Origin of the sequence: Streptomyces sp. NPDC001750 (assembly GCF_042892615.1) — a bacterium.
In the GTDB taxonomy this organism is placed as follows: Bacteria; Actinomycetota; Actinomycetes; order Streptomycetales; family Streptomycetaceae; genus Streptomyces.
This window is the reverse complement of sequence record NZ_JBIAUE010000022.1, coordinates 1-45,795: the sequence shown is the minus strand read 5'-3', so window position 1 is coordinate 45,795 and position 45,795 is coordinate 1. Positions and strand designations below refer to the sequence as shown.

Genomic DNA, 45,795 nt, shown 5'->3' with positions numbered 1-45,795 from the left:
CGGGGGGGCCGGCGGGGGGGGGGGGGCCGGGGGGGGGGGCCCGGGGGGGGGGGCCCCGGGGGGGGGGGGGGGGGGGGGCGCCCCCCCCCCCCACTGCTCCCTCCGGCATGTGGTCGATCCCGCGGCCGGACGTCCGGGACCGGTCGATCCGGAACACCCGGCCGGCAGGACGCCGGACGCCGGTGTGTTATCCGGCGGCCAGGGCTCGGGCCTCGGCGACGATCAGCGCGGCGCGAGCGGCGTTCAGACCGTTCCCGGACTGGTGGGCGGCCCAGTTGGCGAGCTGGGAGTAGTGGGCGTGCCCCAGCATGGTGGTCATCGTGGCGACCCGGTTGGCGTCGGCGCCCGAGGTCAGGATCAGGTGAGCCAGACCCGTCGGGGTGGCACGGACCGTGAAGGTCGAGGACGCGTGCGCGGTGCCGCCGGGGCCGGTGGCCTCGGCACGCAGGGTGTGCTTTCCGGCGGCCAGCGCGGTGAGGTCGAGCGGCTTGCCGGGCGTGACGGCGGCACCGTCCAGGGTGAGGGTGACCTTGTCGGCGCCGGTGGCCTGGACCGCGGCGACCGGGGTCTGCGAGCGGTCCAACGACGCGGAGGCGACCGGGGAGGTGATGGTCACGGTCGGTGCGGCCGGCGGCGTGGGACGTTCCTGCTGCTGGGCCGCGTTCCAACCGGCCAGCTCGGCCGGGCGATTGGTGATGATGCCGTCCACCCCACCGGCCTCCAGAGCCTGCCAGCGGGCCGGGCCGTCCACCGTCCAGACCATCACCGCGACACCCGCGCGGTGCAGGTCGGCCACGACGCCGGGCCGCTTGGACAGCGCGTCGTCCGACGGGTTGTAGGAGGCGAGGCCCAGCTCCTTGGAGAGGGCCACCGGGTCGGCGTCCAGAGCACCGCGCAGCAGGCCGAGCGGCAGTTCGGGTGCCAGCTCGCGGGTGTACTTCAGCGCGTCCACCTCGAAGCTCTGCACGAACACCCGGTCGGTCATGCCGTGGTCCCGGATGGTCTTGACGATCGTGGCCACCTCGTCGCGGGTGTGGGCTCCCTTGATCTCCAGCAGCAGGTTGCCGCCACGGCTCCGCAGGTCGTCGAGTTGCGCGGCCAGGGTGGGGATACGGGTGCCCGCGTAGGAAGGACCGAACCAGGAACCGGCGTCCAGCGCGTCCAGCTGGGCCGAGGTCAGATCGCGGACGGCGCCCTTGCCGTCGGTGGTGCGGTCCACCGTGCTGTCGTGCAGGACGTACGGGACACCGTCCTTGCTCGGCTGCACGTCGTTCTCGATGTACTCGGCTCCGCCGCGCCGGGCGACCTCGTCGGACACCAGAGTGTTCTCCGGGGCGGCCGAGGAGGCGCCACGGTGGGCGATCACGGTCATCGGCGAGCCGGCGGGACGGATCCAGCTCTCGGAGGGGAGCTCGGTGACCTTCAGGTCGTCGAACGAGACCGTGGAACCGTTGACGACGAGCGCCTCGACGCCCTCGGCGGAGCGGGCGACACGGGTGGTGCGCATGGCCTCGCGGCCGTCGAAGAACCAGCGGGCCTTGGTGCCGTGGACCTCCACGGCGATGCGTACGTCGCGGCCGGTTCCGGCCGCCGAGGCCGCGGCGGCGGTGTCGGTGACGTTCCACGTACCGGTCGGGGTGCGCTGGGCGAACTCCAGGCCGTTGGAGGCAGTGGTGCCGCTGCGCATGGTGGCGATCGACCACGGGACGGAGCCGTTGGCGGGGACGTCCAGCCCCATCGCCGTCCAGCGGGCGGAGTCCTTCACCGACTCGAACCGGGCGGTCACCTCGATGCGGAAGTCGTCGAGGTGTTCACCGAAGGTGATCCGGCTCTGCTGGTTGCTGTCGGCCGACGTCCCGTACAGCCGGCCGTTCTTGACCTCCCAGGTGCCCTCGGCGGGCCGGAATCCCGCGGGCAGGGAGTTGCCGGAGAAGTCTTCGGAGACGACGACCCGGCCATCGGCCGGAGCGGAGCCGGACGACTTGGTTCCGGCACCGGCGGGCTGGGCCGTGAACAAGGGGACGAGTACGGCTGTGGTCAGCAGCGCGGAGGCACTGCGCATTGATCGACGAGACATGGCTGGAAACGTACGGTCGCAAGATCAACAGCCTTTGACCGGCAGGGGAACGCGGGCTGGACGGTGCACGGACGCTGGAGCCGCACCGGACGCCCGTCGGCAAATGACGGAATTCCGGTGAATGGGAAAATGCGGTCGCGCCTGCCCTCGTCGGTCATCGCCCAAGAAGCAGCGGGCGGCACGCCGTCGCGGGCCGGTGTTCGAAACCAGCCCGGACCGACGTGCCGCCCTCCGCCGCCGTGCGTGTCGCACTCCCACGCGCAGGCCGCAGGAATGCCCGTCCGCGGATGGAGGCCGGGCTCGACGGCGCTTCCCACGGAACCCCGTGCGATGCGATCCGTTCAGTGCGTCGCCGTGGTCGATGCCTTCGCCGCCGCGGCGTTCTCCTCCGCGAGCCGTTCCATGCCGCTCGTCGTCTTGAGCGGCTTCTCCTTGATGAACAGCACGGCGATCAGGGCGAGGAACGCGAAGGGGGCTCCGACCAGGAACACCTCGGCGGTCGCGACTCCGTACGCGTGCTCCACCACCTGCCGGGCCGGTTCGGGCAGGGTGCTGAGGTCGGGGATGCCGTGCGTGGCGCCCCCGCCGGCCGCCCCGCCGAAGCTCTTCTCCAGCTCGCTCGTCACCCGGTGGCCGAGCACGGCGCCCAGCGCGCTCGTGCCGATCGCCCCACCGAGGCTGCGGAAGAACGACAGGACCGAGGTCGCCGAGCCGAGCTCCGACGCGGGTACGTCGTTCTGAGCCGCCAGCACCAGGTTCTGCATCAGCATGCCGACGCCGACGCCGAGCACCACCATGTAGACACTGAGCAGCCCGAACGAGGAGTCAGCACCGATCGTGGCCAGCAGGCCCATGCCCGCGGTCATGATGATGCCGCCCGCGATGAGGAAGCCCTTCCACTTGCCCCGGGCGGAGATGATCTGCCCGGCGACGGTCGTGGAGATCATTAGACCGAGGATCATCGGCAGGCTCATCAGCCCCGCCACGGTCGGCGTCTTGCCGAGCGAGATCTGGAAGTACTGGGAGAGGAACACCGTGCCGCCGAACATGGCCACGCCGACCAGCAGGCTCGCCACCGTCGTCAGTGTCACCGTGCGATTGCGGAAGATGTCCAGCGGGATGATCGGCTCCGGGACCCTGGACTCGACCACGACCGCGGCGACCAGGAGGAGCACACCGGTGATGACCAGGGCGGCGGTCTGCCAGGACAGCCAGTCGAACCGGTTGCCGGCGAGGGTCACCCACAGCAGCAGGGCGCTGACCCCGCTCATGATGAGGACGGCACCGACATAGTCGATCTTCACCTCCCGGCGGACCGTCGGCAGCTTCAGGGTCAGCTGGAGAAGCACGATCGCCAGCAATGCGAACGGCACACCGATGAAGAAGCACCAGCGCCAACCCAGCCACGACGTGTCCACGAGCACACCGCCGATCAGCGGGCCCGCGACCGTGCCGACGGCGAAGACGGCGCCGAACACCCCGGAGTAGCGGCCGAGTTCACGCGGCGGAATGATCGCCGCCATCACGACCTGGGCGAGCGCGGTGAGACCACCCGCTCCGATGCCCTGCACGACGCGGCTTACGATGAGCAGCCCGACGCTGTGCGAGAAACCGGCGACGAGCGAGCCGACGACGAACATCGACAGGGAGAGCTGGATGAGCAGCTTCTTGTCGTAGAGGTCGGACAGCTTGCCCCAGATCGGGACGGTCGCCGTCATCGCCAGGAGTTCGGCGGTGACCACCCAGGTGTACGAGGACTGGCTGCCGTTCAGATCGGCGATGATCCTGGGAAGGGCGTTGGAGACCACCGTGGAGGCCAGGATGGCCACGAACATGCCGGCCATCAGGCCCGACATGGCCTGGAGTATGTGACGACGGGTCATGGCCGGTGCGGCCTCGACGGGCGCGTCGGCGGCCCCGGCCTCGGGTGTGACAGCAGCGGTCATCGGGTGACGTTCCTCATTTTCTGGTGAAAGGGCCCCGGCGGGGGACCCGGATGTGCTTCAGTCGCTCAGACCGGCGGCCAGCGAAGCGAACGCCTCGCGGTAGGTGCTCTCGAACGTGTGGGTGCGCCCGGAGGCCACCCAGAGCTCGACGGCGGCGCGTACGGCGGCGATCGTCACGTACGCGAGAAGCCTGGGGTGGAGGTCGGAGTCGGGATCCTGGCCGAGACGCTCCGCCACCACCGCGACCAGCGCGCGTTCGTCCGCGCCCTGGGCGGCCAGAAAGCCGGGCAGCAGTGACGGGTTCCTCTTGAGTACGGCCGTCTGGAGCTCCCAGCGCTCGTGATCCTCCTCGATATGGGCCAGCTCCTGCGCGATGGCTTCACGCAGGGCGCCGAGTGCCGAGAGTTCCTCGGGCGCGTCGAGGACGGCCCGGCGCATCCGCTCGGCGTTGTCCCGGCAGGACCGTGTGATGGCGTCTTCAAGACACGGGAAGTAGTTGAAGAAGGTGCGGACGGAGACGCCCACCGCTTCGGTGACCGCTTCCACGGTCACGTTCTCGATCCCGCGGTCCGCGGCCATGCGCAGCGCCGCACCCGCCAGGGCATCACGTGTCGCACGCTTCTTGCGTTCGCGCAGCCCGAGGGGTTGGTCGGCGGTACTCATGAAAGTGCATGCTATGCAATTTTGCGCTCCATGCAAAATGACGTCGCCATGCACGGCGCGAGGGCCGGAGCCGACCGCGAAAGCGGAGTCCCCGGATCGAGTCCCCGGATCGGGCCCGGCAGCGTCGCCGGAACACGGGACCGCGACGGCGAGCACCTGCGGGCCGCCGGGTCGCCCCGAGGATCGGCACCGTCCGTCCCCGGTCGCGGCATTCGTGATCACGGGAGGGGCGGGGCACGTACAGCGTACGGGCATGCGGGAGCCTCGTCGTCGCGCGGGCGTCGGCGGGACGTTCTCCGCCTTCCCGCCCCCCGGAGGACGGCTGACATGACGAAACGGCGATGGTCCGTGGCGCCCACGCATGCCGCGCGGGTGCCACGGACCGTCAGAGATTCCTCACGCCGTTCGCGACCGGTCCCGGGGCCGATCCTGACGGCGGCCCGACAGGCCTGCTCGTGTGATCAGACGCCGGCGATCGACTGGATCCAGGAGCGGTACGCGGTGACGTTGGTGTACGCCGTCGTGGTCTGGCGGTCGCTGGTGGAGGCGACACCGACCTGGACACCACCGAGGGTCATCGGGCCGCCGGAGTCGCCGCCGGCGGTGATGCCGTCGCCGCGTCGGGCACAGATCGCCGAGCCGCCGTAGGCGTCGGTGCAGCCGCTGGTCACGGTCACATTGGCCACCTTCAGGTAGCGGGACTGGCAGTTGGCCTCCGAGCCGCACTGCGAGGTGGCACCCCAGCCCCACACCTGTACGTTCTGCCCGACCCGTACCGTCCCGGGCTGGCCGAGCTGGGAGTAAGTCCCCTGGACGGAACGATCCAGGCGCACCAGCGCCAGGTCGGCGCTGTGGGTGTAGGTCTGGACGCCGTTCGCCACGGTGCCGCCGCTGTACTGGTCGAGGCTGCCGATGCGGAAGGAAAGCCCGCCACCGGCGACACAGTGCTTGGCCGTGAGAATCCACGTCGGCGCGATGATCGTGGCCGAACACGTCTCCTGGCCGTTGGAGTACAGCCGGGCGGCCCAGGGGGCGTTCTGGGCGTATCCGCCACCGATGATCGGCTGTACGGCCTTGGTCACCGGTGCCGCCTGGGCCGGGACCGACTCGGCCGCCGAGGCGGTGGGGGAGAGCAGGGCGAGGACGGAGACCGCGGCGGCCGAGACGGCGGGGACCAGCCTGGATATGCGCATGCTTCCTCGTTTCGTGGGACACACGAGGTGTGTCTGTGGGGGTTGACCGGCCCCAGGTTCCCGGAGAACCGCGGCGCCGGGTACCTCACGCCTGACCATGCCGCGGTGCTATGCCCCGCCCGAGCGCACGGCGCCGGGCACACGGCCGGGGGCCTTGTGGGCCATGGCCGTTTCCTGGCCGGTGCGGGCGGGAGGCGGCCGCGGCGGGAGGAAGGTCAGGACGGGCTGGTCCCTTCGACCACCCGCGGGAATCGGCTGATCGCCGCTACGGCGGCCGCCGGTTGACCGCGTCGGGGACGCAGCGGGGCCAGGGCCACGGCGGGCGCGGTCAGGCGGGCCCCAGAGGCATCGGCAGACCGGGCGGGATCAAACGGTGACGGGCCGCGGCCGCGCGCAGCGCGTCGACACCGGCCCGCACACCGGAGCCCGCCTGTCCAGAACCCGGATCCGGTGGTTCGTCGCGCCGCCGGGGTGCATCGTCGAGGCGCCTCGGACCTGTGGGGGTCCGAGGCCCGCTCACATCCCGTGCCGTACAGGGCGGAACCCCGGGGTCGCAAGCTCGAACAGCCGTTGCGAGCGACGGTCGTTCTCCTCGCGCATCGAGGCACCCCGGGGCCAGGTCCACGGAGCGCCGACGGTGGGACAGGGACAGACGAGGTGGTGTGCGACATGGCAGAAGGCGCCGGGGGTGGGTTCGGCGTCCCAGGTGTTGATCGCGGTGCCGTCCACGCCGATCACCCATCGTCGGCGGGGCGGAAGATGATGAGAGGGAACGGCGATGCCGGGTTCGAGGAGCACCCAGTGCCCTTCGTAGAGGGTGGGGTACCGGTCTTGTCGAAGGCCGCAGTCCGGGCAGTCGGGCGGTTTTGGAGGCGGCGGGGCGGTGGCGCCTTCACGAAGGGCTTGGAGGTCGTCGTCGGGGCGGTCCGGGCCTGTCGGGAAGGAATCGGTGTCCCCCATACGGTTCAGGGTCCGCAAGGGCCGTCAGGTCCGGTAGGGCGTAATTCGGCCGACCTTCTCGAACGGCCCGCGTACGGAGTCCGGCGACGACGAGCAGGCCCCGCCGGTGAAGCCGACACCGGAGGCGATCCGGGCGGTGAGCGGCGACGGGGCGAACGTGACGTTCTTGCACGCCGGACGGGCCGGGCCCGGGGCCGGCCGCCGAGCCGCTGGGCCTACCGCCGCCCTCGGCCCTGAGGGAATTGCCCCAGATGTACCGCGCGGTGGACCACCAGCGCCAGCTCGCGGGCGTCCTCGGTGAACGTGTCGACACGAATCCTGCGGCCGCTGTGAAGCGTGATGTCGCAGGTGAAGCCCATTCCGCGGGCTTCGGCCAGAGGCCGGCTGTCGTCGCCGTGAGCACCCACCTGTGCGATGTCCTCCCAGGGGATCACACTGGCGGTGCCCGCCACCCGATGGGTCAACCCGCGTTCATGGATGTCGAAGCACTGCTCCCGGGTACGAAACGCCTGCACCATCCGCCAGATCCCCAGCCCCGCCCCCACCAGCCCGACTCCGAGCAACAGCCCCGCCAGCTGGGGCGCGCCGTCGGTGGTGCCGATCGAAGCGGCCGCGACGGGCACCCCGAAGGCCAGCCCGACGGCGCCGACGCACAGCAGAATGCCCGCCTGCCGCAGCCGCCTGCCACCGTCCGTGCGGTGTTCGCGGACGAAACCGCCCAACCGTCTGGCCACCTCAGTGCGCCGCACCATGATCCCCCCACATCGCGGATGTCACGAAGACGTGTCCGTGGACAGGCTGTTCATCCTCACGCCATGCCCACAGGAGCGCAACCGCCCCGTGCTCCCTCTCGAGACGGCTCAGGGGCCGGGACGCAGTACCGTCGCGACGAGCCGGGCCAGGTGTTCGCGGTACTGATCCTCCGTCAATCCGGCGTCGAGAACGAGTTGCTCGTACCCCTCCGGGGAGAGGACGAAGGACAGGACAGCGGCGGTCTCCTCGTCCGCGGATGCTTTCACGAGGCCACGGCGCCGCAACCGGCCGACGGCCTCCCCGATGTCGGCGCGGCGGTGGTCGAGCAGTTGATCGAGCGTGGTCCGGACGTCGGCCTCCGTGTCCGCGGCACTGACGAAGGCGCGCCAGAGACTGGCCGAGCGGGCGTTGGCTGCGGCGATGAGTTCGATGCCGGCGGTGAGGTACGCCTCGCCCTCCAGATGCTCGATGGCCATGAACTGCTCGCGCTCCAGTAGCGGTGCCGAACCCTCGGATCCGGCGAAGGTCTGCTCGAAGGCGGCCAGCAGGAGGGCGCGCTTGGGCCCGAAGCCCTTGACGGTCTCGACCGAGACGCCTGCGTCGGCGGCGATCTCGATCAGCGTCGTCCGCCCGTATCCGCGCTCTGCGAAGCGGTCCGCGGCTGCCGTGAGGACTCGTCGTCTCGTCGCCTCGGCCTGTCCGGCGCGCAGCGCCGATCTGTAGCTGCGGCGTTCCGCCCCACTCATTTGAACTTCCTTAAAGGGTAGTCAATACTCTTAGACGTTACCCAATGTTAGCGGAGGGGGAAGCCGCGCATGCCCGGAATACTGATCTGCTCGTCACCCGCCGAAGGTCACGTCACTCCCTTGCTCGCGGTTGCTCGTGGGCTGGTCGCGGCCGGACACCGCGTGGTGATGGTGACGGGCCGTCGCTTCGCCGAACGTGTCCGGGCCACCGGAGCCGACTTCGCGCCCTTGCCGGAAGCGGTGGACTTCGACGACACCTGGGCCGATTCCCATCCGGAGCGGGCCGGGAAACGCGGCCTCGCCGCGATGCGCTTCGATCTGGACCACATGTTCTTCCGCGCGGCCGAGCCGCAGTACGAGACCGTCACCGCACTGATCGACGCACACGGCATCGATGTCGTGCTGGCCGAACCGCTGTTCCTCGGCGCCGCCCCACTGGCCCTGCTGCCCCGCGGCCGGCGCCCGCGGCTGATGCTTGCGGGCATCGTCCCGCTGCCGCTGACGGGCCCCGACGTCGCCCCCTTCGGACTCGGCCTGCCGCCCATGGGCGGTGCGCTGGGCCGAGTACGGAACCGGGCGCTGACCGCGCTGGCGCGACGGGTGGTCTTCCCGGCACAGCAGCGGGACCTGTCGGGCCTGTGCCGACGGATCGCCGGACGCCCGCTGCCGGGCCTGTTCCTGGACTGGCCCGCGCTGGCGGACGATCTGGTGCAGCTGACCGTCCCGGGGTTCGAGTACCCGCGCCCCGGAGCGACCGCACCGGTGCACTTCATCGGGCCGCTGGGCCGGAGCTCCGCCGGAGACCATCCGCTGCCCGACTGGTGGAGCGAGCTCGGTCACGATCTACCGATCGTCCTGGTCACCCAGGGCACAGCGGCCAACAACGACTTCGACGAGCTGATCAATCCGGCGGTGGCGGCGCTGGCGGACGAGGACGTGACCGTCGTCGTCGCCACCGGAGGCCGCGGAACACAGGCATGGGCGACCGCGCTGCCCGACAACGTGAGGGCGGCCGCGTTCGTGCCGTACGACGCACTGATGCCCCGCGTCGCCCTGATGGTGACCAACGGCGGGTACGGCGGCGTGCACTTCGCGCTGCGCCACGGGGTTCCGCTCGTGGTCGCCGGGGCCACCGAGGACAAGGCCGAGGTCGCCGCCCGGGTTTCCTGGTCCGGTGTGGGCGTGGGGATGCGTACCAACCACCCGTCGGCGAAGGCGCTGGGTGAGGCCGCCCGCCGCGTGATGGCCGACCAGGGCTACCGGCACCGGGCCGGGGTCCTGGCGGAACAGATCGCAGCGGCGGGCGGTATCGACGCGTTGGTCGCCCTGATCGGCACGAGCCGTACGCCCTGATACCGCGTACGTGGGCGCGCGCTTCGAGCGGCGCCGTGGTCGAACCTCGGGGCGGATGAGCTCGACGGGCCTGGGGCGGCTCGGCTGTGCGCAGAGTGGTGGGGGAGTTGCACCGCCTCAGGCGTCGGGCCACGGCCGGGTGGTTCGGACGTGGGCTGTTCCCGGGCCGGACCCGGGAAGCTCTCCAGGGACATTGACGGTGGGCATCCGGCCTGGGCGGGACCCTTTCGAGGCCGTTCGGCGCGTTCGTGGTGTTGGGCGGTGTTCGCCGGTTGGTGGCCTGCCGGAGTGCGGCGGCGTTGCGGTGGCGATGATGTCGCCGCCCGGCTGCCCGAGGTGCAGTCCCGGCCGGACATGGTGGCCGGGGCGTCCGGCATGGGGCAAGGGGCCGTCGATGCTGCTCCGTGCCCGGGGAGGGCGGGTGTTCCACGGCTCAGTCGGCGAGCAGTTTGTCGAGCTCCGCCGTGAAGAGCACGGCGGGATCGAAGCCCATCCCGGCGAAGTGCCCGGCGAGTTCCAGGGAGAGGACGCCGTGCAGCCGGGTCCAGAACGCGAGGGCCCGGCGGAGGGCCGAGGGCGGGGCCGGGTGCTCGCCCGCCCACTGCCGGTGGTTTTCCAGGTGCGTGTCGAGGGGTGTCACGGCGGTGTCCGCCGGCAGTGCGGCGCAGGCGTCGAGGAGGACCGCCATGATCTCCGACGCGATCGTGGTGATGTCGTCGGGCGCGTGATATCCGGGCACGGGTGTGCCGTAGACGAGGAAGTACCGCTGAGGATCGTCGAGCGCCCAGCCGCGTAGTACATGCGCCAGCCCGGCGAGGTCGGAGCCCGTCTCCGCCGCGGACCGGAAGGCGTCGGCCAGGCCGCGGTACGCGTCCCGGACGAGTTCGGTGATCAGTTCGTCGCGGCCGGCGAAGTACCGGTAGAGCGCGGGCCCGCTCATGCCCAGCTGCTTGGCGATCGCGTTCAGGGAGAGCGCGGACGCCCCGGCGTCGGCGATCTGCTCCCATGCCCGCTCCTTGATCTCCGTACGTACCTGGTTCCGGTACCTCTCGCGGGGGGTCACCTTGGCTTCGTTCGTCATCTGTCATGCTCCCTGCCTGGCCGCGCTCCTGAGCGTTACACCCTATCGCGATAACGAGAGGGAGTAGCGAGGGGAATTCGATGACACTTGATACTCCCGCCCGAGGGAGTCATTTTGGCTATGGCTTCTAACTGGCTCGCGCGTGCGGTGAGTTGCCTACCACGCACACCGCTGAACAGGGCGGTCGTGGTGACGTCGCTGCCCGCTTACACGAACGTCGCGTGGATGCGTTCGGTCAGGATTCTCAGGAGGTCGACGGTCTCCGCATCGGTGATGGTGCGGGATTGAAGCGGTGGATTTCGTCGATCATGACCAGACGCACGTCCACACGGTTGTAGACAGCGTCGGTGATGCGGCTCTTGAAGATCCCTCCCCCTGCTCAGCGGCTCCTCAATTTCGACGCGCATCGGTGGCCGTTGCCGAAGTGAATGTCCTGCCCTTCATGTTCGGAAGGGCCTGACGCAACTGGGGCGTCAGGGTTTCGGGGGCTTCGAAGCCGCGGCAGCGGTCGGTGCCGCGGCGCGGACGGTCCGGGCCGAGACGGCGCAGGCCGCGGCCGTAGTCAGTGTGGCGACTGCCAGGGGCCCACCGGGGATCCGCAGTCCGATCACGATGGGCCTCTTGTTCAGCCTTCGGTGATTCGGATGATCGTCTTGCCGGGGGTGCGCGTACCGGGGAAGAACGCGGCAGGTGCTTCGGCGAGTGGCCGTACGGCGCCGACGAGCGGCTTGAGCCGTCCGTCCCTCAGTCGCGAGGCGAGTTCGGCGAGCCGGGCGCGGTCGGGTTCGACGACGAAGAAGACGGCCCGCCCGCGCTGGGGCCGGACCTTGGGCGGCATGGCGATGGTGACGAGGGTGCCGCCGGTGCGCACCAGGGCGGCCGAGCGGTCGAGCGTATCTCCGCCGATCACGTCGAACACGACATCGACCTCGCCGACGCGCTCCAGTTTCTCGGACTCCAGGTCGAGGAAGGCGTCCACGCCGAGCGCGAGCGCCCTGTCCCGGGCGGAGGCACGGCCGGTGCCGATGACTCGCGCACCGACCTCGTGGGCGAGTTGCACCGCGAGCGAGCCGACGCTGCCCGCGACGCCGTGGATCAGGACGGTCTGTCCGGTGGCGAGGCGGCCGTGGTCGAACAGGCCCTGCCACGCGGTCAGCCCGGAGACCGGCACCGCGGCGGCCACGGTGTGGTCGATGTCCGCCGGCAGCGGAGCGAGGTTGCGGGCCTCCACCGCGGTGAACTCGGCGAGTGTGCCGTTGCGGGCCCAGTCGGTCAGGCCGAACACCCGCTGGCCGACACTCAGGCCCGTGGTGCCGTATCCCAGCTCGACGACGATTCCCGACAACTCGTGCCCAGGTACGCTCGGCGTCCGGTCGCGGCCCGCGCGGTCGGTCCAGGTACCGGGCCACTCCAGCTCTCCAGGGGTGAAGCCCGCAGCGTGCACGCGCACGACGACGTCGTTCTCGGCCGCATGAGGGTAGGGCATGTCGTCCGTCAGGGACAGCCCGGCGATCCCGGCGTCACGGTCTCGAACAGTGATGGCTCGCATGGGAGGTCCTTACCCATGGGTTCTGTTCGTCTGCCCCGGTCTGCGGTTTTATCACGGAGATGAGGTAACCCCTCCGGGTGCGACAGCTCGGACGTGAGCTTGCGCGCTGCGGCGGGCTCCGCTTTCGCCCGCCGGGAATTGGGGCCTTCTCGTGCCGTTCACCGTTTCCGGCCGCACCGGATCCCACGCACGCGCCCCGGCCTCGTGCTCCCCGGGAGTCCGTCGGGCGGCCCTGGTCTTGGAGGTTGCCCAGAGCTGATCGAGCACGTTCATGACCGAGCGCCGCACGAGCGCAGGGATCCCCGGCAACCTGGCGTTCGCTATCAGGCCCGCCCTGGCCGGGCAGATGATCGCGGCAGCTCCGGACCGTGTCTTCGACCTGTCATGTGCTGTGCGGCGTCCGGCACTTCCCGGAGCTCTCGGCTTCGCTCGAGCAGCGGATCCCCCATCGCTCGCGGCGTTGTCGGAGTCGTCCTCGTACGTCCGGTACGAGGGCGATCCTCCGCCTCGCGATCGCACGCACCGGAGACCGCGCAGCCCGGTTTCCGGTCGAACGGTGTCAGCTTGAAGACGCGGCCTGGTCGCGAAGGCCGCTGACACCGCCACCGGCGCCGGGTCGGCGGACGAGGTTCACGGCCTCGTCGGTTCTTCCCGCGCCGCAGGTGCGGAGGATGTCCGCGAGGCCGGGGTGGTCGGCTTCGAGGAGGGCCGCGGCTGCCAGGATCTCCGCGGCCCCGGCACGGGAGTTGAACAAATCGCGCAGCCGGAGGGCGAAGTCCGTGTCCAGGTCCCGGGCCGGGCCGTGCGTGAGGGGCGGGGCCGGTCGGGAAGGGGCGGGCGGGTGTGAGGTGGTGCCCAGCGAGTCCTGGCCGGGGGTTCGGCTGGCCCGGATGGTCGCCAGCGTCTCGCGTGCGGTCGCGGCCGGTACGGCGCCGGTACGGACGTCATGGGCGAGGTGGAGCACCGCCGAGAGGCGGGCCGCGGCGTCGGGGTTGGCGATCCGGGCGCGCTGGGCGCTCATGACGAGGCTGAGCATGGCCGGTGAGATCCCGAGGATCTCCGCGAGGCCGGACTGGGTCACCGCGAACAGGGTGCACAGGTCCCGGCAGAGCTCACCGAGCGGAGCGCCGTACCACTGGCGCTGGAGCTCTTGGTTGCGCGTCGTGGCGGTTTGGTCCATGGGTCCACGCTAGCAGTTTTTACACTTGTCAAAAATTGTTTTCATGTGTCAATCTCCTTCCGGAAGCTCGACCCACCCTCAATTGACGGGAAGTCATTGTGTCCTGGACGCGCACCACTTCGCTCGCCGCTGTCGCTGCCCTCGCCGTCTTCGGCCTGACCGCCTGCGGCAGCGATGGCGCCGCCCCCGAGGGCTCAGACAAGCCCGCTGCCACCACCGCCGCCGATTCGGACGCCGCCGCCTCCGGCGATACGGGCGCCCCGTCCGACGCCGCCCCCTCCGGCGTGAAGGCCCCGGACGACCTGCCCGCCGGCCTGCCGCTCCCGGAGGGGGAGCTCACCTCCGTGACGGGGGGCAAGGGCGCGTACGTCCTCACGTACCGCACGGACGACCCCGAGGCCACACTCGACGCCTACCGGTCCGCCCTCGAGGGCGACCAGTACACCGTGATCGACATCGGCGGCACGTTCACCGCGACCTCGGGCAATACCGCCGTACAGATCACCACTACCGCCGACACCGTGATCCTCACGCTGGCCGGCGCCTGAGTCGACGACCCCGTGCGCCGGTACGCTACGGCGCATGGAAGCAGGGGGGATGCTCGCCGACCGTTACCGGTTGCTCGCACCGGTCGCCAGCGGCGCCCAGGGCACGGTCTGGCGAGCCGTGGACACGCGTCACGGCAAGGACGTGGCAGTGAAGGTCACCGGCGGTGCCGACGTCGAGTCGCTGCTGCGGCTGGTGTGCGAGCAATCGGTACGCATCGGGCACCCCCATGTCCTCGCCCCCGTCGACTGGTTCGTCCGCGACGGCGAGGCCTGGCTGGTGCTGCCCCTGGTCCGCGGCGGCACGCTCGCCGGGCTTCTCGCGGACTACGGCGAACTGCCACCCGCCGTCGGCCTGCTCCTCGCCGAACAGATCCTGGACGCGCTCGTCGCGGTGCACGGCGCCGGCCTCGTGCACCGCGACGTCAAACCCTCGAACATCCTCCTCGCCGCGACCGGGGCCGCCCGCCCCCATGCCTACCTCAGCGACTTCGGTGTCGCCCGCGTCCTGCCCCACCTCCAGCTCACCGCACCCGCCTACGTCGCGGGCACACCCGACTACCTCGCCCCCGAGATCCGTGCCGGAGCCGGCAGCTCCCCCGCCCAGGACATCTACGCCGCCGGGCTCGTACTGGGCGTCCTGGGTGCCCCACCGGCACTGCTCGCCGCCATGACCGCAGAGCGGCCCGAGCACCGGCCCACCGCCGCGGCAGCCCTCGACGTGATCGCCGCCGCCCGCATCGCCCTCGGGACGGAACACTGGCCCCTGCAGTGGCAGGACGAGCCCTTCCTCATCGCCGACCAGCTCGGCGATGCGACCCTTCCCGTCACCGACCGGTCCTCCCGACGCCGATGCCTCGGGGCAGCCCTCGCCGTCGGCGCCGCGCTCCTGGCGGGACTCGCCACGACGGCAGCGCTGACCAGCGGCAGCCCCGACCACCCAGCCGCCCCCGCGGGTAGCCCCCCGCCGACCGCCCCCGCTGTCCCCGCCGATGCCCGGCGCGGCCCGGCCGACCCCGAAGGGCCCACCGCCTTCAGTCCCTGCCCCGCGGCCCAGGAGTACGACGTCGCCTTCAGCCCCGAGGGCTACATCCTGATGTGCAGACACATTCCCGACACGCGCCGTTACGCATGGCAACCGACCGCTTCCGAGGACTGAGGACTGACCCCCGTCGTTCCCCCGATCCTGGCCGATCCCCGAGAAGCCCCTTCCGGGCGACCGGTGTGTGCACACCTCACGAGGCCCCGAACTGCCCCCGACCGGTGGATACGCGGTCCGGGCCGACGCCCCGCCCGGAACGTGCGATCAGAAGATGTCCGGCACGATCGGGACCGCACCGGGCCGACCGAACACCGACCAGCCGCACACCACCAGGGCCCGGATACCGGTCGTCCACGTCGAGGCCGTACCGGTGCCCATGGACAGTACGGCAGGGGTCCGGACGCTGACGCCGCCCACGACCGGTTGCCCCGGCGACCTTCCCCGCCGCAAGGAGAACCGGGCCCCGGCGATCACCCCGTCCACGCCCCGATCGCAAAAGCCCTGCGAGGTCGCCCGGACAGAGCCTGGCTGCCCACCGGCAACTCGTCGTGCGTCAGCCGGCCGGCTTCTGGAGCGGGGTCGGTTCGGTGGTGAGCAGTGCGGTGATCTCCTGGGCGAGCTCCGGGCCGAGTTCGCCCCAGCCGTCCTTGTAGCCGTAGACGCTCGCCAGGGTGCGGGCGTCGTAGTCGCCGTTCATGATCTCGATGTCGGTGGTGGTGATGAGTGCCGGGTGGGCGACGCCGACAGCTCCCGAGACCTTCAGCAGCTCCTTGCGCAGGGTGCGCAGGTAGACAGCGGCCCGGGCGGCCTTCGAGGGCGCGTCGACGCCGCGCACCAGCCACGGGTTCTGGGTGGCGATGCCGGTGGGGCACTTGTCGGTGTGGCATTTCTGCGCCTGGATGCATCCGATGGACAGCATGGCCTCGCGGGCGACGTTGATCATGTCGACACCCAGGGCGAAGGCGACGGCGGCGTTCTCGGGCAGGCCGAGCTTGCCGGAGCCGATGAAGGTGAGGTCGTCGGTCAGACCCCGCTCGGCGAACGTGCTGTAGACGCGGGAGAAGCCCATCCGGAACGGCAGCGACACCGAGTCGGTGAAGATCAGCGGAGCCGCCCCGGTACCGCCCTCGCCTCCGTCGATGGTCACGAAGTCGACCCCGCGATCACCACGCGCCATCCGCATGGCCAGCTCCTGCCAGAAGCTCATCTCCCCGACAGCGCTCTTGATCCCGACCGGCAGACCGGTCTCGGTAGCGAGCAGCTCCACGAAGTCGAGCATCGAGTCGACGTCGTGGAACGCGGTGTGCCGAGAGGGGGAGGCACAGTCCTTGCCGGCCGGGATGCCGCGGATCTCGGCGATCTCGGGGGTCACCTTCGCGCCCGGCAGCATCCCGCCGAGCCCCGGCTTGGCACCCTGGGAGAGCTTGATCTCTATTGCCCTGACCGGGGCGCCGGCGACCACGTCCTTGAGCTTGTCGAGGTTGAAGGTGCCGTCCTCGTTGCGGCAACCGAAGTACGACGTCCCTATCTGGAGGACGAGGTCGCCGCCGTTGCGGTGGTACGGCGAGAGGCCGCCCTCACCCGTGTTCTGCATCGTGCCGGCCAGCGCCGCGCCCTTGTTGAGCGCCGTAATGGCCGCGCCGGACAACGATCCGAAGCTCATCGCCGAGATGTTCACGACGCTCGCCGGCCGGAACGCCTTGGCGCGCCCGCGCGGGCCGCCCAGCACCTTGGCCGAGGGCAGCGGGGCCTGTGGGTCGTGCAGGTCGGGCAGCGTGCCGGCGAACGTGCGCTGCTTCACGTACGCGTGCCCTTGCACGTGCTCGACGTCTACGTCGGTTCCGAACCCGAAGTAGTTGTTCTCCTCCTTCGCCGACGCGTAGATCCAGGTGCGCTGGTCGCGGCTGAACGGGCGCTCTTCCTCGTTGGACGTCACGACGTACTGCCGCAGCTCCGGCCCGATCGTCTCCAACAGGTACCGGGCGTGCCCGACCACGGGGAAGTTTCTGAGCAGTGCGTGCTTCTTCTGGACGAGGTCGCGGGCAGCCACCAGCGCCAAAGCTGTTGCGGCGGCCGCGCCGATGCTCCGAGCACGCATGAACGTTCCTCTCCTCGACTGCTCGATACCCGACGCCGTCGCCGTGCGGCGGACGTCGTGGGCGTTGGGCGGCGGACACGGCCAGGCAGGCATCGGCGTCCGACGACGAAACGCCACATGATAATAAGGGCTGCCCCGTAATCCCTGGCGGGCGCACGACGACAGCTACGGCACCTCGCCGCGTTGTCGGAACGCCCACGTACATCCAGTATGCGGGCGCCGCTCCGCCTTGCGACGCACCGCATCCGACGCCGAGCGCTGATCCACCAGGGACTACGGGACAGCCCTCGACAACGCTCGCGCCCTTCGGCCATGAAGGCGGTGTCGGACAGGCGCGTGCAGCAGGCGGCGAGCCGGTTGGCCGTCTCGGCGAACGCGTCGTACACCAGCGCCATCGGCACGTCGGCGATCGAGTCCGCGGGTTGCGGGGCGGTCAATGCACCGCTCCTTTGCGTAGTTGAGCCGAGGCAAGGCCTCGTCGTCTCAGCGACCTGCGTCGGTCGTCGTCCCCGGCCGATGGCCCGGCGCAGAGACTGGTCGAGAGGCCCGCTCCGACGCCAGAACGCGACCGAGACCATCGGTTGGCTCGACTCTCGCACGAGAGCGTCCCGTGAGCTGGGCAGACCCCTTCGGTGGGCTCGAAGCAGACGGCGGGGCCGAGGAGACTGGCCTTGGGTCATCCTGCGCATCACGCGCCCGGGGCCTCGCCGGGCAACTGGCCGGCCTCGAACTCCCGGCAGCCGGGCTTGTGCTCATCGTCGGGGGTCCGTCTGGGCTTGGTGCAGCCCGAGAGCGCGATCGCGTGGGTCGACTCCGCTTACACCGGGAAGCTTGTCGACTGGGCGAAACAGCACCTCAACCTCACGATCAAGCCGGTCAGCCGGCCCAAGGACGCCTCCGGCTTCGTCGTGCTGCCCCGCCGCCGGGTCGTCGAACGGCGTGGATGATGCCTGCCTCCCCCGCCACGCGAGGGCCAACGCTCATTCAGCACTCCGAAACCCTGACCACCTGGGCCGCCAACGCCCTCATGACCAGGCGCCCCGCACGGCAGGGCGCTACACCCGGCCGACCGAGGAGACCGGCGCCCGCCGGCGGCTGACGCCCCTTCTGTTCGGCAGCCTCCGGCACCTCTTCCACCCCGTGCCGGCAGCGCTTCTCGCTGTCCCGGTCTGCGGCCTTGCCCTGGGGAAGCGGCTTTATGCAGGCCGGCGGTTCAATGGCGGCATCTCAGGCCCGGTGTAGCGTCCTCCCGTTGTGCTGTGGGTGGGCTGCCATCCGGCGGTGTTGCTGAAGCTCTCCCAGGACACGCTCGTGAGCTGGTCGTGCGGAGCTCCGGTCCGGGCCTCGTACGCATTGCTGGCGAGGTAGAGGAGAGACTCGAACTCCATCCCGGTCGGGAAACGCGAGGGATCCGCGAGTACCCCCTCGTAGAACTCCCTTCCGTTCGCCACCACGACACAACGCGCGTACAGGAAGTCGTCAGCGGAGATGTAATCGTCTCCATTGTCCGGATCCGCCTCTCCCTGATAGCACCAACGAGCGTGCTCGCGCGTATCCAGTGCGTACAGCTTGGCGGCAAGCAGGTCCTCGAACGCGACGATCTCCTGGGGCGGCAGCCCCTGAAGCCCCCGCGAAGCAGGAGCGAGCACCGCGTCGTCGTCACCGGTCCGTTCCCAGTCGAACGATGCGATGAGGGCCCAGAAGTGTGCTTCGTCCATGGTCCGATCCTTGCACAGGCCCAAGGCCGCTCAGCCTGCAGGAGCCGAGGAGCGTCTGCAGGGCTGTGCGGAGGCGGTGTCCTTCGACGGCGTACGGGGCCTTTATCCGGGCGGGGTCCATGGCCGCGGGTGGGCGAACACACCATCCACTACTTCGGGAGTGTGCTGGTACGCCGTGTGCTGGTCCTCGGCCGGACCGGGAAGACCGGTGCCGGCCACGACCCGGTCGAGCGGGCGGACAAACTGCGCGCCGACTCCTCGGGTCAGTAGCTCCGGACCGTTCCGAGCCGGACGTCAGCAGGACGTCAGCAGGACGCACGCGGAACGTCAGATGCCTGCTTCAGGGTGGGGGCTGCCGATCGGCCCGGCTCAAACCCCCGTCCGGGCCGATCGGGCACAGCCTCCGCGCAAGCGCAGAGAGACTCGCAATGAAGAGAATCAGGGCTGTCGTCCTCACCGCCGCGGTCATCGCAGGTACGGCCGTCGCCGCCACCCGGCGCACGCAGACTCCTGGTGCCAGCGTGGCACTGGCACCATCATCTGCGAATACGGCGTCGCCCCCTGGACCACGGACCGCGGCGTCCGGATGGAATGCGCGGTCGGCACCGACTACGCCGCCTACGTCCGCACGAAGACGGCATCCGTGAGCTGGAGCAACTGGTCTTCTCCGGGCAGGAAGTGGCAGAGCAGCATCGTCCTCAACACGAATCCGCAGGGGTGCCGCAACTACGAGTTCGGCACCCTGGCCATGGGCCAGGGTGCCAAGAACTACTGGATCAACTGGTACGCGTGGGACGGCACCCGAACCGGATGGCGCCCCTGGACGGGGCCGTGACCGGACACCGCCCGGGGCGGCCGCTTCGGCTTCAGGCAAGGCGCGGTGGAGCGAAGCAACCTCTGCGGCCGGTGATCCCTCTTCTGCCCTGGCATACCTCTCGGGCGAGGGGCCATTCCGCGTACGGAACAGCCTTGCCGCCCCCCTTTGGAACTGAGGAAGCAATACGAGCGAGAACAGGCTTGAACGGGCTCGTGGCCGCTGCGTGCGCGGCCGTGCGGAACTGATGCTGGAGCGCGCCGTGACCGTCTCGTACGAGATGGTCCGCCGCTGGTGCCTGAAATTCGGTCAGCAGTACGTCGGCGGACTGGGCCGTCGGTGGCCCAGTCCCGGCGACAAGTGGCATCCGGACGTCCTGGGTCCGTCGGTTACGGGACGCCGAGTTCGAATAGGCCGTAGCCCGCGTACGAGCCGGAAGCCAGGGCCGCGATGCCGAGGAGCATGAGCTGGAGGGGCAGGCTGAGGCGGCGCAGGGCGAGGGCGAGCGGGAGGAAGAGCGGGAAGAGGGGGAGCAGATAGCGGGAGACGTTGGCGAATATCTGCTGGCTGCCCAGGACGAGGACGAGGGTGAGGATGGTGTAGACCACCAGGACGGTCGGCGGACGCAGCCGGATCAGCAGCGAGAGCAGCGCGAGCGCGAGCAGGACGACACCGACGCCGATCAGGTCTGCGAAGGGCCAGGCGGAGAGATAGTCGGAGTGGCCCACCGGGACGGATGTGAGGACGTCGAGGGTGTGCCGGCCGTAGTCCCACTCGTGGGCCCAGGCATCGGACTGAAGCTTGAAGTAGCCGCCGTAGTCGCCCATTCGGTGACCCACCCAGCCGAGATAGGCGAGGAGACCGAGCGGGGCGACGGCCATCGCGGCCACCGGGCGCAGGATGCCGTCCTGGTGACGGTGGAGCGCGAGCAGGGCCGCGACGGCGACGGCGGCGATCAGCGCCACGGCGGTGGGCCGGTTGAGCCCTGCCACGCAGGTGAGGAGACCGGCGGTGAGCCAGCGGCGGCTCAGGACGGCATGGCAGGCCCAGACGGCCAGAGCCACGAAGAGTGAGTCGGAGTAGACCGCCCACTCCGCGCCGGAACCGGGCCAGACGGCCCAGAGTCCGGCCGCGGCCAGCCCGGCCCTTCTGCCGCCGAGGCGTTCGGTGACGGCGTAGATGCCCAGGGCGGCGGCCAAGGAGGCGACTACGGAGACCAGTAGGCCGGCGCCGTACACGCCGAGGCCGGTGAGCTCGGAGACCAGCCGCATCAGCGCCGGGTAGAGCGGGAAGAACGCCGCCGAGTTACCTTCGAGGGTGATCGGGCCGGTGGCGCCGGGGATCGGGACCAGCTGAGGGTCGTATCCGTGTGTGGCGATCTGCTGGTACCACCAGCCGTCCCAGCTGGCCAGGACGTCCCACGGTCGGGCGCCGCCGCCGAAGCGCGGGTGCTTCGTGCGGTAGTCCCCGGCGGAGTGCAGCAGCCACATGAAGGTGGCGAAGCCGATGAACTTGAGCGCGCCGTAGACGGCCAGTACGGGGCCGTAGTGCTCGGCTGCGCGGCGCAGGCGGCGCCGGCGGTCGGGGCCCGTGGTGGCAGGCTGCTGCGACAGCCTCGCGTTCCAGCTCAGGGTGCCGGTCGCGGTCGTACGGGGGGTGGTCCTGATCATGCGCGGAACACCCACGCTCGGAAGAACAGGAACCGCAGCAGCGTCGCGGCCAGGTTGGCGGCGAGGAGTACGGCGAGTTCGATGGCCTGTCCGGCCGTGGGCACCACGTGGTGCAGGGCGGCGAGCGATCCGCCGGTGAGCGCCAGACCGATCAGGAGGACGACCAGGCCCCTGCTCTGGTGGCGCAGCACACCGCCGCGGCCACGGAGACCGAAGGTGAGTCGCCTGTTCACGGCCGTGTTGGCGACGGCGCAGGCCAGCAGTGCGAGAGCGTTGGCGGCCTGGGATCCGGCCACCGGGCGCAGCGCCGCGTAGAGGAGCAGGTACGCGAGGGTGCTGACGGCTCCCACGGCAGCGAAGCATATGAGTTGGGTGACAAGCCTGCCCGGGGCGTCGGCGCTACCGTCGCGGAGCGACCCGCCCGGCAGCAGTGTGTTTCGCGCCAGTGCCTTGCCGATCCTGGCGATGCCGCGCAGGTCGGCCAGTGCCGTGGTGAGGATGTCGACCCGAGTGTCGGGATCATCCACCCAGTCGACCGGTACCTCATGGATGCGCAGCCCGGCACGCTCGGCGATCACCAGCAGTTCGGTGTCGAAGAACCACTCCGAGTCCTGTACGAGGGGCAGCAGTCGCTCGGCCACATCACGCCGCACCGCCTTGAATCCGCACTGAGCGTCGGAGAAGCCCACGGCGAGGACGGAGCGCAGGAGGGCGTTGTAGCAACGAGAGGTGATCTCTCGCTTGGGACCGCGCACCACCCGGGAACCGGGGGCCAGGCGGGTGCCGATGGCGATGTCGGAGTGGCCGGAGAGCAGCGGGGCCACGAGCGGCAGCAACGCCGTCAGTTCCGTGGACAGGTCCACGTCCATGTACGCGAGTACGGGGGCCGACGAGTGCGACCAGGCGGTACGCAGCGCCCGGCCGCGCCCCTTCTCGGCCAGCCGAAGCCACTGTGCTTCGGGCAGTTCGTCTGCCAGCCGAGCGGCGATTTGCGGGGTGCTGTCCGTGCTGGCGTTGTCGGCGATGGTGATACGGAACGGATAGGGGAAGGTCTGGCACAGGTGTGCGTGGAGCCGTCGCACACTCGGCTCCAAATCTCTCTCCTCATTGAACACGGGGACGACCACGTCCAGGACGGGCTCCGGATGGTGCGTCGCCACCGGTGCGCGGTGCGGCAGTCGGCTTGGGTCCTTCAGGGCGAGTGACCCTTGTTTTCTCATGTTTTGTCCTTTTTGTAACCTGGTGCGGGGCGGGCCGAAGACACTCGGGGCGACGGTGTGCTACGGCGTTACGGGGCGATGGGTGAGGACGAGGCGGTCGACGGCTAGTTCCGCGCGGTCGCCGTACCCGAGGGCGGGGCCGAGGGCGGCGACGTGCTCTCCGTGCTCGCCGGCGGGGTCTCGATCGTGCCCGGCGGCATGATTGTGGTGGTCTCGTCCGGGCGCGCGGGGGCGGTGGAGGTGCCCGAGGAGGGGGGCGCGCTCAGGGACGGGTCGGGTGTCGCGGGCGAGGCGGATGGCGACGGGCTCGTCGCGGGCTGTGGTCCGGGGTGGCTGGGCTCGACCCGGGTCGCATGGCCGGGCAGCAGGGTCAGCCCGACACTGAGGCCGACGACGGCCAGGACGGAGCCGACTGCGCTCTGCGCGGCTCGTCTCCGACGGCGGGCACGCACCCCCGACCAGAGGCGTTCCCGGTGCCTCGGCTCGAACGGTGTGGGCGCCTCGGTGTCGCGCATCATCTGTGCCAGCTGCCGCTCGAAGTGATCCATGGGGTTCTCCTTCACCGCGCCGGCTCGTTCACATTGCCCAGGAGCCGCCTCAGCTGCGCCACTCCGCGTGAGGCGTGGGACCGAGCCGTGCCCACCGGGCATCCGAGTGCCTCCGCCACCTGCCTCTCGGGCAGGTCCTGGTAGTAGCGCAGTACCACCGCCACCCTCTGCTTCGGCGACAACTGGGCCAGCGCGGCCTCCAGTCGAGAACGCTCCGCCACGTCCGCGGACACATCGCCGACCGCCGCCGCCTCGGGCAGCTGTTCGGCAGGGCGTTCACCCCACCAACGCCGCTGTCCCGAGCGTGCCGCCGCACGCATCATCACCTTGCGGACGTACGGCTCCGGTGCCTCATCCGCGACCTTGGGCCAGACGAACCAGAGCTTGACCAAGGACTCCTGCAACAAGTCCTCGGCCCGATGTCGGTCGCCTCCGACGAGCAGACGGGCCAGGTGGAGCAGCACCGACCAGCGGGCAGCCACGAACTCGTCGAACGCCCGGGCTCGACTCTGCTCCATTCGCACTGTTCCTGTTCTCGCCGGTTGCCTACACCCTGTAAAAGGCACTGGCGTGCGACCCGCGATGCACCTGCGACCCGTGATCTGGATCACAGGGCATGTCGACGACAAGTTACGAGATTCCGGTGTGGTTGGTGGAGGTGGGCGGTGTGGCGCCTACCGTCCCTGGCAGTACTGGGGTTCTTGTCAGGCTGTTGCGGGGGCAGCGCGGACCAACCTGCGTTGTCAGTGGCCCTCGTCAGTCTCCCCTCATATCGCAGTTCAGGGGGCCTGGTGACCCTTGGTTCGGGCTGCGCTGACATCTGATGGACAGGCGGAGGGGCACGGCTGATGCCGTGGCTGGCAGCGGGTGGAGGGTACGAGATCACCCTCGAGGACGGGCGTGTGGTCGCACGGCGGGTCGGGGGGCGGCAGTTGAAGGCGCTGCCGAAGGCGTTGCGCGACAGTCCCGAGGCCGACCGGCTGAGGCAGCTGGCCGAGTGGCTGGACCGGCACGCGGCCTCGTGCGTGGCTCGGGTGGATGCCTGGATGGTGTCATCGCTTCCGGTTCCGACCGAGCTGATCACGCGGGTGTGGCCGGACGAGGCGTGGCAGGCGGCGCTGCGTGACATGGCTGTCGTGGGTGACGATCCGGACGAGGTCGGCTTCCTGCGGGACGTCACTGGTGACGGGGAGCTCAAGGTGGTCGACCTCGATGGTGAGACCGTGCGGCTGTTGCCGCGCACGGTGACGCTTCCTCACCCCGTGCTCCTGCCGGACCTGGACGACGTACGGGACTTCGCGGCCGATCTCGGCATCACCCAGGAGGTGGAGCAGATCCACCGGGCGACCTGGACCAGGCCAAACGCGCCGGATACCGGGCGCCCGGCGACGGCGGTGACGGAGGTACGGGACTACGCGGGCGGGAAGTTCGCCTCGCGGTTCGGTCTCGCGGCGCGCGCCACCGGCCTCGGCTACCGGGTGTCCGGTGGCTACGCACGTGCAAAGTATGTGACGGGGGCCGCAGCACGGAGGCGTCGGTGTGGATCGGCGAGCCGTACTGGGACGGGGAGTCGGAGACCGGCGGGCTGAGCTGGCACGACGAGGACGGCCGCGCGGTGCGGCTGACCGAGGTCGGGCCGGTGGCCTGGTCCGAGGGGATGCGCATGGCCGCCGCGCTGTACGTCGGCCGCACGATCGAAGAGGGCGGGGACGCGTGACCAGGACGGTTGGGAACGACAACAAGGAGCTGCTCGCGGCAGGCGCGGTCCTTCCGGCCGACGCGCGGGGTGCGGGTCCCTCGGCCGTCGAGCTGACCGCACGGGTCTATCGCCACGCGGTGCTCGGCGAGGACCGGGTCGTCGTGCGGCTGGCCGCGGCCGAACTGGGCCCTGCCGAGGACCTCGCCGCCGGCTTCCTCGGACTCGAGCCGCAGGGCGAGCCGGCCGTGGTCGGTCTCGGCCGGCGCCAGGAACTCGGCTTTCCCGAGAGGATCACGGAGCGTGTGAGGAGACGGTCCCCGGCCCCCGCGCCGGGAGGCAGGGTGTAGTAGACCTCGCTGTTGCGGTCGGCATCGAGGAAGACGGTGGCGGTGGCGTTGGTGTGGTTCTTCGGTGCCCGGCTGGCGGAACCCGGCTCGGAGGCAGGCCCCTGCAGATTGATGCATTCGCCACTGGCGGGGTTGGTCAGGAAGCCGACGGCTTCGTATCCCTCGGCGGTGGCGTAGGTGTAGCGGAACTGGCCGGTGGCCGCTGAGGCCGAACCGGGTACGGCCATCAGCAGAACGAAGGCGCTGCAGGTGGCACCGACGGCCGCTGTGAGGGTGCGAGCAGACACTGAGAACTCTCTTTCTTCCGGTGACGGGTGGTGGCTGGTCCCGTGGTATCGGCTCTGCCACCGATGTGGGGCCGGAGCTGGGCAGGGCCGCGACTCCGTGGAACGCGGCACATTCCGAAAGCTGTGACGGCAGGCCCCGAGGGGGCCGTGGTCGCGATCGATAACGACCGTTGTGGGTGATCGGACATGGGCCCGCGTGCGGCGCTGGTGGTGTGTCGTGCGGCTGGTGTGGCGGGCTGTTGCCGGAGGAGGAAGGTGCTCTGCCCGGGTCGGCGCGCGGTTGGCGGCGCGCGGCCTCCAGTTCGGCCTCCCGTTCTTCGAGGTGCGATGCCGGCTCGACGTTGCGCTGTTCCAGCGGGGTGATCGTCCGGCGCGAGCGAGAGGCGTTTCTCCAGCTGCTGGCCGCGGGCGGCGAGGCGGACCGCGCAGGCGCTCGAATACCAGGTGCCCGTCCTTCCGGCTCCGTACGTCGACCGGCTCCGCGTCGCAGCGTCTGCCGGCGCGTTTCCCGTTGCGGTGAGTGGTGGTTTCGGTCAAGCGCTCGCGTCTGCATCCGTTCGGGGGTGACCGTGTGGATATGCGGCAGCAAGCCGGTCCTTGACGTGATGATCGTCTGCGGCGCGGGGCGGTTCGGCTGATGAACCGGTGGAGCCGCATTGCGCTGTCGGCTCATGCTTCGTTCCTGAATCCGGGGAATCCCGTAGGCGTAGTCCACCTGCGCAGGTGGACCTGCTCTTCCACGTGGCGGCCGCCGGGCACACGGCGGTGCTCAGCGTCGCACGGTGCTTGTCGAAGGGGCGTCGCCTGTCTGCGGGGGGATCTGCTGACCGGACGTACCTGCCGAGCTCGGTGGATGTGTCCGGGAGGTCGGGCATGGGGCGGGGACGCACGGTGCCGTTGTCTCTCTTGAGGCCGGGGCGCCTTCACCACGGCAGAGGAGCACGGATGCACCTGATTCCCTCGGAGCAGGAGAAGTTGCTGCTGAGCGTGGCCGGGATGCTGGCCAGCTATCGCAAGGAGCGCGGTATCAAACTGAACTACCCCGAGGCGGTGGCGTACATCAGTTGCTGGGTCATCGAGGAAGCGCGGGCGGGCAACTACACCGTCGACCAGATGATGAGCGATGCCGACGTTCCCCTGGAGCAGCGGAAGGGTGACACCCAGGGCCGGGGCGAGAGCATCCTGACGACCGATGACGTCATGGAGGGCGTGCCCGAGATGCTCGACATCCTCCAAGTCGAGGCTACCTTCCCCGACGGGCGCAAGCTCGTCACCCTCTACGACCCGATCCGCACGCCGAAGGCCGCCCCGCTGCCCGCTCCTATCCGCTGAGGTCGAATTCCATGCCCTACTTCCAGCCGCTGGCCGCGAAGCCTCCGGTGACCGCGCCGGTCACGTCTCCGGGCACGTGCGCCTGTCCCGCGAACGATCCCTGTCAGAAGCCGGAACCCGTACCGCCCTCTGCCCTGGACCCGAGCCAGTGCCATGACTTCTCCCAGTACGAGGTGGGAGGAGTGTGGGTCAGGGATCCGGCCGCGCTGCATGTGCTCAACTCGCAGAGCGGCAAGGCCGTTGTCTACGTGGTCAACGTCGGTGACCGCGACATCCAGATCGGTTCGCACTTCCATCTGGCCGACGTCAATGAGGACCTGCTGTTCTTCACCGACCTGGACACCGCCACCGAGGCCGAGGCCGTTCTGACCGATGCTCAGCGCGTGCGGCCCGAGCAGATCGCTGCGGCCCGCGAGCTGGCGTACGACCGGTCGAAGAGGCCGGGGAAGGCCCCTTGGGGATACCGCCTTGACATCGCTCCCGGGGACTCCATGCGGTTCAGCCCCGAGAACGCGCCCAGCGAGGCGATCGAGGTCGTAGCGATCGGCGGGAGGCGGCGTGTGCCGGGCCTGCGCAAGGACAAGCCGGCTGACGACGTCGCTCTCGACTGACAGGGCCCTCGTACACCAGGTGGAGGAATGCAATGGCGAACATCACCCGCGAGCAGTACGCGAAATCCTACGGCCCGACTGTGGGCGACCAGGTCCGTCTGGGCGACACCAACCTCTGGATCGAGGTCACCGAAGATCTGACGTTCGGTGGTGACGAGGCGATCTTCGGCGGCGGCAAGACCATCCGCGAGTCGATGCTGCAGGGAACGGTCACCAGTGTGCAGGACGCCCCCGACATCGTGATCACCAACGTGATCATTCTGGACGTCGCCCCCGCTCTGGAGCGGGGGAACGGCAATTCCATTGTGCGTGCCGACGTCGGGATCAAGGGCGGCAAGGTCGTCGCGGTCGGCAAGGCCGGCAACAGCGACGTCATGGACGGGGTCACCCCCGGCCTGGAGATCGGTCCTTCCACGGACGTGATCTCCGGCGAGGGCAAGATCCTCACCGCAGGTGCCGTCGACACCCACGTGCACTACATCTCCCCCTCGGCCGTCATGGAAGCGCTGTCCACCGGGACCACCACGCTGATCGGCGGCGGCGTGGGTCCCTCCGAAGGATCCAAGGCGACCACCGTGACGCCCGGCCCGCAGCACCTGGTGAACCTGCACCGCAGCTTCGACGATCTGCCGGTCAACGTGATGCTGCTGGGCAAGGGCAACACCATCAGCAAGGACAGCCTGGACGAGCAGGCACTCGCGGGCGCCGGCGGTTACAAGATCCACGAGGACTGGGGAGCCACTCCGGCAGCGCTGGACGCCGCACTGAGGGCCGGGGAGGAGTGGGGTCTGCAAGTCACCCTGCACGCCGACTCCCTCAACGAGGCGGGCTTCGTCGAGACCACCCTCGACGCCATCGGCGGGCGCGGGGTCCACGTCTTCCACGCCGAGGGCGCCGGTGGTGGGCACGCCCCCGACATTCTGAAGGTGGCTGCCGAGCGGAATGTCCTGCCCGCCTCGACGAACCCGACGCTTCCGTACACCACGAACACGGTGGCCGAGCACATCGACATGCTGGCCTCCGCCCACCACCTCGATCTCAGCAACAAGAACGACCAGGCGTTCGCCGACTCCCGCATCCGCTCCACGACCATGTTCGCCGAGGACGTGCTGCACGACATGGGTGCGATGTCCATCACCTCCTCCGACGCCCAGGCCATGGGCCGTATCGGCGAGGTCGTGACCCGCACCTGGCAGGTCGCCCACGTCATGAAGGAGTGGAGCCACAAGACCTTCAAGGACGCGAACTACTTCTACGGGGCCGATCAGGGGCAGGGCGACAATGCCCGTGCGCTGCGCTACGTGGCCAAGTACACCATCAACCCCGCTGTCGCCCACGGCATCGACGAGTACGTCGGTTCCGTGAAGGAGGGCAAACTCGCAGACCTCGTGCTGTGGGACCCGCGGTTCTTCGCCGTACGGCCCGAGATGGTCATCAAGGCGGGTGCCATGGTGATCGGCAACCTGGGTGACCCCAACGGTTCGGTGTCGACCCCGCAGCCGACCTTCCTGCGGCCCGCGATGGCCAGCGCGATCGCCTGCCGGCTGTCCTACTCGTTCGTCTCCGAGAAGGTGCTCAACCCGCCCGCCGGCACCGACCCGTACAGCACGGTGAGAGGCAAGGGCGTGTTCAAGGACTCGCTGAAGGACACGCTTGGCCTGCGGCGTGAGCTGAAGGGCGCGAAGCCCGTCAAGGACATCGAGAAGGCGGACATGGTCTTCAACGGCGAGCGATTCGGCATCGACATCGACCCGGGCACGTTCAAGGTCGCGGTGGAGATCCCGGGAGTCGACCCGTTGGAGGGCCACAGCCTCACCAGGCACAAGAGCCTGAACGGTTTCTGGTACCTCGACCAGCCGAAACCGCCGAAGAGCCTGCCGCTCACCCAGCGATACCTGCTGTTCTGAGGCGCCCTGTGAGCACCTCCTCGCTCCTGCTCGCCCTGCTGGGCGATGCCCGGCTCCCGTCCGGGGGACACACGCAGTCCGCCGGTCTGGAGCCGGCGTTGCGGGCCGGCACGACGTCGGCCCAGGTACCCGCGTACCTGCGTTCCCGCCTTCGCACCGTCACCCGCGTGGAGGCGGGCACCGCCGTCGTCGCCCGTGCGGTCGCGGTGAGCGGCGGCGACCTGGCCGACGTCGAGGCCGCCTGGGCCGCCCGGACGCCCAGCCAGGCGCTGAGGGCCAACGGCCGGCGCCTGGGACGCGGGTATTTACGCGTCCTGCAGACGCTCTGGCCCGGCCCCGTCGACGCTCGCGCACGCACCTGGTCGCGCCCCGTCGTGCTCGGTCTGCTCGCCCACCGCGCCGGGATGAACCCGGCCGACCTGGCCCGCCTGGTCGGGTACGACGACGCCCAGACCGTGACCGCGGCCCTCCTCAAACTCGAACCGCAAGACCCGCTGCTCATCACCACATGGGTGAACGAACTCCTCCCCGACATCAACGAGATGGCCGCCCAGGTCGCCCGCCTCCACCTCCCCGAACAGATCCCCGCCCACGGCGCCCCCCTCATCGAGCGCTGGGCCGAGACCCACGACACCACCACAGAGAGGCTCTTCAGTGCCTGAGAACGCCACCGTCCCCTCCCGTGCCATGCGCCTGGGCGTAGCCGGCCCCGTCGGCACCGGCAAGAGCTCGCTCATCGCGACGTTGTGCCGGGCGCTCGCCGACGAACTGCGCCTGGGCGTCATCACGAACGACATCTACACCGACGAGGACGCACGCTTCCTCAAGAGCGCCGGGGTGCTGGACCCCGAACGAATCCGCCCGGTGGAGACAGGCGCGTGCCCCCACACGGCGATCCGCGACGACGTGACGGCCAACCTGCTGGCGGCCGAGGACATAGAGGCCGACTTCGGCCCCCTGGACCTGGTCATCATCGAGTCCGGCGGCGATAATCTCACCGCGACCTTCTCCCCGGCCCTGGTGGACGCCCAGCTGTTCGTCCTTGATGTCGCCGGCGGCGGTGACGTCGTACGCAAGGGCGGTCCCGGCATCGCCCGCGCCGACCTGCTCGTGATCAACAAGACCGACCTCGGCGAGCATGTGGGCGTGGACGTCGAGCGCATGACGCGCGAAGGGCGCGAAGCCCGCCGGGGTTCCCCCGTGGTCGCGCTGTCCCGGCACGACGAGGCGTCCATCCGGATGCTGACCGGCTGGGTCCGCGACACCCTCGCGCACTACCGCACTGGCGAGCACACCCCGGTCGACCCCGGCCCCATGGCCCCGCACTTCCACACCGGCCAGGACGGCGAGGAACCCCACACCCACACGCACGGCCAGGATCCGGCGCATGCAGGGCAGAACGCGTGACCGGACCGACCCGCCTGAGCGTCATCCGCACGGGGAGCCGCAGCCGCGTCCACCGCACGACCGGGCATCTGACGGCACGGACCATGGATCAGGACGCCTACGGTGCCAGGGTGGGCCTGCTCGCCACCCAGGCGCTGTTGCTGTCCGGCGACGACGTCCGCATCGAGGTGGACGTCGCTCCCGGCGCCTGGCTCGACGTCGTGGAGACGACCGGCACGGTCGCGTACGAGGGCGACGCACCGTCATCGTGGGCGATTGACGCCACGGTGGGCGACGAAGCGGTCCTGACCTGGGCGGGCAAGCCCTTCGTGGTCTCGGACGGGATCGCCACCCACCGTGACACTCGGATCCGGCTGCACGGCACCGGCAGGGTCCTGATGCAGGAGAAGATCGTCCTGGGCCGCGCCGGACAGACCGGCGGGGACCTCACCACGTCCCTGAACGCCATGGACGACACCGGGCCGGTGCAAGTGGAACACCTCGACCTGACCAGGCAGGCCCGCAGCATGCCGGGCGTCCTCGGGAGCCTCCGCTCCATGGACACCGTCACCGCTCTGGGCTGGTCACCCGAACCGCCCGGCAAACCGGAAGCCGGCACCACCGGGCCGGGAGAGACCTACTTCCGTCTGGACAGGGCCGGGGCCGTACTGCGCTGGATCGGAATCGGCCGGTTCCGTGACCGGTTGTGCGACCCCGCCTTCGCCGCCTGGTGCGAGGAAGCCATGCGCGGCCACCGGTACCAGGACCAACTCGCCACACAACGCCTGAGCCACGTGCACAAGACGCAGGCGGCCACGGGCTGATGTTCAGGGTCGAGGGGTTTCCAGTACGGGGCGGCCGGCCCGGGACCAGGACGACTGTGGTGGGATGCTCTTATGGATGTCAAGCAGTGGCTGCGAGGTGACTCGGCGCCGCTGCGGTGGCCTTGGTGATGGTCAGGACGTGGTAGATCTCTCGGGCGACGAACCGCTTGAGGCAGCGAATGATCTCCTTCTTCGACAGACCCTCCTTGGTTCGTCGCTCCATGTACTGCTTGGTGCGCTGGTCCCAGCGCAGGCGGCAGAGCACGATCCGGTAGAGGGCCGCGTTCGCGGCCCGGTCATCACCCCGGTTGAGCCGGTGGCGGTGGGTGCGGCCGGATGACGCGGGCAGCGGGGCGACGCCGCAGAGCATGGCGAACGCCGCTTCCGAGCGGAGCCGGTCGGGGGTGTCGCCCGCGGTGACCAGCAGCTGGCCGGCGACGTCCGGGCCGACGCCGTTCAGCTCGGTCAGGGCCGGGTTGGTCTCCTGGGTGCGCGGGGCTGTCAGCTCGTCCAGTTCGTCGATCTCCGGTCCCAGTTCGCGGTGGCGGCGGGCGAGCGACCGAAGAGCGATCTTCGTCGCGGCGAGCGGATCACCGGCCTGGTCCAGGCTTGGACGGAAGCCCGCGCAGACGGCCAGGAGGTCCTTGTCCTTCAGGTGCCGCAGCATGGTGCGGACGCCTTCCGGCGCGGTGACGATCAGGTTCTTGATTTGCCGGGTGACGTCGGACCGTTGCTGGACCGCGCTGCGTCGGGCGACCCGCAATGCCCGCAGGGCCTCGACCCGGCCGTCACGGAACTTCGGTGTTCCGGTGCGGCGTTCGGCGAGCGCGGCCGGGGCCGCGGCCTCGGCGTCGACCGGGTCGGACTTGCCCTGCCACCGACGCGTCTTGCGGTCCGGGCGGTCGATCTCGACCACCGCCACGTCACATTCACGCAAGTGGCGGGCGAGTCCAGCGCCGTAGGCGCCGGTGCCCTCGACTCCAACCGTCAGCAGGGTCCCGAAGGGCCGAAGCCAGGCCAGGAGCTTGCGGTAGCCGAGCGCGGAGGCAGGGAACTGGGCCGAGCCCAGGACCCGGCCCGCCGAGTCGATCGCGGCCGCGGTGTGGGTGTCCTTGTGGGTGTCGACGCCGCCGGTGACCTCGACCTCGTGCTGTGCCATCGTTGGGTGTGCCGTCCTGTCCATTCGACCGGGTGGGTTGGCACCCGTCGGCCGGGAGGGCGGACAAGACAGTGATGGGGCCTCTGGCCAGGCTCTTATGAAGTCACGTCCCCCGGCCCGACGGCTGCGGGGGAGCGTCCCCCGGACAAGGCCGACAGATCCCGGTTGAGGACCCTGAGTCAGTCAGGCGGTGGGTCAGACCCCGCCGGGGAACGCTCACGTACATCCTCACTGTCAGGTGGGGCAGGGCGCGGGCGAGGTGGCTTATCGGGATCTGGCTCAGGATGGTGACGCGGTGGACGGCGTCGAGGGAGAGGACGAGCCCGGCCGTGGGCGCGGTGCCGTGTCCGTGGACAGCGATGCCGCAGCCGTCCAGGAGTTGGAACAGCGTCAGCCGGTAAGCATGCGCGAGGCGTTCCAGATAGGAGGCGGTCCCTTCGAACAGCCGTGGCCGTACCCGAAACACCCCCGATGCCAAAGGCGGAATCCGCGCCGCCCATGCCCCACCGGCGGGTACACCGCTTCCCACGGCATCGGGTGCGGCCGCCCTCACCCCGGTGTTCACCGCGGCCACCATGACCCGCCCCAGCATCTGGTCGAGCAGATCCGTGCCACGGTTCAAGCCCTCCAGCATGGACCGGGCCACCTCCGCGGTAGTGCCGACCTGCGCACCGCGCAACTGCTGCAGCTGCTCCTCGGCCTCGCCAAGGAGATTGGTGATCACGAAGCGCTGTTCGGCGGGCACCACGGCCCGCCAGTTCGTTCCCGAGCCGGGCATCTTCTTCTCACTGGTTAAGACCCGCAGCCCTGCGGCCATCGATGACGGCTGGTGTTCCTGCCGAACCCACCACAGGTTCTCGTCGAATCGCGCATACGGACCCGACCGCCCTTCGGGACGGCGGCGCAGGCGGATGACCGCGCCCATCCACGCGACCAGCGGGCCCCCGTAGTCGACCGCGATCAGCGGCCCCAACCAAGGCCGTCCCACCCGCTCGCCGAGGCGACGGCAGAACTTCCCGTCCGCCCACAGCGGCCGCGGCCGTTCACCCCCACTGTCCGCCCACACCAGCTGCGCCATGACCGGGTCCAGCAGCGCATCCGCGACCGCCACCACCTCCGGGAAGATCACCGCATCCCGCCCCACCACCCGCCACCACTCCAGATCACCCCCCGCATCACCACCAGCGACCCGATGCAGACGCCGTGGCCAGACCTCCTCCCGCTCCCACCCGTACGCCCCCTCCCACCACCGCATAAGCCAGCGCGAACACCTCCCCAGGCCCCACACCGGCCCGCACCGCACGACGCACCACACCCGCCCACCGCCGCTGCGCCGTAACCACTTCTGGCAGACCCCGCAGGTCGAGGTACTCGTGGGGCTGGTCGGCGTCTGCGTCCAGCTGCCACCGCTCGTGCCGTACGCACACCCGCTCCCACCGTGACGCGTACCGCACCACCCGCACCTGCGCCCCCGTGCGCCGGGCCGTACACAGACGGCACCCGAACGCCACCGGCCCCACCACCGCACCCCCGACACGCCACACCGCCAACGGCACCCCACCCTCCCCGGCACGGAACTTGGCCTCCTCATGCCCCCAGGACGGCAACGCCCGCCCCAGCACCTCCTGCCCGACCCCACACAACCGGGCCAGAACCTCCCGCCCCGCCGCGTTCAGCACAACCTCACCATCCGCCCGCACACCCCCGCCCCCATGCCGGGGCCGCGAACCGCGCCACCGCCAGCACGACCGCAGGGCCTTCGCCTCCATCCCGTAGTAGCAGGCCGCGATGCGGTCGATCAGCGACGACGTCGTCTCCCCGGCAAGGGGAGCAACGCGCAAGACCCCGGACACCGCACTGCTGCCATGGACAGGCCCGCCGATATCAGACACCTGCCCCCCTCTCGCTGTACCTGCCCCCCAGACCGGCACCGGGGACAAGGACGACACCCAGGCCGGCGCACGCGAGCGCCAACCCTCGCCCGCACGCGTCGGACTGACCGTTGAGCATGCTGCTCCTCCTTCGCATCAGTCACCAGCGCATGCCTGGGGCGTCGAGGTCCGTTCGCCGCTGTTCGGTGAGTTTGGCGGCGCGTTTGCGGACGTTGTCGATCCAGGTGCCGAGCTTGACCCCCACGGCCTCGTTAGCGCCGTTCTGACGGCCCACCAGGCCCGCCTCCGCGTCCAGCAGCGCCACCTGCTCGATGTGTTTCCGAGGCACCCGCAGGTGTCCTTCACGGGCGTGGAACTGGCGGGCGGCAGCGAGGTTCGCGGCCCACTTCGCGTCCTGCCCCCGCGGCACCGGCCGCCCCGCCGTCTCCTTCTCGGCCGGTGTGAGCCCAAGGGTGTTCTCCAGCAGCCACTGCTGCGCGGCTACCAGCTGCTCCCACCCGTGCCGTTGGGCAGCGATCCAGCGTCCGAGGTCTTCGCCCTGAACGATCACCGTGCCTGCGGCCACCGGGAGGGTTCCGCCAGCCCGGACGTGGGCCTGGACGAGACGCAGACGGCGCTGCCAGGTGGTGTCCCAGGCCGGGCACCATCCCGGGTCGATCGCGTCGAGCTCGTTCTGCCGTGCCTGGGTCATCGCTCCGGCCGCCGAAGGGACGCGGCGGCCGGCCTCGCGCAGTTCCTCGTTCTCCCGCGCCCGCCGTGCCGCGGCCCTTGCGTTCTTCGCCCACACGCCGATGGGGTAGTCGGCCCACACCGCACCGGTCGGGGGCAGGAAGTGGCCGTGCGCGGCGGCGTAGAGCCGGGCCACCATCAGGCCGTCCTCCCACGCCGCGTCCCGCTCGGACCAGACCATCCCCAAAGCCTCCAGCTCCACGAGGCGTTCTGCGTCCAGGGTTCCGTCGGTGTAGTAGCGGCGCTGTTCGGCGAGCCACCGCCCCAGCGGATACCCACCGGCCCCGCCCCAGCCGCCGGTGTCCGGCGTCACGTACGCGTACGGCACCCGCAGCGCCGTGTTCCCGGTCTCGCGCAGCCACTTCGTGGCGGCCTCGATCCCGCGCAGCCAGTACGCGCCTTCCGGGTCGATGACCCGCAACCGCACGAACTGGGCCAGAACCTCGGGGTCGCGTTCCTCGCTGAACCGCAGCACCCCGGCCGCCCCCTCACCCACCCGCACCCGCGCCGCGCCGCCGTCCTCCAGGCCGTCACCGTCCAGGACATCATCGGCGCCATCGCCGTCGTGCTCCTGGTCCTGCTTCTCCGTGGGGTTCTTCCGGCCGCTTCGGTTACGGGGGTCGGTCAGTGCCTCGATGGTGTCCGTGTCGTGCGCCCGCAGGGCCCCGAGGACCTTCGCGAGGGTGGTGTAGGCGTCCGAGCTCAGCATTTCATCAGCGTTCTCGCCCGGCTTGAGGAATACCGGAACGATCAAAGTGGCGAGTTTCCCGCGACCGGGCCGGGTACGCAGGGCACGCCCGACCATTTGCACGATGTCGACCATCGACCCCCGCGCATCAGAGAAAAGAACCGCGTCACATTCCGCCGTATCCATTATCTAGAGGTGGGTTGGGTGCGAGGCACCTTTGGTACGTCTCCCACCTGGCTTTGCGGCCGTTTCCCACGAACTGCTCCAGCCCCACATGGTGCTTGGTTACGTTCGGCACGTGGAGCACGTCTTCGTCGCAGAACGCTCGATCTTTCCGTTAACGGGCCTGAAACGCTGGGTGGTCGCCGACACGGCCACCTACACCCTGCACGCACCGGCCTGCGCGTTCCTGCAGGGTCTGCGGAACAAGGGCCGTTCACCGAACACCGAACGCGTCTACGCCGGCCGCCTCGCCCTGTACCTGAACCACTGCCATGCCCGCGGCGTTGACTGGGCCGCCCCCAGCTTCCTCGCCTTATCCCAGCTGCAGCAGCATCTGATCACCGAACCGCTGCCGCCCCGCAGCCGGCGCACCCGTGCGTGGGCGCCGCCCCGGTACCGGTCCCGTGGCACGGCGAATGCTGTGATGATCGTCGTCGCCGAGTTCCTGCGTTTCTCGGCCCTGCACGGCCTCGTCGCCCCCGCCACGGTTTCGCTGTTGTCCCAGCCGAAATTCCTCCGCTTCGCCCCGCCCGGCTACGACACCGGCGAGAACAACCAGTGGCGCCATATCCAGGCGGCCGCGTTCCGCTTTCAGATCACCGAACCGGGCTACGAGGACCTCACCCCCGAACAGATCCGCCACATGATCGGCCAAGTGCCCCGGGCCCGCGACAAGTTCCTGATCGCGCTGCTGGCCGCCACCGGCCTGCGCATCGGCGAAGCCCTCGGCCTGCACCAACAGGACCTGCACTTCCTGGCCTCCTCCCAGATGCTCGGCTGCACCCTCACCGGCCCGCACCTGCACGTGCACCGGCGCCTGGACAACCCCAACCACGCGCTCGCCAAGTCACCCCGCTCCCGCTCGATCCCCACCACCCCCGAACTCGTCGCCCTCTACACCGACTACCAGCACGAACGCGACCGTGTACCCGAGGCGGCCCACCACCCCATGGTGTTCGTGAACCTGTTCCGCCCGCCGCTGGGCCGCGCGATGTCGTATCCGAACACCAAGCAGGCCTTCGAACGCTGGGCCCGCACGGCGGGACATCCGGCCCGGCCGCACATACTGCGCCACTCCGCAGCCACCCGCTGGCTGCGCGACGGCGTCGACCGCGACGTCGTCCAACGCCTGATGGGACATGCCTCGCCGCTGTCCCTGCAACGCTACCGACACGTCGACGACACGGAACTGCGCGCCGCCGTCGACCACCTCCAAGCCCTCAAGGAGCAGCCGTGACCGCCGCCCCACAGCTGGCAACGGCCCCCGTACAGCTCGCCCTCGAACAGCGGCCCGAGTGGACCGACTGGCTGCGCTCGCAGCTCGACCCCCAGTGGCGGGCGGGGGAGTGGGATGCCGAGCAGTGGCTGTTCACCGGGGACCTGGACAGCCCGCGTACGTCATCGTCTCGCTGCCGCACCCTGCGCTGCGACGCCATCATCCGCAACCCGGCATCCTTCTGTAACTACTGCCGCGACCATCGCCTCAAGAGCGGCCTGCCCCGCGAGGAGTTCGCCGCCACCTTCGTCCCCGATCGCGGCCAGTCCCTGCGGGGACAGGTCTCCGGGCAGTGCACGATCACCCGTGACGGCATCCGCTGCGTGCGCCCGCAAGCCTCCAATGGACTGTGCGTCGCGCACACCGGAAGCTTCAGGTACCACGAGCGCCTGGGCACTTTGGACCGCTGGCTACGCGAGCTCGTCAAACCGATCACCGAAGAACTCATCTGCATGGTCCCCGAATGCTCCGGTGCCGCGATGAACTCCCGAGGTCTGTGCAACTACCACTGGCGCGCCTGGAGCGCTGCCAACCGCGCCAACCCCGACCACCGTGTGCCCGCCGAGCAATGGGCGAGCGCACAACCCCCTACCTGGCAGCCCACCAGTTCACCCTGAAACTCCTCCCCGAGCTGCTGCGTTGGGAGATGCGCTACGCCCTGCAGCAGATGGACCAGTGGACCAGGGTCCTGGAACCGCACTGGGTCCGCGGCATCACCCGCGACCTCACCGACGCCCGCACCCTCCTGGACGACACCAACACCGCCCGGCTCAACAAACCCCACCAAGCAGCCGTGCGCACCCTCAACAACCTCACATCCGCCATCCACACCGGATACGCCCTCTTCACCGGCGCCACACCCGCCGACGAGGACGTCATCGACCTCCGCGTCCTGGGCCTGCGCCACGCCGCCTCCGGTAAACGCCGCCAGTACCCCGGCACCGTCGACCTGCGCCTCATCCCGCAGCTCTGGCTGCGCCATGCACTGCGGCACTGGGTCACCACCGCCCGCCCCAGCACGGAGGACTTCAAGCGGACCCTGCGAGCAGCGCGGATCGCGTCCACAGCCCTCGCTTCCCAAACGGATGCCGGCCACGATCCCGCAGCCCTCACCTTCACCGACGCGAGCGCCGTGGTGGACGCGTTCAGCACCGCGCTGCGCAAAGACGGCACCCCGTACTCGTCTTCTCATCGCCGCACTCTGAACGGAATGTTCTTCCAGCCCATCGACTACGGACGCCGCACCGGCTCCCTGGACGAACTTGCCGGCCCCTTCACCCGCGTCCCGGCCGAGCACGCCATCCGCATCGAAGAGCAAGACGAAGACATGCTCGGCAAGGCGATCCCCGAACCCGTCATCCGCCAGCTCGACACTCTCGGCACCGGCCCCACCTACGGCTGCCGCGACATCGCCGACGACGCCCGCCACCTGCTGTACCGCACCCTCTACACCGTGCTGCGCGACACCGGCCGCCGCCCCCTTGGAAGTCGTCTCCCTCCCGCGCGACTGCCTGCAGACCCACCACGGCCAGACCACGCTGATCTGGAACAACCACAAACGCAAACGCCTCCGACGCCGCCTGCCGATCATCCAGGCCACCACCCAGGCAATCCGTGTCTGGCAGGCCCGCCGTGACCAACTGCACCTGCCTGCCCGGGGTGATGCCTGCCTCTTCCCCTCCCTGACCGCTCTCAGCGGCGCCGCCTACATCTCCAGCGGCTACCTCAGTGAGGCCCTGCGCCAGTGGGTCGACTCCCTGCCCCGCCTGAACGCCGAAGGCGTCGACGCACAGGGCAACCCCCTGCCCTTCGACCGCGCCTTGATCTACCCCTACGCCTTCCGCCACTCCTATGCTCAGCGCCACGCAGATGCCGGAACCCCCGTCGACGTACTGCGCGAACTCATGGACCATAAATCCATCGCCATGACTCAGCGCTACTACACCGTCTCCCTCAAACGGAAACAACAGGCCGTCACCAAACTCAGCGCGCATGTCATCGACCAGACCGGCCAGCCCGCCCCGTGCACCCCCACCGCCTACGAGATGCGGTCGGTCGCCGTCCCCTACGGCGGCTGCACCGAACCATCCAACGTCAAAGCCAGGGGAGGAGCCTGCCCCATCCGCTTCCAGTGCGCCGGCTGCGGCTTCTACCGCCCCGACCCCTCCTACCTCCCCGCCATCGAGCAACACATCAACGAACTGCGCGCCGACCGCGAGACCGCCCGCGCCATGGACGCCGCCGAATTCGTGATCACCTCTCTCACCGCCCAGATCACCGCCTTCGAGCACGTCACCGACCGCATGCACCGCCGCCTCGACGCCCTCCCCGCTGCAGAACGGGCACAGATCGAAGAGGCCGCCACCGTGCTGCGTAAAGCACGCGCCGGAGAGAACCACACCCTCTTGCCCCTGACCGCATCCCCGAAAGCCCCCTGATGAACCGCCGCGGCAACCCCGTCTCCCTCGCCCAGGCCAGACGCCGCGACAGCCTCGACAAGCGCGGCCGCGTCCTGACCACGATCACCGCTCTGGAAAGCAACGGCCAGCCCGTCCCCCACGCCGCCGTTGCCCGCGCCGCCCGCGTGTCCACCTGGCTCACCTACGCTCCCGGCATCCGCGAGCACATCGAAGCCGCCCAGACCCGGCAAGCCCGCACCACCCCACCCCACAAGGCACCACTCCCTCGGCTGCCCTGGCTGACCTGCGCGCCGAACCCGACCTCACCCGCCAAGGGATCAGGGAGCTCCGCGCTGAACGTGACCAGCTCCAAGGCGCCCTACGCCACCAACTTGGCCAGCAGCTCGACACCCTCCACACCCCAGAGCTGACCACCCGCGTCGACAGCCTCACCCGCCACAGCGATCAACTGGCCCGCCAGCTCCAAGAAGCCACCGACGAGAACGACGCCCTGAAAACACGCATCAACAGCCTCGAAGACGACCTCGCAGCGGCCCGCACCAGCCTCCGCCGCGTGATCCGAGAAGAGAACCGCACATAACCCCACCAACAGACCGACGACTTTGCACACCATGCCTCCGTCTCACCAGCGCATGCCGAGCGCGGTCAGTTCTGTGCGCTGCTCGGTGCCGAGGCGGTCGGCGCGGCGCGGACGTTGCCGGGCCAGTTCCCCATCCGCACCTCGACTCCGTCGACGTTTTCGACGTGTTTGCAGGGCACGGTCAGACGCCCTTCACGGGTGTGGAATTGACGCGCGGCCGCCAGCCCGAGGGCCCGCCGGTCTGCCTGTCAATGGGGCGGCCAGCGAAGTGATTGGGCGAGCACCCGTACGGCGTGGTGAAGATCGGGCTTCTCGTCGCCGCACTGATCGCGCTGCACCACGTGTACGGGTCACAAGCGCCAGCGCAGCAAGCCTGTTCCCGCCGCGTCCGTGGTGAGCCAGGTCCCGTCGCCGAGGCAGCGCACCACGCTACCGTTGTCCGACGAGGGATAGAGCACGGGGCCTCGTAGCTCGTCCAAGGACAGTTGGTAGACCCAGTGCTGGGAGGGCTGCGGCAGGCTTTCGTCCCCACAGGACGAGACGACCAAGCAGGTGTTCGCCGTCAGATATCCGCCCTCCCATGTCACCCAACCGTCGTCCTTGGGCGAACTGAGCGGTACGCGGTTCCGGGCCAGGGTCGTCAGGACCTCGCCATCGGGGAAGCGGTGCCGACGCAGATCCTTGTTGAATCCTGCCGTCAGGAACTCCCCGCCGTCAGGCGATATGTCGAGCAGGACCTGCTTGTCGTCCGCGAGGCCGTCATAGTTGAGCAGCGGCGGCCGGCCTTCGTCCTCGTCGACGTTCTCGCCGTCCGCTTCCTCAGGAAGTCGGCTCCAGTACGTGTAGCAGCCGTTCTGCCCCTCACCGATGGAGAGCAGGACGTGCACACCATCCGGGTGCAGGGATTGGGTGGCGTAGTACTCGGTCATGCCGTCCAACGCGGTCTGAGCGATCACCTCGCCCGTCGCCGAATCCAGCACCGCCCACATATCGCCGTCGTCGGGGTCTTCGTCACCCACGACGAGTGCCCATACATATTTTCCGTCCCGGCTCACTGCGCACGACCGGTGGACCAAGTCCTCGTCCGACATCCCCTGCCGGCGAACCCAGCGCTCGACTCCATCGGCCCCGACCGCGACGACCCCCTCCGGCATTCCGAACACGGCGAACGAGGCATCCGGAGCGATCGCCCAGGACAATGTGAAGTCACATACCTCCTGGGTGTCAGGAACCGGAATGCGCGCGCAGGCCCGTACCTCCCCCTTCGCCACCCCGGCGAGCGCGAAGACTTCGACGTGCCCGCCGTTCAACAGGCCGACTAACCCCGCTCCAGGCATCCGCGGCACAAGCCCGTCCCCCGATTGCCACGCCACCGTCTCCGCCACCAAAACCGCTGGTATCAGCATGAACTGTCTCGCCTTCCCGCGTAATCCGGAGTCGAGACGTGATTCTGGCACGGCCCACCGACAGCGATTCGTCATCAGGGCAGTGCGCCGGCCGTCCACAGAGGCCCTGCTACTGCCGTGGGCTCCGATCTGCTGGAAGTGCGTCGCTTTGCTGGCCAGCAGGAGCCACTGATCACCATGGCGTGGCCCAAACTGAAGACAAGGCACTGAAGCCAGCGGTTGCAGCCGGCCCAATGAGCGCAGGATCCGGCTCGTACGGGGCCCAGCGACCGGTAAGGCCATCGCCGATGGACCGATCCCGCCCCTTCACGGAGAACGTGAAGAATCGCCGATCGGTTTGGCGCCGGCTGGTCCGTCGAGCTTGGGATCCTCCCGCCCCCACGACGGCAACGCCCGCCCCAGCGACAGCTCCCCGACCCCGCACACAGCGCCCAGCGACTGCCGGGCCGCCGCGTCCAGCAGCACTTCCCCATCCGCACGTACGGCCCCGCTCTCATGACGGGGCCGGTGGTTCACCGCCTGCCAACGAGCCAGGAACGACTGCTCCTCCATCCCGTAGCAAGCAGCGATACGGCACAGAAAGGAGAACGTCGTCTCCCCGGCGAGAGGAGGCAGCCGTAACACCCCAGTGTGACGGAGTTTTGGATCTTTGGTAGTTGGGCTGTTCTGGCCTGGTGTTTTGTTGTTGGGCTGGGGATTTATGGGTGGGTGCGGTGGCCGGTGGTGGCTGTGTCCGGGTGCTGTGCAGGGGTGTTCGGTTTGGCTGTTCGGCGTGCTGAGCTGTGGTTCCGTGGTTCTGCGGGATTGATCTTGTGTTCGTTGCGGGTGTGATGGCACGTCTATAGGTACCTGTAGGGGTGTCGGCCGTGCCTGGCGCTTGTTGGTGCTTGTCAGGGGTGTGTGTGGGTGAGGTGGACGGTCAGGGGATCGCTGGTGGTGGGGGTGAGGGTGTCGAGTCCGAGGCGGTGGGCGATCACGCCGAGGAGATCGCCCGTGCGGGATCGGCGCGTGTGGGGGAGGGCTGCCAGGGCGCGGGCGAGCGCGACGGTTTCGGGGTAGATCACGAGATCACGGGCCAGGAGAACAGCCGAGGCAGTCCCTGCACGGCCCAGGCAGGTGTTGCCCGTAACGAGTCGGCCCAGGCGATGCTGCCAGCGTCCGGTCAGATGCTGCTGGTGGTCGTACCAGCGTGTGGTGACCGCGCGTGCCGTCATCCAGGCGCTCGGAGCCCGGGGGTGACGCTGAAGGCGCTGGTGGGCGTGATGGGCCCTGATCAGTTCGGGCACCGCCCAGGTACGGAGCGTGGACGTGAGCCGCGGGTCGGGGGCGGCTTTCCGGTGGCGCGGGCAGACCAGCCGGTGCCAGGGCCGATGAACCCACGCCATCCCGGTCACACCCCGGCTGCGGTGCCACGTACACAAAGCGCAGGCGGCCACGGGCTGACGCTCCGGTTCGAGGGATTGCCAGTACGCGCCAGCCGGCCCGGGACCATGACGGCCGTGGTGGGTCAGGTGAGGCAGGGTACGGGTGAGGTGCGCCAGCGGGATCCGGCCCAGGACAGCGACACGGTGAGCGGCGCCGGGCGTCAGGTACAGGCCAGCCGCGGGTGAGGCGCCGTGTCCGTGGACGCTGATACCGCTGCCGTCGAGGAGTTGCGGCAGCGCCAGCCGGTAGGCACCAGCGAGGCGCTGTAGGTATGAGGCGGTCGCTTCGAACAGCAGCGGCCGTACCCGGAACACCCCCGGGGCCGGGGGCAAGATCCGCGCCGCCCATGCCCCGCCGGCGGGTACGCCGCCTCCCACAAACACCGGGGGCGCCTGCCCAAGGAACTGCGAGGACTGTCGGGCTCACCGGGAGCCGGTCTTGTTGCGGGTGCGGGGGCGGTAGTGCTGATCGGCGAGGTGGTCGAGGCGGACAGCGTCGAGGGTGGTCCTGATGATCCGTTCCGTGCCGTCGACCAGCGCAGTGATGGCCGCCTGCTTGACCAGACGGGCCAAAGACCCGATCCTCCCCGCAGTACGCGCGTGCAGATACGGCGCCAGACTCACCAGACTCCCGGCCCGGTGACAACGGAGGTCGAGTGCGTTCTCCATCGCCTGGATCAGGTCCTTGAACGGCTCGTTTCCACCGTCGCGTGCGGGGAACGGACCGCAGTCGACAAGAGAGGCGCGTGCGGCGAGCTGCGCCCCGCGCACACCGCTGAACAGCGCGGTCGTGGTGACATCGATGCCCGCGTACACGAACGTCGCACCGATGCGTTCGGTCAGGTCTTTCAGCAGGTCGGCGCTCTGGGCGCCGGTGGTGGTGCGGGGATTGAGCCGGTGGATCTCGTCGATCAGCACCAGCCGCACACCCGCCTGCGTGTAGGCATGGCAGACGCTGCCCACAATGTGGGCCTGGGACATACGGCCCGCGACGGGGATGCCGAGGTAGCGGGCGAATTCCAGGGCGAGGGTCTTCGCGCTGGCGGCGGGAGGCACGAGCACGTAGGCGACCGGCACCTGCCCGCCCGCGCCGGTGTCGCCGTGTCGCCGCGTGTGGGCGAGGTGGCAGGCGCGTCCGACTTGGAGCAGCGCGGTGGTCTTGCCCGCCCCGGCGGGACCGGTGACGATCAGGGACGGGCGTGCGGTGACCTGCTGGTGGCGACCCAGGACCATCAAGGTGCGTACCTGCTTGGCCAGTGCCTCGATGGCCGGAGTACGTACCGTCACGAACTGCGAGTGATAGCCCAAGCGTTCCTCGAGGCTGCGCGGGGGCGTTCCCGGCGCGGGAGGCCCGGTCACGGGTGTGGTGGCGAAGCAGGCGAACCCGTCCCACACGTCACCGAACCGGGCTGCGCCTGCCCGTTGCCGCCCTCACCCCCCGCGACACCTTCGGCGCTTACCCCAGAGTCCGCCGGTCGGCGCGCGGTTGAAACGGCACCGGCCTTCGACACTTCTCCCATGCCCAGTGGGTCGTTCACCACTGTTCGGCCTCCGTTTCGGCGTTCCACAGCCCGTATCCGCCAGCACGCACGCCAGCGAGCGACGTGTCCGTGTCTGCTTCGCCTGCCTCATCCCTGTCGGTCCCGCCGGCCGGGCCGGTGGCCGCGAGGTCGTCCAGGCTCTCGCCCCACTCCCCATCCGGCGCCGGCCCGGTCTGCGACGCGCCAGCAGCCTCGGCCCGAACGGGTAGAGCGGCTTGCCCGCTGCTCGCTGCTTCCTCACCTTCCCCGAGCTCGGTGCCGCCGGGCATGCTCGGCCGGCGTGGTGCCGGCAGGCCGGTGGCCAGGCCCTCGAGTACGGCCGCGCTGTGATTGGTCGGGGTGGTGTCAGCGGGTGGGGTGACAGCGGGTTTTGATGGTGTGGGTGGCTTGCTGAACAGCGTGTTCGTCGTTGGATGCTGTCGAGTCGTGGCTGTCGTGGGATGACTATTTCGCTGTCATGGCGTGAGGATTTGGCCTAGTACTGCAATCACAGTTGCAGGTTGTGGCCTCGGCGTTTGTAGTGACTGCGGCGGGCCCGGGTCTGGCTGAGGCGTCTCCACCATGACCAGCGCAGATGGTGCTGTGGCGTGAGGCGGTGCGGGCAGAGGACCAGGCCGATGAGGCGGCGGATCTCCGCGACGGACAGGGGTATCAGGGCGGTTTGCCCTAAACGGCAGCCCCTTTTTCCAGCTCGCGGGCGCGGATGGCGGTAAGTGCGGCGAGGGCGGCCATGGCAAGGGTGACGTGCCGGTACCACGCGTCGTAGCGGCGGACCTGGTAGTGGTCCAGGCCGCACTCGTTCTTCGCGACCTGGAACGACTCCTCGATGGCCCACCTGGCCGCGGCGACCTTGACCAGGTCCTTCAGGCGGGTGGCGACGGGGCCGTAGCAGACATAGTGGGCGATGTC

General features: G+C 69.8%; 40 protein-coding genes and 3 pseudogenes. 19 read left to right on the top strand and 24 right to left on the bottom strand.

What is annotated here, in order from left to right:
• Positions 1-187 precede the first annotated feature (187 nt).
• The 7 genes from ACFYY6_RS28640 to ACFYY6_RS28610 form a co-directional block, all read right to left on the bottom strand.
• Positions 188-2,077 (bottom strand): glycerophosphodiester phosphodiesterase, encoded by a 1,890-nt coding sequence (locus ACFYY6_RS28640; protein ID WP_388653699.1) that lies wholly within the window; start codon positions 2,075-2,077, stop codon positions 188-190.
• Between the two features lie 341 nt (positions 2,078-2,418).
• Positions 2,419-4,023 carry an MDR family MFS transporter gene (locus ACFYY6_RS28635; RefSeq protein ID WP_388653702.1) on the bottom strand — a complete coding sequence of 535 codons (1,605 nt, stop codon included), beginning with the start codon at positions 4,021-4,023 and terminating at the stop codon, positions 2,419-2,421.
• Between the two features lie 57 nt (positions 4,024-4,080).
• Positions 4,081-4,686, bottom strand: coding sequence for a TetR family transcriptional regulator (locus ACFYY6_RS28630; RefSeq protein ID WP_389196306.1), 606 nt, complete (start codon positions 4,684-4,686; stop codon positions 4,081-4,083).
• Positions 4,687-5,147: 461 nt separating this feature from the next.
• A complete protein-coding gene (locus ACFYY6_RS28625) occupies positions 5,148-5,879 on the bottom strand; it encodes a trypsin-like serine protease (protein ID WP_351523969.1) in 732 nt (243 codons plus the stop codon).
• A 516-nt stretch (positions 5,880-6,395) separates the two neighbouring features.
• Positions 6,396-6,839, bottom strand: coding sequence for a DUF6083 domain-containing protein (locus ACFYY6_RS28620; protein WP_351523970.1), 444 nt, complete (start codon positions 6,837-6,839; stop codon positions 6,396-6,398).
• Positions 6,840-7,054: 215 nt separating this feature from the next.
• Entirely contained in the window at positions 7,055-7,591 is a 537-nt protein-coding gene (locus ACFYY6_RS28615) for a hypothetical protein (protein ID WP_389196304.1), read from the bottom strand.
• A gap of 108 nt (positions 7,592-7,699) precedes the next feature.
• Entirely contained in the window at positions 7,700-8,338 is a 639-nt protein-coding gene (locus ACFYY6_RS28610; protein WP_389196302.1) for a TetR/AcrR family transcriptional regulator, read from the bottom strand.
• A 69-nt stretch (positions 8,339-8,407) separates the two neighbouring features.
• On the opposite strand from ACFYY6_RS28610, the gene ACFYY6_RS28605 reads away from it, so the two are divergent.
• A complete protein-coding gene (locus tag ACFYY6_RS28605; protein WP_389196300.1) occupies positions 8,408-9,691 on the top strand; it encodes a glycosyltransferase in 1,284 nt (427 codons plus the stop codon).
• Positions 9,692-10,124: 433 nt separating this feature from the next.
• Here ACFYY6_RS28605 and ACFYY6_RS28600 read toward each other — a convergent pair whose 3' ends face one another.
• The 3 genes from ACFYY6_RS28600 to ACFYY6_RS28590 all read right to left on the bottom strand — a co-directional run bounded on the left by ACFYY6_RS28600 (position 10,125) and on the right by ACFYY6_RS28590 (position 13,501).
• On the bottom strand, positions 10,125-10,772 hold the full coding sequence (locus ACFYY6_RS28600; RefSeq protein WP_351523978.1) for a TetR/AcrR family transcriptional regulator: 648 nt from the start codon (positions 10,770-10,772) through the stop codon (positions 10,125-10,127).
• 625 nt (positions 10,773-11,397) lie between these two features.
• On the bottom strand, positions 11,398-12,321 hold the full coding sequence (locus ACFYY6_RS28595; RefSeq protein WP_389196298.1) for an NADP-dependent oxidoreductase: 924 nt from the start codon (positions 12,319-12,321) through the stop codon (positions 11,398-11,400).
• A 559-nt stretch (positions 12,322-12,880) separates the two neighbouring features.
• A complete protein-coding gene (locus ACFYY6_RS28590) occupies positions 12,881-13,501 on the bottom strand; it encodes a DNA-binding protein (protein ID WP_351523981.1) in 621 nt (206 codons plus the stop codon).
• 98 nt (positions 13,502-13,599) lie between these two features.
• Between ACFYY6_RS28590 and ACFYY6_RS28585 the strand changes: the two genes are divergently transcribed.
• Positions 13,600-14,049, top strand: a complete 450-nt coding sequence (locus ACFYY6_RS28585; protein ID WP_351633820.1) for a hypothetical protein — start codon at positions 13,600-13,602, stop codon at positions 14,047-14,049.
• A 34-nt stretch (positions 14,050-14,083) separates the two neighbouring features.
• Positions 14,084-15,205: a serine/threonine-protein kinase gene (locus tag ACFYY6_RS28580; protein ID WP_388653842.1), complete on the top strand. Its 1,122-nt coding sequence runs from the start codon at positions 14,084-14,086 to the stop codon at positions 15,203-15,205.
• A gap of 436 nt (positions 15,206-15,641) precedes the next feature.
• Here the strand turns inward: ACFYY6_RS28580 and ACFYY6_RS28575 are convergent, their stop codons facing one another.
• Positions 15,642-17,186, bottom strand: coding sequence for an FMN-binding glutamate synthase family protein (locus ACFYY6_RS28575; RefSeq protein ID WP_388653845.1), 1,545 nt, complete (start codon positions 17,184-17,186; stop codon positions 15,642-15,644).
• 776 nt (positions 17,187-17,962) lie between these two features.
• On the opposite strand from ACFYY6_RS28575, the gene ACFYY6_RS28570 reads away from it, so the two are divergent.
• Positions 17,963-18,133 carry a hypothetical protein gene (locus tag ACFYY6_RS28570; protein ID WP_388653847.1) on the top strand — a complete coding sequence of 57 codons (171 nt, stop codon included), beginning with the start codon at positions 17,963-17,965 and terminating at the stop codon, positions 18,131-18,133.
• Positions 18,134-18,382: 249 nt separating this feature from the next.
• On the opposite strand, the gene ACFYY6_RS28565 is transcribed toward ACFYY6_RS28570, so the two are convergent.
• Complete coding sequence (locus ACFYY6_RS28565) at positions 18,383-18,904, bottom strand: DUF4240 domain-containing protein (protein ID WP_389196296.1); 522 nt, start codon at positions 18,902-18,904, stop codon at positions 18,383-18,385.
• A 129-nt stretch (positions 18,905-19,033) separates the two neighbouring features.
• Here ACFYY6_RS28565 and ACFYY6_RS28560 point away from each other — a divergent pair, with 129 nt between their 5' ends.
• Positions 19,034-19,174, top strand: coding sequence for a hypothetical protein (locus ACFYY6_RS28560; RefSeq protein WP_351523991.1), 141 nt, complete (start codon positions 19,034-19,036; stop codon positions 19,172-19,174).
• Positions 19,175-19,490: 316 nt separating this feature from the next.
• Positions 19,491-19,739 (top strand): hypothetical protein, encoded by a 249-nt coding sequence (locus ACFYY6_RS28555; RefSeq protein ID WP_351523993.1) that lies wholly within the window; start codon positions 19,491-19,493, stop codon positions 19,737-19,739.
• A 368-nt stretch (positions 19,740-20,107) separates the two neighbouring features.
• On the opposite strand, the gene ACFYY6_RS28550 is transcribed toward ACFYY6_RS28555, so the two are convergent.
• The 4 genes from ACFYY6_RS28550 to ACFYY6_RS28535 all read right to left on the bottom strand — a co-directional run bounded on the left by ACFYY6_RS28550 (position 20,108) and on the right by ACFYY6_RS28535 (position 23,674).
• A complete protein-coding gene (locus ACFYY6_RS28550) occupies positions 20,108-21,388 on the bottom strand; it encodes a glycosyltransferase family 39 protein (protein ID WP_351523995.1) in 1,281 nt (426 codons plus the stop codon).
• Complete coding sequence (locus ACFYY6_RS28545) at positions 21,385-22,608, bottom strand: dolichyl-phosphate beta-glucosyltransferase (protein WP_351523997.1); 1,224 nt, start codon at positions 22,606-22,608, stop codon at positions 21,385-21,387. The genes ACFYY6_RS28550 and ACFYY6_RS28545 overlap by 4 nt, the downstream gene beginning before the upstream one ends.
• A 104-nt stretch (positions 22,609-22,712) precedes the next feature.
• Complete coding sequence (locus tag ACFYY6_RS28540) at positions 22,713-23,156, bottom strand: cellulase (RefSeq protein ID WP_351523999.1); 444 nt, start codon at positions 23,154-23,156, stop codon at positions 22,713-22,715.
• 11 nt (positions 23,157-23,167) lie between these two features.
• Positions 23,168-23,674 carry a SigE family RNA polymerase sigma factor gene (locus ACFYY6_RS28535; protein ID WP_351524001.1) on the bottom strand — a complete coding sequence of 169 codons (507 nt, stop codon included), beginning with the start codon at positions 23,672-23,674 and terminating at the stop codon, positions 23,168-23,170.
• Positions 23,675-24,004: 330 nt separating this feature from the next.
• Here ACFYY6_RS28535 and ACFYY6_RS28530 point away from each other — a divergent pair.
• The 8 genes and pseudogenes from ACFYY6_RS28530 to ACFYY6_RS28495 all read left to right on the top strand — a co-directional run bounded on the left by ACFYY6_RS28530 (position 24,005) and on the right by ACFYY6_RS28495 (position 31,549).
• A pseudogene (locus ACFYY6_RS28530) lies at positions 24,005-24,873 on the top strand (DUF4132 domain-containing protein).
• Positions 24,870-25,142, top strand: a pseudogene (locus tag ACFYY6_RS28525) (hypothetical protein); the annotation flags it as partial. The pseudogenes ACFYY6_RS28530 and ACFYY6_RS28525, both read left to right, overlap by 4 nt.
• Before the next feature lie 1,292 nt (positions 25,143-26,434).
• Positions 26,435-26,821 (top strand): urease subunit gamma, encoded by a 387-nt coding sequence (ureA, locus tag ACFYY6_RS28520; RefSeq protein ID WP_351525356.1) that lies wholly within the window; start codon positions 26,435-26,437, stop codon positions 26,819-26,821.
• Between the two features lie 11 nt (positions 26,822-26,832).
• On the top strand, positions 26,833-27,432 hold the full coding sequence (locus ACFYY6_RS28515; protein WP_351633796.1) for an urease subunit beta: 600 nt from the start codon (positions 26,833-26,835) through the stop codon (positions 27,430-27,432).
• A gap of 32 nt (positions 27,433-27,464) precedes the next feature.
• Positions 27,465-29,339, top strand: coding sequence for an urease subunit alpha (ureC, locus tag ACFYY6_RS28510; protein WP_351633793.1), 1,875 nt, complete (start codon positions 27,465-27,467; stop codon positions 29,337-29,339).
• A gap of 8 nt (positions 29,340-29,347) precedes the next feature.
• On the top strand, positions 29,348-30,001 hold the full coding sequence (locus ACFYY6_RS28505) for an urease accessory UreF family protein (protein ID WP_351525359.1): 654 nt from the start codon (positions 29,348-29,350) through the stop codon (positions 29,999-30,001).
• A gap of 25 nt (positions 30,002-30,026) precedes the next feature.
• Positions 30,027-30,746: an urease accessory protein UreG gene (gene ureG, locus ACFYY6_RS28500; protein ID WP_351525365.1), complete on the top strand. Its 720-nt coding sequence runs from the start codon at positions 30,027-30,029 to the stop codon at positions 30,744-30,746.
• Positions 30,743-31,549 carry an urease accessory protein UreD gene (locus ACFYY6_RS28495; RefSeq protein WP_351525360.1) on the top strand — a complete coding sequence of 269 codons (807 nt, stop codon included), beginning with the start codon at positions 30,743-30,745 and terminating at the stop codon, positions 31,547-31,549. The genes ureG and ACFYY6_RS28495 overlap by 4 nt, the downstream gene beginning before the upstream one ends.
• A gap of 79 nt (positions 31,550-31,628) precedes the next feature.
• Here the strand turns inward: ACFYY6_RS28495 and ACFYY6_RS28490 are convergent, their stop codons facing one another.
• The 4 genes from ACFYY6_RS28490 to ACFYY6_RS28475 all read right to left on the bottom strand — a co-directional run bounded on the left by ACFYY6_RS28490 (position 31,629) and on the right by ACFYY6_RS28475 (position 36,038).
• Entirely contained in the window at positions 31,629-32,708 is a 1,080-nt protein-coding gene (locus tag ACFYY6_RS28490) for an IS110 family transposase (RefSeq protein WP_351525361.1), read from the bottom strand.
• 103 nt (positions 32,709-32,811) lie between these two features.
• Positions 32,812-33,855, bottom strand: a complete 1,044-nt coding sequence (locus ACFYY6_RS28485; RefSeq protein WP_389196293.1) for a hypothetical protein — start codon at positions 33,853-33,855, stop codon at positions 32,812-32,814.
• A gap of 28 nt (positions 33,856-33,883) precedes the next feature.
• Positions 33,884-34,549, bottom strand: a complete 666-nt coding sequence (locus ACFYY6_RS28480; protein WP_389196291.1) for a hypothetical protein — start codon at positions 34,547-34,549, stop codon at positions 33,884-33,886.
• A 190-nt stretch (positions 34,550-34,739) separates the two neighbouring features.
• Complete coding sequence (locus ACFYY6_RS28475) at positions 34,740-36,038, bottom strand: helicase associated domain-containing protein (protein WP_389196289.1); 1,299 nt, start codon at positions 36,036-36,038, stop codon at positions 34,740-34,742.
• A gap of 277 nt (positions 36,039-36,315) precedes the next feature.
• On the opposite strand from ACFYY6_RS28475, the gene ACFYY6_RS28470 reads away from it, so the two are divergent.
• From ACFYY6_RS28470 to ACFYY6_RS28450, 5 genes are read left to right on the top strand one after another with little or no spacing between them, the layout of a single operon-like run.
• Positions 36,316-37,476, top strand: coding sequence for a tyrosine-type recombinase/integrase (locus ACFYY6_RS28470; protein ID WP_351525098.1), 1,161 nt, complete (start codon positions 36,316-36,318; stop codon positions 37,474-37,476).
• Positions 37,473-38,132 (top strand): hypothetical protein, encoded by a 660-nt coding sequence (locus ACFYY6_RS28465; protein WP_389196287.1) that lies wholly within the window; start codon positions 37,473-37,475, stop codon positions 38,130-38,132. The genes ACFYY6_RS28470 and ACFYY6_RS28465 overlap by 4 nt, the downstream gene beginning before the upstream one ends.
• Positions 38,084-39,151 carry a hypothetical protein gene (locus ACFYY6_RS28460; RefSeq protein ID WP_389196285.1) on the top strand — a complete coding sequence of 356 codons (1,068 nt, stop codon included), beginning with the start codon at positions 38,084-38,086 and terminating at the stop codon, positions 39,149-39,151. Before ACFYY6_RS28465 ends, ACFYY6_RS28460 begins: the two co-directional genes overlap by 49 nt.
• Entirely contained in the window at positions 39,054-39,953 is a 900-nt protein-coding gene (locus ACFYY6_RS28455; protein WP_389196401.1) for a tyrosine-type recombinase/integrase, read from the top strand. Before ACFYY6_RS28460 ends, ACFYY6_RS28455 begins: the two co-directional genes overlap by 98 nt.
• Positions 39,953-40,345 (top strand): hypothetical protein, encoded by a 393-nt coding sequence (locus tag ACFYY6_RS28450; protein WP_388968830.1) that lies wholly within the window; start codon positions 39,953-39,955, stop codon positions 40,343-40,345. The genes ACFYY6_RS28455 and ACFYY6_RS28450 overlap by 1 nt, the downstream gene beginning before the upstream one ends.
• A 520-nt stretch (positions 40,346-40,865) precedes the next feature.
• Here the strand turns inward: ACFYY6_RS28450 and ACFYY6_RS28445 are convergent.
• The 4 genes and pseudogenes from ACFYY6_RS28445 to ACFYY6_RS28430 form a co-directional block, all read right to left on the bottom strand.
• On the bottom strand, positions 40,866-41,921 hold the full coding sequence (locus ACFYY6_RS28445; RefSeq protein WP_388653073.1) for a hypothetical protein: 1,056 nt from the start codon (positions 41,919-41,921) through the stop codon (positions 40,866-40,868).
• Between the two features lie 890 nt (positions 41,922-42,811).
• A complete protein-coding gene (locus ACFYY6_RS28440) occupies positions 42,812-43,306 on the bottom strand; it encodes a hypothetical protein (RefSeq protein ID WP_388653075.1) in 495 nt (164 codons plus the stop codon).
• Positions 43,307-43,768: 462 nt separating this feature from the next.
• Positions 43,769-44,632 carry a TniB family NTP-binding protein gene (locus tag ACFYY6_RS28435; protein ID WP_389196283.1) on the bottom strand — a complete coding sequence of 288 codons (864 nt, stop codon included), beginning with the start codon at positions 44,630-44,632 and terminating at the stop codon, positions 43,769-43,771.
• A gap of 920 nt (positions 44,633-45,552) precedes the next feature.
• A pseudogene (locus ACFYY6_RS28430) lies at positions 45,553-45,795 on the bottom strand (IS701 family transposase); the annotation flags it as partial.

Excerpts from the sequence above, each read along its gene's own strand:
- ACFYY6_RS28640 (WP_388653699.1), bottom strand. The coding sequence starts at position 2,077 with ATGTCTCGTCGATCAATGCGCAGTGCCTCCGCGCTGCTGACCACAGCC.
- ACFYY6_RS28635 (WP_388653702.1), bottom strand. The coding sequence starts at position 4,023 with ATGACCGCTGCTGTCACACCCGAGGCCGGGGCCGCCGACGCGCCCGTC.
- ACFYY6_RS28630 (WP_389196306.1), bottom strand. The coding sequence starts at position 4,686 with ATGAGTACCGCCGACCAACCCCTCGGGCTGCGCGAACGCAAGAAGCGT.
- ACFYY6_RS28625 (WP_351523969.1), bottom strand. The coding sequence starts at position 5,879 with ATGCGCATATCCAGGCTGGTCCCCGCCGTCTCGGCCGCCGCGGTCTCC.
- ACFYY6_RS28620 (WP_351523970.1), bottom strand. The coding sequence starts at position 6,839 with ATGGGGGACACCGATTCCTTCCCGACAGGCCCGGACCGCCCCGACGAC.
- ACFYY6_RS28615 (WP_389196304.1), bottom strand. The coding sequence starts at position 7,591 with ATGGTGCGGCGCACTGAGGTGGCCAGACGGTTGGGCGGTTTCGTCCGC.
- ACFYY6_RS28610 (WP_389196302.1), bottom strand. The coding sequence starts at position 8,338 with ATGAGTGGGGCGGAACGCCGCAGCTACAGATCGGCGCTGCGCGCCGGA.
- ACFYY6_RS28605 (WP_389196300.1), top strand. The coding sequence starts at position 8,408 with ATGCCCGGAATACTGATCTGCTCGTCACCCGCCGAAGGTCACGTCACT.
- ACFYY6_RS28600 (WP_351523978.1), bottom strand. The coding sequence starts at position 10,772 with ATGACGAACGAAGCCAAGGTGACCCCCCGCGAGAGGTACCGGAACCAG.
- ACFYY6_RS28595 (WP_389196298.1), bottom strand. The coding sequence starts at position 12,321 with ATGCGAGCCATCACTGTTCGAGACCGTGACGCCGGGATCGCCGGGCTG.
- ACFYY6_RS28590 (WP_351523981.1), bottom strand. The coding sequence starts at position 13,501 with ATGGACCAAACCGCCACGACGCGCAACCAAGAGCTCCAGCGCCAGTGG.
- ACFYY6_RS28580 (WP_388653842.1), top strand. The coding sequence starts at position 14,084 with ATGGAAGCAGGGGGGATGCTCGCCGACCGTTACCGGTTGCTCGCACCG.
- ACFYY6_RS28575 (WP_388653845.1), bottom strand. The coding sequence starts at position 17,186 with ATGCGTGCTCGGAGCATCGGCGCGGCCGCCGCAACAGCTTTGGCGCTG.
- ACFYY6_RS28565 (WP_389196296.1), bottom strand. The coding sequence starts at position 18,904 with ATGGACGAAGCACACTTCTGGGCCCTCATCGCATCGTTCGACTGGGAA.
- ACFYY6_RS28555 (WP_351523993.1), top strand. The coding sequence starts at position 19,491 with ATGGAATGCGCGGTCGGCACCGACTACGCCGCCTACGTCCGCACGAAG.
- ACFYY6_RS28550 (WP_351523995.1), bottom strand. The coding sequence starts at position 21,388 with ATGATCAGGACCACCCCCCGTACGACCGCGACCGGCACCCTGAGCTGG.
- ACFYY6_RS28545 (WP_351523997.1), bottom strand. The coding sequence starts at position 22,608 with ATGAGAAAACAAGGGTCACTCGCCCTGAAGGACCCAAGCCGACTGCCG.
- ACFYY6_RS28540 (WP_351523999.1), bottom strand. The coding sequence starts at position 23,156 with ATGGATCACTTCGAGCGGCAGCTGGCACAGATGATGCGCGACACCGAG.
- ACFYY6_RS28535 (WP_351524001.1), bottom strand. The coding sequence starts at position 23,674 with ATGGAGCAGAGTCGAGCCCGGGCGTTCGACGAGTTCGTGGCTGCCCGC.
- ureA (WP_351525356.1), top strand. The coding sequence starts at position 26,435 with ATGCACCTGATTCCCTCGGAGCAGGAGAAGTTGCTGCTGAGCGTGGCC.
- ACFYY6_RS28515 (WP_351633796.1), top strand. The coding sequence starts at position 26,833 with ATGCCCTACTTCCAGCCGCTGGCCGCGAAGCCTCCGGTGACCGCGCCG.
- ureC (WP_351633793.1), top strand. The coding sequence starts at position 27,465 with ATGGCGAACATCACCCGCGAGCAGTACGCGAAATCCTACGGCCCGACT.
- ureG (WP_351525365.1), top strand. The coding sequence starts at position 30,027 with ATGCGCCTGGGCGTAGCCGGCCCCGTCGGCACCGGCAAGAGCTCGCTC.
- ACFYY6_RS28490 (WP_351525361.1), bottom strand. The coding sequence starts at position 32,708 with ATGGCACAGCACGAGGTCGAGGTCACCGGCGGCGTCGACACCCACAAG.
- ACFYY6_RS28475 (WP_389196289.1), bottom strand. The coding sequence starts at position 36,038 with ATGCTGAGCTCGGACGCCTACACCACCCTCGCGAAGGTCCTCGGGGCC.
- ACFYY6_RS28460 (WP_389196285.1), top strand. The coding sequence starts at position 38,084 with ATGGGCGAGCGCACAACCCCCTACCTGGCAGCCCACCAGTTCACCCTG.
- ACFYY6_RS28450 (WP_388968830.1), top strand. The coding sequence starts at position 39,953 with ATGAACCGCCGCGGCAACCCCGTCTCCCTCGCCCAGGCCAGACGCCGC.
- ACFYY6_RS28445 (WP_388653073.1), bottom strand. The coding sequence starts at position 41,921 with ATGCTGATACCAGCGGTTTTGGTGGCGGAGACGGTGGCGTGGCAATCG.
- ACFYY6_RS28440 (WP_388653075.1), bottom strand. The coding sequence starts at position 43,306 with ATGGCGTGGGTTCATCGGCCCTGGCACCGGCTGGTCTGCCCGCGCCAC.